Genomic DNA, 55,573 nt, shown 5'->3' with positions numbered 1-55,573 from the left:
CGGTAGACGTCGTGGCCGGTATCGTCCTCGCGCGTCCAGATCAGCTGCACCGGCTTGCCGCCGGCGGCAAGCGCCACGGCCACCGCCTGCGCCACCATGTCGCCCTCCAGGCGGCGCCCGAAGCCGCCGCCCAGCAGCATCACCTCGATCCCGACGTCCTCGCGCGCCACGCCCGCGACGCTGGCGGCGACATCGACGGCGATGCTCGGCACCTGGGTCGAGGCCCACAGGCGCACCTTGCCGTCCGCCACCTGGGCGGTACAGTTGACCGGCTCCATCGCCGCATGCGCCAGGAAAGGCGCGCGGTACTCGGCGGCGACGGTTTTCACGATGCCCGCGACGTCCCGGGTGCCGCTCTCGTGATAGGTGAAACCGGATGCGTTGTCGAGGGCGCCGGCAAGGCCGGCGAAGATCGCTTCCGAGGACAGGCCGGCGCCCGCGCCCTCGTTCCACCGCACCGGCAAGGCCGCCGCTGCGGTCCTGGCCTGCCACCAGCTGCGCGCGATCACGGCCATGCCGGCGCCCGCGCCGGCATGGGGGCCGAGCGCGGCCGAGATGTCGGCCACGCCCACCACACCGGGCATTGCGCTGACGGCATGCGCGTCGAAGGAAGCGACACTGGCGCCGATCACCGGCGCCATCTTCACGGCCGCGTACAGCAGGCCCGGCGGACGGGCGTCGATGCCGAACAGCGCGCTGCCGTCGACCTTGCCCGGCGTGTCGCGGCGCGGCACCGGCTTGCCGATAAGGCGGTAGTCGCGCGGCGCTTTCAGGCGCACGTCGCCGGCGTCGATCCCGGCGCCGACCTCGGCCGCGCGCGCGGCCAGGCTCGCATACGAGGCGCGCCGGCCGTCCGGGTGGATCACGAAACCGTCCTCGGTGCGCAAGTCCCGGTCGCGCGCATTCCACCCCTCGCCCGCGGCCCGTACCAGCATCGCACGCGCCACGGCGCCGGCTTCGCGCATCGGCTGCCAGGCATCCTTCACGCTGGTCGAACCGCCGGTAAACATGATGCCCAGCTCGCGGCCGACCTTCGCCAGCATCCACTGGGCGCCGTCCTTCAGGTTGCCGCGTTCGTCGGGATGGAACGGGAGGTTTTCGCGCAGCACGGCGAGGTTGCCGAAGATCTTGTCGATCGGGGCCGGGGCGATGCGCACGCTGTGCAGGGCGGCGTCGAGTTCTTCGGCCACCAGCATCGGCAGCGCCGTGTGCACGCCCTGGCCCATCTCGCTCCGGGGCACCACGACCGAGACCGTGCCGTCCGGGCCGATGGCGATCCAGCCGTTGAGCGCGACGGCGCCGTCGGCGAATGGCGGCGGTCGGTCCGCGTGCAGGCGCTGGCGCGGCGGGCGCGTGCCCCAGCCCACCAGCAGCGCGCCGCCGGCAGCCAGGCCGCCGAGCAGGAAGCGCCGGCGCGAACGCCGGGCGCGCAGCGCCGGTTCAGGTGCCGCGCCGGGCGTGTTGGTGTCTCTCATGCTGCCGCTCCGTCCACTGTTCGAGCAGCTCGCCCGGCGCCACCGGCTGGCCGTACAGGTAACCCTGCGCGCGCGTGCAGCCGTGGCGCAGCAGGAAGGCCGCCTGTTCTTCGTTTTCCACTCCCTCGGCGATCACCGCAAGGTTCATGCTTTTGCCAAGCTGGATGATCGCGATCGCGATCGCCTCGTCGTTCGAGTCGACCGCGATGTCCTTGATGAAGCTGCGGTCGATCTTCAGGACGTCGACCGGCAGCTGCTTGAGGTAGGCGAGCGACGAGTAGCCGGTGCCGAAGTCGTCGATCGCCAGCCCGACCCCGATCGCGTGCAGCTGGTGCACGAAGGCCAGCGCGTCGCCGGTGTTCATGATCACCGATTCGGTCACCTCCAGCTGCAGGCGGCGCGGCGCCAGGCCCGTCTCGGCCAGCACCTGGGCGACCTGGGCCGTCATGGCGCCGCGCTCGACCTGGCGTACCGACAGGTTCACCGCCATCTTCGGCACCGCCAGGCCCGCCTCGTCCCAGCGCCGCATCTGGCGGCAGGCCTCGAAAAGCACCCATTCGCCCAGCTGGTTGATGAAGCCGCTGTCCTCGGCCATCGGGACGAAGCGCACCGGGCTGACCAGCCCCAGCTCGGGATTATGCCAGCGCACCAGCGCCTCGACCCCGATCAGGCGCTGGCTGCCGATTTCGACCTGCGGCTGGTAGTGCAGGAAGATCTCGCCCCGTTCGATCGCGCGCCGCAGCAGCGCTTCCACGCGCAGGCGCTCGACGCCCTCGCCGTCCATCTCGGGCGAATAGAACTGGAAGCCGTTGCGCCCGCGCGACTTGGCCTGGTACATGGCCACGTCCGCATTGCGCACCAGGAGATTCGGGTCCAGGCCGTCGCCCGGGAACAGGCTGATGCCGATCGAGCCGGTGACGAACAGCTCATGGTTCGAGATCATGAAGGGCTGCTCGAACAGGGCCATCATCTTGGTGGCCACCTGGCCGGCGCCATAACTGCCGTCGACGTTTTCGAGCAGGACGATGAATTCGTCGCCGCCCAGGCGCGCCAGCGTGTCGCCGTCGCGCAGGCGTTCGCCGAGCGCGCCCGCGACCTGCTTGAGCAGCTCGTCGCCGACGTGGTGGCCGAGCGTGTCGTTGACGTTCTTGAAGCGGTCGAGATCGATGAACATGACGGCCAGCTGCAGTTGCTCGCGCGTGGCGCGGCCGATCGCATGCAGCAGGCGGTCCTGGAACAGCAGCCGGTTCGGCAGGCTGGTGAGCGGGTCGTGGTGGGCCAGGTAGTCGAGCTTCTCCTGCGACTCCTTCAGGCGCGTGATGTCGCTGAAGACACCGACGTAATGGGTCACCTTGCCCTCGTCGTTGCGTACCGTGGAGACGGTGAGCCACTCGAGATAGGTCTCGCCGCCCTTGCACGTGCTCCACAGTTCGCCGCGCCAGAAGCCGGTTTCGCTCAGCTGGCGCCACATGTTCCCGTACACGTCCTGGTCGTGCTGTCGGGAGCGCGTCACGCTCCAGGATTTCCCCACCACCTCGGCCGGTTCGAAGCCGGTGATGTGGGTGAAGGCGGGATTGACGGTGACGAGCATGCCGTGGACGTCGACCACCATCACGCCGTCGGCGATGTGTTCGAGCACGGTGCCCGACAGGCGAAGCTTTTCCTCGTTCTCCTTGCGCTCGGAAATGTCGGCGAAGACCCAGACATTGCCGGCTTCCGGCTTGCTCGGGTCGATCGGGCTGCCGCTCACCAGACACCACAGCAGGCTGCCGTCGCGGCGCCGGAACTGGCGTTCGTGGCTGGCGTCCGCCCCGCGCCCGAGTCGCGGGAAGAATTCGTCGCCGGTCCTGGCGTGCTCGCCGTTGCCGACGAAAAGCACCGAGGCCGGCCGCCCGACCAGGCTGCCATGCTCGTAGCCGAACAGTTCCTCGGTGCGCCGGTTGACCGAGACGATGTGGCCGTCGCGCGTGAACACGACGCCGAACATGACGTTGTCGAGGATCGCGCCCTGCTCGGCCAGCAGCGCCTGGATGCGCATCTCGTTGTGCTTGCGCTCGCTGATATCGGAAATGATGCCGTCGACCCAGAAGCCCTCTTCGCCCTGCATGCGTTGCGTCTGGCCGCTCTCGAGCACCCAGCGCGCGGCGCCGCGCGCGTTGGCGATGCGGTATTCGACCTCGTAGGCACGCCCCGTCACCAGGGCCTCGCGCGTGACCCGGTGCCGCAGCGGACGGTCCTCGGGAACGATCAGCGCGGACCAGGCATCGGACTCGGCGTGCATGAGCGCAGCGGCCGGCACCCCGGCGATCTCCTCGATGGCGTCGCTGACGAAGTCGATCGTGCCGCTGGCCGTGGCGCGGAACACGGCGCCCGGCACCTGGGTGACGATCGAACGGAACTGCTCCTCGCGCCGCGCGACGTCGGCGAACAGGGTGCGGATCGCCACCCGCATGCGCTCCATCTGGGTGCCCAGGCGTCCCAGTTCGCCGGAACCGTCAAGCACCAGCGGCGCATCGAAGTCGCCGCGCGACAGGCGGTCGGAAAAGCCGGCCAGCGTGCGCAGCGGCCCGTGCAGGCGGCGCCGCAGGACGGCCAGGATCAGCAGCAGCGACACCGCCACCTGCACGGCCAGCACGAGCGCGTAGCTGCTCTGCTTGCGGTGCAGCGCGCGTTCGCTGCGCAGGTCGTCCATCTCGATCGTCACTTCGCCGATCCGCTCGCCCTGCATCACGATGTCGCGCTCGGCGCGCAGCACGCGGCCCAGGGTCCTTTGCGGCGCGCGCACGTCGATGAAGCCGGTGTCGAGCAGGCCGCTTACCTGGATGCGCACCACCGACGGGTCGCGCATGACCGAGTCGACCAGCGAGCGCGCGGCATCGGTGTTCATGTTCCAGAGCGACTCCTGCATGCCCAGCGCGAGGATCTCGGCATTGCGTTGCAGGGTTTCGTTGAGTTCGGCCACGGCGCTCTGGCGTTCCTGCACCACCAGCAGGAAGTAGCTGGCGACAAACGCGGGAATCACGAGGCCGCCGACGACGGCCATCAACACCGCGCCGTAGACCGACTTAACATGGAGCAGGCTTGCTCTCGATAAAAATGCGCGCAGGTCAATCCGTGGCATGGTTGTGGCCGCAATGGTTGGCGCCGGGGTGGCCGGCCGGGGTCGGGGAAGGATTCATGCTGCCGATCAGGCGTGCAAAGGCTGCGGTCGGGGACTGGAAACGCCGGTCGGGAAACCGCCGGTAGCAGGTGCTGCGAACCTGTCCGTTACAGGTCCATCATCGCACAGCGGCGAGCATCCCGGCGATGGCCTTTCAACCATGCTCAGGTATTGCGACGGGGATAGCCCTGGGCCAGGATGCGTTGCCAGACGATTTCCTTTTGCTGGGCCGACATCGAGACCCAATGGGCCACTTCGGCGACGGTGCGTCCGCAGCCGCGGCAGACGTCGTCGAAGGTGGTCGAGCAGACCGCCACGCAAGGCGTGTCGGCGCGTTCCGGGAGCGCCCCCCCGACGTTATCGGGCTGGTCCGACATCGAGCTTGTCCCAGCCTTCGTGGCCGAGCCGTTCCATGGTCTCGATATTCTTCTCGAAGATCTCGGCCGCGTCGGGGAAGGCTTCGACGGCGCGCTCGATGCTCTCTTCGCGCAGGATCTGCAGGGTCGGATACGGCGCGCGGTTGGTGAAGTTCCCGATGTCGTTCTTGTCGGTATCGGCGAACTGGTAGTCCGGGTGGAAACTGGCGATCTGGAGTTCGCCATCGAGGTGCATGTCTTCCACGGCGGCGTCGGCCACGTCGAGAAACTCGTTATAGTCGAGAAAATCGTCGAGCACGAAAGGATGGATCAGCAGCGTCGTGTCGACCTTGTCGGCCGGGGTATCGGACAGGTTTTGCAGTTCATCCATCAGCTGCTCGAGCAAGGCCTCGGGCGTGCGCGCCGGCGAAACGACATAACGCACCTGCTCCTTGACGTAGACGGATTTGGCGAACGGGCACAGGTTCAGGCCGATGACGGCCTGTTCCAGCCAGCGGCGGGTAGCGGCGACGATGGCGTCGTCGTCGGCATGGGGATTGGCGGTACTCATCTATCGGTACTCATCTATATATACGGGTTCTAAAATGGGCAAGCGCGGTGCAAGACCGGATTGTACGCACAGTTTGCGTGTGCTCATAGGCCAGGCATTCGAGGCGGGTAACGTAAAAACAGGCTGGACAGGCCCAGGCAAGCGTTTTCACTATCAAACCGACAATGCGCCGAACAGCCCGAACAGTTTCCCGAAAGAACTAATTAGCGACCGGATAGAAACCATACTCCCAGGCAGTATCTTCGCAGGATGCCATTTTTCCCTATGAAGCGGACCGGTATTTTCCGCATACCCCCTGCAAGTATTGTCATAAATAATTCATGTTGACAAAATGAACAGAAGAGGTATTTTGTAACTGAGCCGGATAACCGCTTGACTGTCTCAACCGCTGCTCCTTACACTGCCCCCTTATCGTCAGTCCTTTAGTTCCGGGACGCAACATACTGGAAAGCTATGTACGACATGACCCGCACTCCCTCTATCGCTGCCGCGCTGGTGCTCTTGCTCTCGGCTCCCTTCGCCTCCGCCATCGACAATGCGCCGGTCAACGCGCTCTCCAGTACCGCCGTCATGCGCCCGGCCCTGCCTGCCGGCGCGGCCGCGCTGAAAGTCGACGACTACAAGGAAACCGATGTCTGGGGCCGTATCCGCAGCGGCTACGCCATTCCCGACATCAGCAACAACCTGGTCGAGCGCCATACCCGCTCCTACAGCCTCAAGCCGGACTACATGGCCCGCATCTCCGGCCGCGCCTCGCCCTACCTCTACCATGTGGTGCAGGAACTGGAAAAGCGCGGCATGCCGACCGAGCTGGCGCTGCTGCCGGTGATCGAATCGGCCTTCAATCCGCAGGCGCTCTCGACCGCGAACGCGGCCGGCATCTGGCAATTCGTGCCGGGTACGGGCAAGGATTTCAACCTCAAGCAAAATACCTTCAAGGACGAGCGCCGCGGCGTGCTGGCCTCGACCGATGCCGCCCTGACCTACCTGCAGCGCCTGTATGCGATGTTCGGCGACTGGCAGCTGGCCCTCGCCGCCTATAACTGGGGTGAAGGCAATGTCCAGAAAGCGATCAAGAAAAACCAGGCGCTCGGCAAGCCGACCGATTTCGAAAGCCTGGCCGACCTGATGCCGGCCGAGACGCGCAACTACGTTCCCAAGCTGCAGGCGGTCAAGAACATCGTCGGCAATCCAGGCCAGTACAACGTCACCCTGCCGGTGATCGACAACCAGCCTTACTTCACCGCGGTCGACAAGACCAGCGACATCGACCTCGCCATCGCCGCCCAGCTGGCCGAAATGTCGGTCGACGAGTTCAAGGCCCTGAACCCGCAGTTCAAGCGCCCCGTCATTACCGGCGACGACCGCACCAAGATCCTGCTGCCGCAAAAGAATGCCGAGAAATTCCAGCTGAACCTGGCCCAGTTCGGCCAGGCCCTCTCGACCTGGACCACGCACAAGATCACCGGCGCCAAGGAAAGCATCGCCTCGCTGGCCTCGAAGTTCGGCACCACGCCGGAAATCATTCGCCAGGCAAACAATATCCCGGCGCAGACCCGCCTGAAAGCCGGGTCGACCATCCTGGTGCCGAAGACCTCGGCCTCGCTGCATTCGGATATCGCCGAAAACATCGTCGACAGCGCCGTCATGGCCCTCGAGGCGGACCGCGGCGAAAAGCGCGGCGGCGCGCGCACCCAGCGCTTCAAGACCAAGGCGGTGGCGAACTCGGGCAAGCGCATCTTGCGCGGCACCAGCAGCACACGCAAGCATCGTTGAACGCTACCCGTCCCGTGGCGCACGCCGCGGGATTGCTACACCGCCCCGCCTCCCTTTCCTCGCACGCGGCCCCCGCGTACCGGCGCACGTCGACTCGACGCTTGCGCCGGATCAAAACGAGCAGCCTGTGCAAGCATTCCCAAACTAGGGTATGATGACGTTTGTGCGCTGCAATAACGAGTGAATCTCGTCCAGACGCAACAACAAGCAATATCTCGCAACAGCAAGTAACAACAAGTAACAACAAGCAGCATCGCAGCCAGGCCCGTCGTTCAGACAGCCTTCTAAAGCCCTCCCGCCCTGTGTGTCGATCTTTTGACACCGTCCCGGCGCAAAGCTTTTGTGCCGAAATTTCTTTCATTTCTGAGTCATTTCGTTCTGTTGGTTCGCGTTGCTATTTCGCGCTCGTCCACATGATGAGCGCTGATCACTACCGAAAGTAATAAAACAATGAGTTTTGAAGCACTAGGCCTCCACGCCACGATCGTCAAAGCAGTCACCGAATCCGGTTACACCATTCCTACGCCGGTCCAGGCGCAAGCCGTGCCTGCCGCCATCGCAGGCCGCGACCTGCTGGTGTCGTCGCAGACCGGTTCGGGCAAGACCGCAGCCTTCATGCTGCCTGCGCTGCACAAGCTGGTCAGCGCCGAGCCTGCGGCCGCTCCAGCGCGTACCCCTGCGCAAGACGCGCAGTCGGCCCGTTCGCGCGGCGAGCGCGTCCGTTTCACCGCAGCCAAGCCGAAGATGCTGGTGCTGACCCCGACCCGCGAACTGGCCCTGCAGGTCACGACCGCGACCGAAAAATACGGCAGCTACATGCGCCGCATCCGCGCCGTATCGATCCTGGGCGGCATGCCTTATCCGAAGCAGATGCAACTGCTGTCGAAAAATCCTGAAATCCTGGTTGCCACCCCGGGCCGCCTGATCGACCACATGGAATCGGGCAAGATCGATTTCTCGGAACTGGAAATCCTGGTCCTGGACGAAGCCGACCGCATGCTCGACATGGGCTTCATCGACGACATCGAAAAGATCGTCGCCGCCACCCCGGCCGGCCGCCAGACCATGCTGTTCTCGGCGACCCTCGATGGCGTCGTCGGCAACATGGCGCGCCGCATCACCAAGGATCCGCTGGTGATCCAGATCGCCAGCAACAGCAACCGCCACGAGAACATCTCGCAGCGTGTGCACTTCGTCGACGACCTGTCGCACAAGAACCGCCTGCTGGACCACCTGCTGCGCGACGAGTCGATGGACCAGGCCGTGGTCTTCACGGCCACCAAGCGTGACGCCGACACCATCGCCGACCGCCTGAACATTGCCGGCTTCGCCGCCGCCGCCCTGCACGGTGACATGCACCAGGGCGCGCGCAACCGCACCCTCGACAGCCTGCGCCGCGGCCAGGTGCGCGTGCTGGTGGCCACTGACGTCGCCGCGCGCGGCATCGACGTGCCGACCATCACCCACGTCGTGAACTACGACTTGCCGAAGTTCCCGGAAGACTACGTGCACCGTATCGGCCGTACCGGCCGCGCCGGCCGCAACGGCCTGGCGATCTCGCTGGTGAACCATGCCGAAGGCATGAACATCAAGCGCATCGAGCGTTTCACCAAGCAGACCATTCCGGTCAATGTGGTGGAAGGCTTCGAGCCGAAGCGTTCGGCCCCGCCGGCACGTACCGGCGCCCGTCCAGGCGGCTGGAAACCGGGCGACGGCCGCAGCGCCGCCAAGCCAGGCCAGCGCAGCTTCAGCAAGCCGGCGGCGGCACCGCGCGAAGGCGGTTACAGCCGTGACGCGGCCCCGCGCGGCCCGAGCACCGGCGCACCGCGCCGCGAAGGCAGCGGCGGCGGTTACCGCGGCAGCAACCCGCGTTCGGCCGACGGCGCACGCCGCAGCTTCGGCGATCAGTAATCGTTCGCCGCGGCGAATGGATGAGGACGGCTGCTGCGGCAGCCGTTTTTTCGTCTTCGCCGGCCTGCGCCGGATCGGATGGCGGCCGAACGCGTCGACAGCAGCGCCTGTAACGTATAATCGCTCTCCCGCCCAGCTTCCCTTTCGCCATCCGATGGACCGCAAGCGCATCCTCATCGTCAGTCCCGCCGCCGCCCGCGACAACAACGGCAACTGGCAAACCGCAAGCCGCTGGGCGCGCTTCCTGCACGCCAGGCACGCCGTCACCGTGGCGCCGGGCTGGACCGAAGACGACCCGGCGCCCGACCTGCTGATCGCCCTGCATGCGCGCCGTTCCGCGCAAGCCCTCGCCGCCTTCCGCACGGCCCATCCGGCGCGCCCCGCGATCGTGGTGCTGACCGGCACCGACCTGTATCGCGACATCGACACCGCGCCCGACGCCCGCGCCTCGCTCGAGGCCGCGGACGCATTGGTCGTCCTGCAGGAGGCGGGCCTGGCGCGCCTGCCCGCCCACTTGCTGGGCAAGACCCGCGTCATCTACCAGTCCGCGCCCGCGCTGCGCCCCGTCGCGCCCGCGCCCGCCGCCCGTCACGTCGACATTTGCATGATCGGCCACCTGCGCGCGGAAAAGGATCCCCTGACCTTCATGCGCGCCGCCGCGCTGGTCGACCACCCGCGCGTGCGCCTGCTGCACATCGGCGCCGCGCTCGACCCGGCGCTGCGCGATGCCGCGCGCGCCACGCAAGAGGCGACGCCGCGCTACCGCTGGCTCGGTCCGCTGCCCCATGCGCAGGCGCGCCAGCGCCTGAAACGCTGCCGCGCGATGGCGATCGCATCCGTCATGGAAGGCGGCGCCAACGTCGTCATCGAGGCCGTCACCAGCGGCGTGCCGGTGCTGGCCTCGCGCATCGACGGCAATCTCGGCATGCTCGGTGCGGACTATGCCGGCTACTTCGCGCCGGGCGACGCCGCGGCGCTGGCCCGCCTGATCGCCCGCTTTGCAGGGGACGCGGACTTCGAGGCCCTGTTGCGGCGCCAGTGCGCCGCCCGCGTCCCGCTGTTCCTGCCCGCCACCGAACAAGCGGCCGTGGCCGACTTGGTGGATAATCTGCTGCGCCCGCGTCCCGGGCAGCTTGATCACTTACCTATTGGAACCGAACATGAACGCGCCTGAGCAGACCATCAAACTGACTTCCTTCTCGCACGGCGGCGGCTGCGGCTGCAAGATCGCACCCGGCGTACTGGCTGAAATCCTGAAGAAGTCGAGCGGCTTCCCCGTGCCGCCGCAACTGATGGTCGGTATCGAGACCGCCGACGATGCCGCCGTCTACAAGCTCAACGACGAGCAGGCCCTGATCGCCACCACGGATTTCTTCATGCCGATCGTCGACGACCCCTTCGACTTCGGCCGCATTGCCGCCACCAACGCGATTTCCGACGTCTATGCCATGGGCGGCACGCCGATCATGGCCCTGGCCCTGGTCGGCATGCCAATCAGCAAGCTGCCTCTGGAAACGATCGGCGAGATCATCCGCGGCGGCGAATCGATGTGCGCCGAGGCCGGCATCCCGATCGCCGGCGGCCACACGATCGACTCGGTCGAGCCGATCTACGGCCTGGTGGTACTGGGCCTGGTGCACCCCGACCGGGTCAAGCGCAATGCCGATGCGCGCGCCGGCGACGTGCTCATCCTGGGCAAGCCGCTGGGCGTGGGCGTGCTGTCGGCCGCCTTGAAGAAAGACATGCTGGACGCGGACGGCTATGCCGCGATGATCGCCAATACGACCAAGCTGAACAAGCCCGGCCAGGCCCTGGCCGCGATGGACGGCGTGCACGCGCTGACCGACGTCACCGGCTTCGGCCTGCTCGGACACTTGCTGGAGCTCGCGCGCGGCGCCGGCTTGACGGCCGAACTGGACATGGCGGCGATCCCGCTGCTGCCCGGCGTGCTGCAACTGGCCCAGGACGGCTACTTCACCGGCGCGTCCGGGCGCAACTGGGATGCCTACGGCAAGGATGTCGTCCTGGCCGAAGCCGTCACCCCGGCCCAGCAAGCCTTGCTGACCGATCCGCAAACCTCGGGCGGCTTGCTCGTTTCGTGCAATGCGGCGGCTGCCGACGCCGTGCTGGCACTGTTCGCACGCGCAGGATTTGGCGATGCAAAAGTGATCGGCCACATGCATGCAGGCGTGCCGCGCATTGTCGTGAACGCATGATCGTGAACGCATGATCGTGAACGCATGATCTGAACGCATAAACCAGGTGGCCGGCACACCCGGCCCATTCAAATAAATATTTCCAAGTCAACACTTTTATTTTTTTATTGCAAAGCCAAGCATTGTTTTTTTAGAGAATTGTCGGTTGTATAATGCGCTCTGCCGGCGCAGACCGGTGACCATCTCATAACGACTCATAGAGACAATGCCCACGCACCAGACCGTTTCAGCGGCGCTCGACTCCCATCGTCCACCGCGGTGGAGTACACGCTTCTCCCATGTCCTGCTGGGCGAGGACAGCCGCCAGCGGCTGACCCTGACACTGCTGGGCCTGGCGTCCCTGGTGACCACGACCGTGGTGCTCTTGCTGATGTATGCGGCGCGCATCGGCGTGGCCGACGTGGGCCAGGTCAGCCTGCTGGCCGGCCTGTTCTTCGTTTTCATCGTGGGTTTTTACGCCCTCATTCGCAGCGGCGAGAACCGGCGCTTTGCCGACCCCACGCTGGCCATGCCGCAAACAATCATCGCGCAGTCGCTGATCGCGGCTTCGTACGCCATGACCGGCCCCGTGCATGGCGCGACCGTGATCATGCTCGCGCTGGTGATGGTGTTCGGCATGTTCAGCCTGCGCCCGGCGTCGGTGCGCCTGGCCTGCATCTACACCGTGAGCCTGATGGGCATGGTCATGGTCTGGTGCGCGCGGCACGATCCGCTGCACTACCCGGCGCGGCAGGAAGTGTTCAATTTCGCGCTCACCGCCATCGTGATGCTCGCCATCTCGCAGCTCGCCGGCCAGCTGAGCGCGATGCGCACCCGGCTCAAAACGCAGAAGATCGCGCTTGAACAGGCCCTCTCGCACATCGAGGAAATGGCCGCGCACGACGAGCTGACTGGTCTGCCGAACCGGCGCCGCATGATGACGCTGCTGCAGGAACACGCCACGCGCCATGCGCGCGGCGGGCCGCGTTTCTATGTCTGCATCATCGATCTCGACCATTTCAAGCACATCAACGACAGCCACGGCCACGCCGCCGGCGACGCCGTCCTGCGCGCCTTTGCCAGGCAGGCCCAGGTGGTATTGCGCAATACCGACATGATCGGACGCTGGGGTGGCGAGGAATTCCTGCTGCTGTTGCCGGAAACGCCACTGGGCGACCCGGCGCTCGGCGTGACGCGCCTGCGCGACAGCCTGGCCGAGCTGCCGGCCAGCCCGTCGCTAGGGGACTTGCGGATCCGTTTTTCAGCCGGCTTTGCGCGCTACGAGCATGGCGAGCCGGTCGACCAGGCGATCGAACGCGCCGACCGCGCCCTGTACGCGGCCAAGTCGGCCGGGCGCAACCGCAGCGTCGTGCTCTGATTTCCCGGCGCTCAGCCGCCGTCGGGACGCGCAGGAGCGCGCTGGTCGCCACGCCGGACCACGGCCGGCTGGCGCAGTTGATGAAACTGGCGCGCCAGCAGGGCCAGGCCGCCCAGCAGCACGACAAACGCCAGCATGACCGGCAGCGGCAAACCCAGGAATACGCCGTCTTCCATGACACCTCCCGTTCTCGTCAAATGCCCGGCGTCGTGCCGGCGCAAGCGGCTACTGTGCCAGTGACTTGCCGGTGCGAAATTGACGTAAGACAAAAGCGGAAGACGGCGTTGCTTAGCCGGTGGTCAGAGGCGGATGCGTTTCCGGCTTGCCGCGCCCGACCCGTTCGTATTCGGCGATGACCTGGGCGCCGAACAGCAGCAGCGTGGCGCCGATCTCGAGGCTGAACATGACCACGATCGCGGTCGTCATCGAACCGTAGACGACGTTGACCTGGGACAGGGTCGAGAAATACCAGACCAGCACATGGCGCGCGACTTCCCACAGCAGCGCCGCCGTGGCCCCGCCCACCAGCGCGTGCGAGAGCGACAGGCGTCCGACCGGCATCACCAGGTAGATCGAGGTCAGCACCAGGATTTCGCCAGCCAGTCCCATCAGGTAGAGCAGCGCGCCCGACACGCCGCCGAGCGACCAGTCGGTGCCGAACAGGCGCACGCTCTCCTGCCCCATCACCTGCAGCGTTCCCGCCACCACCGTGACCAGCATCACGCCGATCCCGAGCGCCAGCATGTAGCAATAAGGCAGCACGGCCGAGACCAGGAAATGGCGGCGTCGGATCGCCACGCGGTGGATGAAGATGACGCTCATCGCGTTTTCCAGCACCGTGAAGGCGAAGGAGCTGAAGAACAGCATGGTCACCCCCAGCACCCAGGTGATGAGGTCGCGGTTGTCGAGAAAGTTCGCCACCTCGGCCACGATCGAGGGCGACTGGCCGGGCACGAGCAGTTCGAGGTAGCGGCGCAGCGTCTCGAGCAGCTCGGCCTGGTCGATGAAGTGGGACAGCGCCACCACCACCAGCATCAGGAAGGGGACGATCGAGAGCAGCGCGTAATACGCCACGGCGCCGGCCAGCAGCAGGCCCTGGTTGGCCCGGAACCCCTTCAGGACGCTGAGCGTGAACGCCAGCGGATGCGACAGGATATAGGCGTTGGCGCGCCGGTTCAGGATACGCACGCGCAGGCGGCGCACCCGCAGGCGGCGCAGGCGCAGTCGGCCGAAACCGGTCATCGCGCCAGCCTGATGCCAGCGAACTGCCAGCGGGCGCCGGCCGGGAAGAAATTGCGGTAGCTGGCGCGCGCATGGCCCTCGGGCGTGGCGCAGGAAGAGCCGCGCAGCACGTACTGGTTGACCATGAACTTGCCGTTGTATTCGCCGATCGTGCCCGGCGTCGGCAGGTAGCCGGGATACGGCGCGTAGCTGCTGCTGGTCCACTGCCAGCAAGCGCCGAACATCTGGGTCGGGCCGGTCTCGACCGCTGCGCCCGGGTGCAGGCGCCCGGCCTCGATGCCGGTCAGGCGCGCGGCGAATTCCCATTCGGTTTCGGTCGGCAGGCGCGCATCGCGCCAGCGCGCATAGGCGTCGGCCTCGTACAGCGACACGTGGGCGACCGGGCGCGCCGGGTCGAGCGGCAGCTCGCCATGCAGGGTGAATTCGATCCAGCTGCCATCCGGCCGCCTGCGCCAGTACAGCGGCGCGGCCAATTCTCCCGCGGCGACCTTGTCCCATCCTTCGGCCAGCCACAGGCGGGGCTCGCGGTAGCCGCCGGCCTCGATGAAAGCCAGGTATTCGCCATTCGTCACCAGGCGCGACGCCAGCGTGAAGGGGGCGACATAGCTCGAATGGCGCGGCAGCTCGTTGTCGAAGCAAAAGCCACGGCCATCGTGCCCGATTTCGACCAGGCCGCCGTCGAACTCGATGAATTCCAGGCCCAGCGGCACCGCGTCGGGCATCATCGCGTCGCCGTCGTAGCGCGGCGCGATCGGGTTGTGCGCCAGCAGGTGCTTGACATCGGTAAGCATCAGTTCCTGGTGCTGCTGCTCGTGCTGCAGGCCCAGCCTGACCAGCCCGGCCAGCGCCGCGTCGGGCGCGGCGGCGTCGAACAGGCGCAGCATGCGCGCGTCGACGTCGACCCGGTAGGCACGCACCTCGTCCAGCGAGGGACGGGTCAGCAAGCCGCGCTGGGCGCGCGGGTGCATGCTGCCGACGCCATTGTAGTATGAATTGAACAGCATCCGGAAGGCGCCGTGGAAGGGGCGGAAACCGGCCTCGCGCGCTTCGAGGATGAAGGTCTCGAAGAACCAGGTGGTGTGCGCCAGGTGCCATTTGACGGGACTGGCGTCGGGCATCGACTGGGCGCAGCAGTCTTCGTTCGACAAGGGCGCGGCCAGTTGCAGCGAACGTTGGCGCACCGCCCGGAATTCATTGCGCAGCATCGCGTCCCTCAGGCGATGGCCTGCGCATGGATGACCGCGAACGGGCAGCGCGGATCGGTCCACACGCGGGTCGCCTCGAAGCCCGACTGCTCGAGCAGGCCGATGGCGTCGGCCTGGCGGTACTTGTAGCTGTTCTCGGTATGGATGCGCTCGCCCGCAGCGAAATCGCGTCCGCCGCCCGGCCAGCGTACCGTTTGCGCGCTGTTCGCCTCCAGGTGCATCTCGACCCGGCTGGCGGCTTCGTCGTAGAAGGCGACGTGGCGCCAGTGGCGGACATCGAAGTCGCTCCCCAGCAGCCGGTTCACGTGGCGCAGCACGTTCAGGTTGAAGGCGGCCGTGACGCCGAGGGCGTCGTCGTAGGCGGCATCGAGGATGGCCTTGTCCTTGGCCAGGTCGATCCCGATCAGCAGGGCGCCATCCGGGCCGCAGCCCTTGCGCAGGCGGGTGAGGAAAGCGCGTGCCTCGGGCGGCGTGAAGTTGCCGATGGACGAGCCCGGATAGAAGAACAGGCGGCGCTCGGCGTGCACGCTGTCGGGCAGCTCCAGGGCGCTGGAAAAATCGAGCCCGAGCGCCTGCATGTCGATGCGCGGAAAGCGCAGGCGCAGCCGGGCCAGGGCTTCGCCGACGAAACCGGTGGAGATGTCGACCGCCACATACTGGGCCGGGCGCAGAAGCGGAAACAGCGCGGCCGCCTTGGCGCAGTTGCCCGCGCCCAGGTCGATCAGCGTGGCGCCGGTACCGCAGGCGCGCGCGATTTCATGGCCGTGGCGCTCGAAGATGCCGGCCTCGGTGCGGGTCGGGTAATACTCGGGCAGCTCGCAGATCGCCTCGAACAGTTTCGAGCCGAGCGCGTCGTACAGGAACTTGGGGGAAATGGCCGCATGGCGCGCTTCCAGGCCCGCGCACAGCTCGGCCGTGAGGTGGGCGCCGGCGTGGGCGCCGCCTGCGGCCGGTTTCTCGGTTGTGCATGACGTCAGCATAAGGTTTATCATTCGTGCCGCCGGAGTGCCCGATGCGCCCTGGCTAGGAAGTTGCTGTTTTTGCTATCATAGCGGAAGTCTCGGCTCCCCCGCGTTCGCCAACCGCCTAGCGTGCTCGCCCTTGTTTCCCCTTATTACTCATCAGCAGAAAGCCACCATGTCCCCCTTGTCCGCCCTGAAATCCCTGGTCCACGCCTCGCTCGTCGCCACCGCCCTGTTCGCCGCGCATGGCGCGTCGGCCCAGAACACGCCGGGCGTGCTGCGCGTTTCGGCGATTCCGGACGAGGCGCCGACCGAGCTGCAGCGCAAGTTCAAGCCCCTCGGCGACTACCTGGCCAAGGCAACCGGCCTGAAGGTCGAATTCACGCCGGTGACCGATTACGCGGCCTCCGTCGAAGGCCTGATCAACCACAAGCTCGACCTGGTCTGGTTCGGCGGCTTCACCTTCGTGCAGGCGAACGTGCGCAGCAAGGGCCAGGTGGTGCCGCTGGTGCAGCGCGCGGAGGACGAAAAGTTCCGCTCGGTCTTCATCAGCGCCCAGCCGGGCATCGCCAGGCTGGAGGACTTGAAGGGCAAGACCCTCTCCTTCGGTTCGGAATCGTCGACCTCGGGCCACCTGATGCCGCGCTCCTTCCTGCTCAATGCAAAGGTCGACCCGGACACCGACCTGAAACGCGTGGCCTTCTCGGGCGCGCACGACGCCACCGTGGCGGCTGTCGCCGGCGGCAAGGTCGATGCCGGCGCGCTGAACATCTCGGTCTGGGAAAAGCTGGTCGAAGCGGGCAAGGTCGATCCGAAAGCGGTGCGCGTGTTCTACACGACGCCCGGCTACTACGACTACAACTGGTCGGTGCACGCCAGCATGGCGCCGGCGCTGCAAAAGAAGATCCGCGAGGCCTTCCTGGCCCTCGACGGATCGACAGCGCAGGGCAAGGAAATCCTCGAACTGCAGCGCGCGACGAAATTCGTGCCGACCAAGGCCGAGAACTACAAGACCATCGAAGCGGCGGCGCGCAATGCCGGTTTGCTGAAGTAATCCGGGCGCCATGAGCTTCCATCTCGACAAACTGACCGTGCGCCACTTGCGTGGCGCAAGAGCGGCCGCGCTGCACGCACTCGACCTGGACGTCGCCCAGGGCGAGCAGCTCGCGCTCATCGGTCCGTCGGGCGCCGGCAAGACCACCCTGCTTTCCACCCTCGCCTGCGCCCACCAGCCGGCCGAGGGCCGCCTGTCCGTATTGGGAGCCGATCCCTGGGCCCTGTCGCACAAGGACCGCCACCGTCTGCGCGCGCGCCTGTTCCTGGCCCCGCAAACGCCGCCGCTGCCGCCGCGCCAGCGCGTGGTCACGGCGGTGCTGGCCGCACGCCTGCCGCGCTGGAGCGTGGCCACGGCCTTGCGCTCGCTGTTTGCGCCGGTCGATCCGGAAGCCGCTTTCGATGCCTTGCGCCGCTTCGGCCTGGGCGACAAGCTGTATGCGCGCGTCGACCGCCTCTCGGGCGGCGAGCGCCAGCGCTGCAGCCTGGCGCGCCTGCTCCTGTCGGCGGCCGAGGCCTTCCTGGTCGACGAACCGATTTCCGCGCTCGACCCGTCTCTCGCCCGCATCACCCTGGCCACGCTGCAGCAGGAAGCGAGGGCGCGCAATGCCACGCTGGTCTGCAGCCTGCACCAGGTCGACATGGCGCGCGCCCACTTCACCCGCATCGTCGGCTTGCGCGAAGGCCGCATCGTGTTCGACCTGCCGCGCGAGCGCGTCACCGACGAGATGATCGCCGCGCTCTACGAAAACGAGATCGTCGAACCCGAGCCCCACCCTGCTCACGAGACGCCGGAACGCATCGCCGTGGGCGCCTGCTTCTGACGATGGCCGCAACCAGTCTCCATCCCGATCCGGCCTGGCGCGCCCGCCTGCTGGCCTGCGGGCTCGCCCTCCTGCTGCTCTGGCCGGCCCTCGTCTACAGCGAATTCAAGCCCTGGATCCTGTTCGACCGCCAAAGCCTGGCGGCGGCCGGCGGCTTCCTGGCCGACTTCCTGCGCCCGGCCCATTCGCTGGCATTCCTGGCGATGGTGCTGCGCGAGACCTGGATCACGGTGGCGATCGCCACCGCCGGCCTGGTGCTGGCGCTGGTCGGCGCGATTCCCGCCACCCTGCTCGTGAGCGAGCGGCTCTCGATCTCGCGCCTGGGCACGGGCCGCGTGCGCTGGCCGGCGGCGCTCCTGCGCCAGGGCGTGCGCTGGGTGCTGGTGCTGCTGCGCAGCGTGCCGGAACTGGTGTGGGCGCTAATCTTCGTGCGCGTGGTCGGGCTGGGGCCGACGGCCGGCGTGCTGGCCATCGCGCTCACCTATTGCGGCATGCTGGCCAAGGTTTATGCCGAGATCCTCGAGTCGAGCGACGCCCATGCCACCGACGCCCTGCTCGCCAACGGCAGCGCGCGCCTGCCCGCCCTGCTCTACGGCGCCCTGCCCGACGCCGCCGCCGAACTGGTCTCGTACACGATCTACCGCTGGGAATGCGCCATCCGCGGCTCGGCCATCATGGGCTTTGTCGGCGCCGGAGGACTCGGCCAGCGCATGGACGAATCGACCAAGATGATGGCGGGCGGCGAAGTGGCGACCATGCTGCTGATGTTCGTGCTGCTGGTGGCGGCCGCCGACTTCGTGTCGAGCCGGCTGCGGCGGAGGCTCGGATGAAGCGGCCGGATCTGCCGCCCTCTCCACGGCGCTCGTGGAGCACGCCCCTGCTGCTGGCCGCACTGCTCGCCCTGATCGTCGCCAGTTTCGCCACCCTGCGCCTGGACCTGGCCGCCTTCTTCACGCCGGAAGCGGTCGGCACCACCTCCGAGTTCCTGGGCGGCTTCGCGCCGCCCGAGACGGCCGCGCCCTTCCTGCGCAAGACCCTGGACGCGGCACTCGAGACGCTGTCGATGTCGGCCCTGGGCACCCTGCTGGCGGCGCTCGCCGGCCTGGTACTGGCGCTGCCCGCGGCCGGGCGCTGGGGCGGCCCGCCGCGCGCCGCGGTGCGCATCGTCCTGAACGTCCTGCGCTCGATCCCGGAACTGGTATGGGCGGCCCTGCTGCTGGTGGCCGCCGGCCTGGGCCCGTTCGCCGGCACGCTGGCGCTGGCGGCGCACACCGCGGGCGTGCTCGGCCGGCTGTTCGCCGACGCGCTGGAAAACGCCGAACCGCAACCGGAAGCGGCCTTGCGGGCCAACGGCGCGCCCGCCTTGACGGCCTTCTTCTACGCCACCCTGCCCCAGAGCCTGCCGCAAATGCTCTCGTACATGCTGTACCGCTGGGAGAACAATATCCGCGCCGCGGCCGTGCTGGGCGTGGTCGGGGCCGGGGGACTGGGCCAGATGCTGAAATACCATTTATCGCTGTTCCAGATGCAGAGCGCCGCCACCGTGGTACTGGCCATGCTGCTGCTGGTCGCCCTGGTCGATGCGATCAGCTACGCGCTGCGGCGCGTCCTCACGCGTTAAGCGCGAAAAGGCCCCATGCTCGAACTGTCGAACCTCACCAAGACCTATGGCGGACGCACCGTCCTGTCGAACCTGTCGCACCGTTTCGAACCCGGCCGCTTCGTCGCCATCATGGGCGAGTCGGGGGTCGGCAAGTCGACGCTGCTGAACCTGATCGCGGGGCTGGACGCGCCCGACAGCGGCGAGGTGATCGTCGACGGCATCGCCATGGCCGCGCTCGACGACGATGCCGCCACGCGCCTGCGCCGCACCCGCATGGGCTTCATCTTCCAGGCCTTCCACGTGCTGCCCCACCTGACGCTGCAGCAGAACGTGGCACTGCCGCTGCTGCTCAACCGCGCGGGGGCGGCGCATGCCGCGACCATGCTGGCGGCGGTAGGACTGGAAGGACGCGGCGCCGACTTTCCGCGCCAGCTCTCGGGCGGCGAATTGCAGCGGGTCGCGATCGCGCGCGCGCTGGTGCACAGGCCCGCGCTGCTGCTGGCCGACGAGCCGACCGGGAACCTGGACCCGGAAACGGCGGGCGGCATCCTGCGCCTGCTGCGCGCGGAAATCCGCGCCACCGGCGCCGGCGCCATCATGGTGACCCACTCGCATGCGGCGGCGGCGATGGCCGACGAGGTGCTGCTGCTGACGCGCGAAGGCCTCGAGCCAGCCTGACTTTAGCGTAAATTCCGCGCGGAAATAAGCACGTTAGACACCATTCGCGACGAATAGTGCGGCGCCTGCTGGACGGTCGTAGTAATATCACAACGACCCGACCCCATCAGCCATCACAAGCATCGGGCGCTTCCAGAACGGTCCTGTCCCCTCAACCAAAGTAAGCATTTTGGAGGAGTACATGAACGTACGCCAAAAAAAACAGGAAATGCTGGCCGCAATGCACCGCGCCCGTGCCCTCGAACCGTCGAGTTTCGTGCCGAACAAGCTGCTCGACACCCTGATCGAAAAACTGCATCTGAAAAATGACGCGGAACTGTGCCGCGTGCTCGAAGTGCAACCGCCGATCATCAGCAAGATCCGCCACCGCAAACTCAATGTCGGCGCCACGATCCTGCTGCGCATGCACGAGAAATCGAATATCCCGATCCGCGAACTGAAGGAGCTGACCACGCCCGCGCTGCATTAGGACAGCGCACCCATGCCTTGCCCGTCCCTCCCGGGCGCGGCCAGGAACGCTCGCCCGCGCCCTTACTGACTCGGCGGACGCCCGGTTTTCAGCTGCGGCAGGCTATCGAGCACCTGGCGCAGCGTCGCCAGGTCGAGGCGACCCACCAGCGCGACCCCGATGCGCAGCAGCTCGCTCTTCTTGATCTCGAAGCCGGCTTTCAGGCAGGCCTGCTTCACAGTCGCCAGTACCGCATACTCCTCGTCGGGCATCGTGAAGCTGTCGCGCACGAGCATCGGCCGCGCCGTGTCCGGTGCCGCCGGGGTGGCCGCCGCGGCACGGGTGCGGCCTGCCGCCGGCGTCTCCCTGCCAGCCTTGACGAGCGCGCGGACGGCGTTCCTGACGCCGGGTGCGGACTTCGCAGCCGGCTTGGCTGCCGCCTTGGCGACAGGCCCAGCCGGCTTGCGCGCGGCTTTCGGCGCCGCCTTGACCGCTGCCTTCGCCGCTGGCTTGACGGCCGCCCTGGCCGGGACTTTCGCCGCCGTTTTAGGGGAAGCCTTCGCGGAAACCGGCTTGGCGGCGGCGCGGCTGCCTGCCTTGGCGGCGCCAGCGGCGGGCGCGGATCTGGCGATCCTGGCCGTGGCAGGGGTGGTGGCCGAACCTGGCGTTCTGGTTGCTGCCCTGGCCGTTGGCGCGGTCGCGCCCTTCGCAGGGACCGGTTTTCTGGTCATTGGGTATTCCGCTACTTAACAAGGTAAACAATATAGTCGATCGGGCGCTTTCCCGGAAGGGGCGTTCTAGCGTGCGCGGGCCGGCCACCGGGGCGGCCTGGCCCGGTTCACGCGGGCCGGAGCGGCCCCAGTGTGCACCAGGTTTGTGACGCCCCGATGACGGGGCGCTGCAGGATCACGCCTCGGGCATGGTCTCGCGCGGGGCCATCCGGATCGCATTGCGGCCGCCCGCCTTCGCTTCGCGCATGGCGCTGCCGGCGCGCCCGAACAGCGTGACGTTGCTGTCGTCCGGACGGATCGTGGTGACCCCGAAGCTGGCCGTCATCGAGATCATCGCGCGTTCGGTCTTGACCGGCGTGGCCTCGATCGCGGCGCGCATGCGCTCGGCCACCAGCATGGCTTCCTCGCCGCCGGTGCGCGGCAGGAGCAGCGCGAATTCGCCGCCCACCAGGCGCCCCAGCAAATCGCTGTCGCGCAGCTGGCGCCTGCACAGGTCGGCCACGTGGCGCAGCACGACGTCGCCGACCGGATGGCCGTAGCCGTCGTTGACGCGCCGGAAGCTGTCCAGGTCGAGCACGACCAGCGCGGTCGGCGAACCGGGACGGCGCGCCAGCGCCATCCAGGGCGCAAGCGCGTTGAAGAAGCCGCGCCGGTTGGGCACCTCGGTCACCAGGTCGAGCGTTTCGAGGCGCGCCAGGTCGCCCTGCAGGCGTTCGCGCGCCAGCAGCAGGCAGCCGAAGCCGTTGACCAGCATCAGCAGGTAGAAGGCGATGGTCGAGAGCTGGCGCAGCAGGTCGTGCGACAGCCAGCGCCAGCCGTCGGGCATGACCAGCACCAGGATGCCGCGCGCGGCCACGACCAGCGCCAGCAGCGCGGTGACCACGGCCAGCGCGCGCTGCAGCATCGAGGCCGCGCGCCAGCCGCGCGCCAGGGCCGCCGCGCCGACCAGGTAGAAGGCGCCGAGGATCAGCGCCGCGGCGAGCGTGCGCAGGCCGAGCGGATCGATCCAGTAGGAGACCAGGAAAATGAAGATCGCTGCCAGGGCTAGCGGCACCATGATGCGCACCAGGGGCCGCCGGTGCGCGGTTTCCCACAGGGCGGCACTTTCCAGGGCGACGCCGGCAATGAGCAGGGCCCAGCCCCCGGGCAAGGCGAGCGGCTCGGGCACGACGCGCGCACCGCCGAGCGCCAGCAGGATCCAGCTGGCCGCCTGCACCTGTTTCGACAGGCCCCAGCTGGCCAGCGCCGGCGCGCGCACGGCGCCATAGTCGAAGAAGAACAGTACGCTGCACAGCGCCAGGTTGCCCAGCGCGAGCACCAGCACCATCGTGGTCGAATCCATGGCCAGCATGGCGCCGCTCAGCATGCGCGCTCCACCTGGCCGGCGCTGTCGGCCGGCGCCGTCGCGCAGCCGTCGACAAGCTTGATCCGCTCGATGCGGTCGGCTTCGAGCGCGCTGGGGGCGGCGATGATCGATGGGTGATCGGGAAACATACGGAACTCCTGTGGCGGCAACGGCCAGCTTAGCAGAGTTTCATGCCTGTGAACAAGACGCAGGGCGGCCCCGGCGCGGCGCGGCGCCTCCCTCCCCCGTCGCATGCGTTTCTCTTCTATATACTGACGGCATGTCCCAGCATCCCCCCTCCCTCGATCCCCGTCCCGGCGCACCCGTGGTGCGCACCGACGGCAACCGGCGCACGCTCGCATTCGAAAGCGGCGACATCCAGAGCGAGATGCTGCTGTCGCACCCGGATGCCCTGGTGCTCGACTATGCGCGTGCCATGATGTGCTTCGCGCTGTTCGCACCGCGTCCGCGCCACATCCTGATGGTGGGCCTGGGCGGCGGCTCGCTGGCCAAGTTCTGCTACCGCCATTTTCCGCACACGCGGATCACGGTGCTGGAAATCAGCCGGGAGGTGATCGCCCTGCGCAATGCCTTCCGGGTGCCGCCCGACGACGCGCGCCTGCGCATCGTGCATGCCGACGCCGCCGAGCATGTGAAGGCGCTGCAGGGCGCCGCCGACGTGATCCTGGTCGACGGTTTCGACGCCGCCGGCATGCCCGCCGCGCTGGGCAGCGCGGCCTTCTACCGCGATTGCCGGCGCGCGCTGCGCGAAGGCGGCGTGCTGGTGGCGAACATCCTCAGCTACGACCCCTGCCACGACGCCATCGTGGCACGCATCGGCGGCGCTTTCCGGGGACGCGTCTGCGACTTCCCCGGCATCGCCGGCAACAACCACCTGATGTTCGCGCTGCGCGCCGCGGCCGGCGGCACGCCGACGCGCGCGGCGCGCCTGCAGCAACGCTTCGCGCGCCGGCGCGGCCTGGGGGCCGGCTTCCTGAACAAGCTGCTCGCGCGGGTGCTCGTCGCCTGGCTTGCACGGCGTCCTGTCTGATCGCGGCGACACGGGCGCCCGCGCGCGTGCGCATGCGACGATTTGTTTGCGAAAACCGGCCGATCTATGACACACTTCGTGGCTGTAGTGCTTTCAGGCAAATAAATTTGGAAATTGTCATGTTGCGTCGCCTGCCCTTTTCTCCGACCCGCGCGGCCGTCCTTACCCTCGCGGCAGGCCTGGCCGCTTCCACCGCGCTGTTCGTGGGCGTGAGCCATCTCGAATACGACAACCTGTCCCTGTCCTTCAACCAGCGCGCCGAGCAGCGCGTGGCGGCGGTGCGCCAGGGCCTGCACGAAGCGGTCGAGGTGGCGACCGTCACCAACCAGCTCTTCGCCCTCGGCGCCCCGGTCACGCGCGCCCAGTTCCACGATTTCACCGCCCCGCTGCTGCTGCGCCATCCGTTCATCAAGGCGTTCAACTTCCACCGCATCGTCAGGGACAGCGAACGCGCGGCGGTCGAGGCGCAACTGCAGCGCGTCGTTCCCGGCACCGTCATCACCGAGGAGAAGGACGGCAGGCGCGTGCCGGCCGAGCGCCGCCCGCTGTACAGCATCGTCGACTACCTGGTGCCGATGGGTGGCAACGAGGCCGCCTTCGGCTTCGATTCCTCGATCCGGGCGCCGATCAATGCGGCCCTGGCGCGCGCCCATGCCGAAGGCCGCGCGGCCGCCACCCCGCTGTTCCCGCTGGTGCAGGACCCCAACCCGCAGCCGAGCTTCCAGGTCCTGCTGCCGGTGTACGACCGCAAGGGCGAGCTGGCCGGCGACACCGCCGTCGTGGTGCGGGCCCAGGAACTGGTGAGCATGGCCCTGGCCGGCGCCGGCCTGCTCGACGACGGCGGGATCGTGATGTCCGTGTATGCGAGCGCGCGGGCCGACAGCGCCCACCTGGTCTTCACCACCGGCGATGGGACACCCCCCGGGCGCGAGCTGCTCGCCAACTGGATCGCCCCGGAACATGCGACCCAGGTCGCGCGCATCCTGGACGTGGCCGGCCGCCCTTGGCTGGTCGAGGTCGCGGCCAGGCCGCGCCCGTTCGCGGCGGATCACCTCGCGTCGCTGGCGATGCTGGCCGGCGGCATCCTGCTCAGCCTGATGACGGCGGCCTGGGTCCAGGCCTCCGGCGCGCGCGCGCGGCGCATCCAGCAGCTGGTACGCAAGCGCACCGCCGACCTGAAGCGCACCAACCGGCGCCTGGTCGACGACATGGTGGCGCGCGAGCGCACCGAAAAGGCGCTCCAGCAAAGCGAGCAGCGCTTCCGCCAGCTGGTGTCGATGTCCTCGGACTGGTACTGGGAACAAGACAGCGAGTTCCGCTTCACGATGGTCGCCGGCGGCTTTTCCGAAAAGGCCGGCGTCGCGGTCGAACACCTGCTGGGCAAGACGCGCTGGGAATACCTCCCGGCCCTGGGCGACACCGAATACGGGCGCAAGCACATTGCCCTGGTGCACAGCTTCCAACCCTTCAACGACTTCGAATACCATGTACTGGACGACAACGGCCAGACGCGCTGGTTCCTGGTCAACGGGCAGCCCGTCTTCGACGAGCTCGGCCATTTCGCCGGCTACCGCGGCACCGGCAGCGATATCACCGAGCGCAAGCTGACCGAGCAGCGCGTCCACCACGTGGCCCAGCACGATGCGCTCACCGGCTTGCCGAACCGCTCGCTGCTGCAGGACCGCCTCGGCCAGGCCGTGGCCTATGCCACCCGCAGCGGCAACCCGGTGTGGGTCATGCTGATCGACCTCGACCGCTTCAAGTTCGTCAACGACAGCATGGGCCACAAGGCCGGCGACGTGCTCCTGATGACGGTCGCGGCGCGCCTGCGTTCGTCCCTGCGCGACGCCGACACGGTGGCGCGCCTGTCGGGCGACGAATTCGTCGTCATCGTTTCCGAGCGCGGCGACCAGGAATTGACGCCCGATATCGTGGCACGCGTGATGAACGCGGTCGCGCAGCCGGTCATGCTCGGCACCAAGGAATTCTTCGTCACCTGCAGCATCGGCGTGGCCGTGTATCCGAGCGAGAGCACGAATGTCGACAACCTGATCGAACATGCCGACATTGCCATGTACCGAGCGAAAAAACTGGGGCGCAACAACTTCCAGTTCTACACGCCGGCCATGAACGAGGAGTCGCTGGAACGGGTGCGCATCGAGAGCGCGCTGCGCAACGCCGTCGAGCGCGACGAATTCGTGCTGTACTACCAGCCCCAGATCGATATCAAGAGCGGCAAGATCGTCGGCATGGAAGCGCTGATCCGCTGGCAGCATCCGGAACTGGGCATGGTGCCGCCGGGCCGCTTCATCAGCATCGCCGAGGAAACCGGCATGATCGTGGCCATCGGCGCGTGGGTACTGCGCACCGCCTGCGCCCAGAACAAGGCCTGGCAGGATGCCGGCTTCGACAGGCTGCGCGTGGCCGTGAACCTGTCGGCACGCCAGTTCGGCGCGTCCGACCTGATCGAGAACCTGGCAACGGTGCTGCGTGACACCGGCCTGGAGCCGAAATACCTGGAAATCGAGCTCACCGAGAGCCTCTTCATGAGCGACATCACCCCGGCCGTCGACTTGCTGCACCGCATGAAGGCACTCGGCGTGAACCTGTCCATCGACGATTTCGGCACCGGCTACTCGAGCCTGTCCTACCTGTCGCGCTTCCCGATCGACGTCCTGAAAATCGACCGCTCGTTCGTGGCCGACATCACGCGCGACGCCAACGACGAAGCGATCGTCACGTCCATCATCGCGCTGGCGCACAACCTGAAGCTGGCGGTGATCGCCGAAGGCGTGGAAACGGGCGAACAGCTCGACTACCTGCGCCGCCACGGCTGCGACGAAATGCAGGGGTATTACTTCAGCAAACCCTTGCCAGCGCATGAATTCGAGCAGCTGATGGTCGAGGGACGGGGCCTGCATCCGGAGCAAACCATGGCACCAGAGGACGCCTCCGCCGTTGCTTGAAGGATTATTCCTACAAGACGTGGCTTTTTTTTACACACTTGCTCTACAATAGTCGTGTCTCTATTGCAATTTCAGGAAAATAATAATGATAGAAGATGTGCAAGTGCGCCAGACGGTGAAAGCGCGCGTGGTGCGGACCGACCTGCGTACGCGTGATCTGGTGAACCAGGCAGTGGCGTCGATTCCGACGCTGGGCATGCAGCGCGCGGCCGAGTTTCTGGCGGCGATGAACGTGCCGGCCGAGATTGCGGTGCGTACGTTGGTCTATCCCCACCGCCGCAGGCGCGGCTGAGGGACCGTCGGCCCGGCCAGGCCAGGCAGGATGCCGCTTGCGCGTTCGCGCAAGCGGCTTGCTCCCTACTTCGTTTCCTGCGCCTGGATGTCGGCCAGGGATTCCAGGCCACGCGCCGTGACATCGTAGCCACCCTCCGGGCGCGCTGCCAGATGCGACTTGCGAATCAGGAACTGGGCCACGTCGCCGGGAACCGTCGCCGCGGGATCCTGCGCCAGGGCAGTCAGCGCTTCGACGCAGGCGCGCAGGAACAGTACCTGCTGTCCTTTTTCGGTCAGGTCGACCCGGCCGTCGCGTGCATAGGCAATCATCTTCAAGCCGGCCAGTCGCTTGGCGTTGCGCCCGACGCAGGCATTGACCCGGTCGGTGCGCGCACCGCGCCGGATGAATTCGAGGGCGTCGTACTCGTCAGTCGTTAGTTTTTCGTTCTTCATTACCGCTCAATCAATCTACAGGGCAGCCATGGTAACCGCCGTGGGGCTTGACGGCAACATATGCCCGTAGAAAGAAACGGCGCGTCTCCCAGGCTTAACGCATGGTGCGCAATGCGATCCACAGCAAGCCGGCGCCGACGATGGCGCCGACAGCGAGCACCCCCTGGAAACGGCGCGATGCGAAACCGGTGCTCCGGCCCAGGTAAATCTTGTTATGCAGTGAATTGCCCATCTGGATCTCCATCATTCAGTTCTACAGTCGGTGAATGAATATTATAAAAAAACTCACATCATGGGAACGTTCGGCATCGAACATAATTGTAACTTTGTGTGTTGTTCAGCAAGATTGCCACACTCTCGTACTGCGCGCCGGCAGCGGGAAGCGACTGTTAGGATGGTTTCAACGACGAACAGGAGAAGCACCATGACGCAGGCAAAACACCCCGTGGATCCGGCAGTGAATGGCAGGGCCATCCTGCACGAGGACGACATCGGCAGCGGCGAAAAGACGCCGGCGGAAAAGGAAACCGAAGAGATGATCAAGGAAATCCCGCCGCTCAAGGGCGGCGGCAACAACGGCGGACAGCCGAAACAGTAGGAAGCTGTTCCCGTAGCGATCGGTTCAGGGACGCCGTCGGATGCGACGCAGGACGCCACCCTCGAGTGGCGTCCTGCGTCTCGGGGCACACACGGCACACACCGTTACAGCGCGCACGCCTGCAGCGGCTCAAGCCGCGCGGATCGGCGGCTCGGGAAGCACGGGTTCCTCGACCGGGGCGTGCACCGGATCGGGGACGTCGTCGGGAACCGGAATGCTGGGTGGCGTCGGCGAAGGTTCGGGGTCGGGCGTGGAATGGGCACGCAAGGTGCGCCGGCATTCGTACGAATCGATGGGTTCCATCGGCGTAGTCCCTTTCGAAAGGTCGTTTCCGGACATGGCGCGGCACAGAGGGCCGCACCCTGGCAGCCGGCGTGCGCGGCGCGCATGCCGGCTGTACTGGTCGAGATCAGTGCTGTTGCTTCTGCTTGGCGCCACCGCCCGCGCCTTCGTGGGAGCCGGCCTTCTCGCGCGACATGTGGTCGTGGCTGCTCTTGTCCTGGGTGCCGGCGCGCTGCTTGGCCAGGTCTTCTTCCGACATGTGGTCCGACTGCTTGCTCGCGCTGTCGTTCGCTTTTTGCTGGCTCATGTTCATTCTCCTGTGATAGTTGAAAACGTTGACGTTTTGCGAAGACTAGCATGGAAGAACGGCGGCGGTTTTCAATCGTGCGCAAGGCCAAAAGATGCGTATAGTTCATGTTTTTCGTCCAGTCCACGCCCATGAACATCCGCCCGTTCCTGTTCTCCACCCTGCTCTGCGCCCTTTCTCCGGCCCTGGTGTCGGCAGCTCCCATGAAACTTGCCGACTATATGGCCCTGACCGGCCCCGCTCCCACCAGCCGCGTCGCCTACGGCAGCGCGCCTTCCCAATACGCCGAGCTCTTCGTCCCGGGCGGGGCCGGTCCTTTCCCGGTCGCGGTGCTGGTACACGGCGGCTGCTGGACCGAGAAATTCGGCGGAATCGTTCAGCTGCGCAACATGGCCGGCGCCCTTGCCGCACGCGGCATCGCGGTCTGGAACGTGGAATACCGCCGGGTCGACGAGCCCGGCGGCGGCTATCCCGGCATGTACCAGGACATGCATGCGGCGCTCGCGGCCCTCGAGGCGCAGGCGAGCGCCAACGGCCTGGACCTGGAGCGCGTGGTCGCGGTCGGTCACTCGGCCGGCGGCCAGCTGGTGCAATGGATCGCGGGCCGCGCCCGCATCCCCGCCAGCAGCCCGCTGCACCGTACCGACATGCTGCCGGTGCGCGCCGTCGTCAGTCTCGGCGGCCTGGCCGACCTGCGCGGCGAGCGCGCACTGATCAAGTCGAGCTGCGGGCGCGACACGCCGGAACTGGCGGGACAGCCGAGCGCCGCCCGGCCCGACGTCTACGCCGATACGAATGCCGCCGAGCTAATGCCCAACGGCAGCTACACGATCCTGGTGACCGGGGAACTGGACACGATCTCGCCGCCGCGCGTCGCCCACGACTACGCGACCCTGGCGCGCAAGGCCGGCGACCTGGCCGAGGTGGTGATCCTGCCGGGCGCGAGCCACTACGACGAAGTCGCCGCCAGCTCGCCGTCGTGGCCGCTGGTGGCGTCGGCCATCGAACGCGCGCTGGCGCACCCGCACGACAAGGGGGCCGTCAAACCCGCCGCTTCGCCAGCGGCGCGTTGACCACCAGATCGCTGGTCGGCACCGCCACGCAAGGCAGCAGGTAGTGCTCGCGCTTTTCCTCGATCGACAGGCCGGGCCACTCGACGAGGTAGCGCACCGACCCCGAGGCCAGCCGGCACAGGCAGGTGCGGCAAGTGCCGTTGCGGCAGGAATTGGGCAGGTCGATTCCGGCCGCTTCGAGCGTTTGCAGCACCGTGTCCTGCGTGGCGGGAAGGTTGCAGCCGAGGGGAACCAGGGCGATGGTGTGGACGGTGGGATCGGTCATGGCCCGATTGTAAAACGGGCGCGCGATGCTCGGGCGCATGAGTTCGTTTGCGCACAGACCGCCGGCCCCCGCACGCCTACGCTGAGGTTTCCTTAAGTCAGCATAGCAGGTGCAAAATGAAAAACATCATCGCTCCCCTTCTTCTCGCCATGCTCGCCGGCGCCCTCCCGCATGCCGCCAGCGCCGCGCCGGCGCAGGCAGCGCCGCAGCCGGCCATGGCCGCCCAGCCCGGCCAGGCCGGCAGCGCCGACAAGGCGGGTGCCAAGCGTGCCCAGTTCGAGCGCCTGCTGCGCGCCCAGGTCCTGCTCGACCGCTCGCACTTCTCGCCCGGCGAAATCGACGGCGCCTTCGGTTCGAACATGCGCCAGGCCTTGAGCGCATTCCAGAAGTCGCGCAATCTCCAGGAAACCGGCAAGCTCGACGAGGCCACCTGGAACGCGCTGAACCAGGACGGCACGCCGACCCTGACCGAGTATGTGCTGACCGACGAGGACGTGGCCGGCCCCTTCCAGCCGATTCCGGAAGACATGATGGAAAAAGCCAAGCTGCCCAAGCTCGGCTACGCAAGCTCGGTGGAGGGCCTGGGCGAGAAATTCCACGCCAGCCCCGAACTGATCGTGCGCCTGAACCCCGGCAAGAACCTGATGCGCGCCGGCGAACAGATCGTCGTGCCGAGCGTGCATGGCGGACCGGCCCTGCCGGCCGCTTCCAAGATCGTCGTCAGCGACAGCCGCAAGGTCCTGATGCTGTTCGACGCATCGGACCGCCTGATCGCGCAATATCCGGCCTCGACCGGCAGCTCGAACGATCCGCTGCCGATCGGCACCTGGAAGATCAACGGCGTGTACCCGAACCCGGATTACCACTACAACCCGAAACTGTTCTGGGATGCCGAGCCGGGCGACAAGAAAGCGAAGATCGCACCCGGCCCGAACAACCCGGTCGGCGTGGCCTGGATCGACTTGTCCAAGGAACACTACGGCATCCACGGCACGCCGGTGCCCAAGTTCGTCGGCAAGACCGAATCGCACGGCTGCATCCGCCTGACCAACTGGAGCGCGGCGCAAGTGGCTGCCGTGGTTGCGAAAGGCACGGCGGTGGTACTTGAAGGGTAATGTTTTCCAACAGGAGACTTGCATGAAATGGTTGGTCACGTTTTTGCTCGGCGCGGTGGTCGGCGCCGGTGGCTTGTTCGTTTATTTGCGCGAGTTCGCCGACGCGCCCGATCCGATCGTCACCGACGGTGGCGCCCTGCCGGCGCCGCCGCGCGATGGGCCGCCCGCCCCGGCGGCCGCGCCCACCGCCGGCGGCACGCCGGCCGACCGCCTCGTGCAGACCGATCTTGCCGACGCCCACTTGCCGATCCGTCCCGCCCCGCAAGCGGGAACGGCGGTCCCGGCCGGCTCCGCGCCGAGCGCCGACGGCAGCATGCCGGGCAAGCTGCTGGTGCCGGTGGAAGGCATTGCCTACGCCAGGCTGACCGATACCTTCGACCAGCCGCGCGGCCAGGAACGCCACCACGAGGCACTCGACATCATGGCGCCGAAAGGTACCCCGGTGCGCGCGGTCGCCGACGGAAAGGTCGCGAAGCTGTTCGAGAGCAAGCCGGGCGGCACCACCCTGTACCAGTTCGACCCGAGCGAGCGATACGCCTACTACTATGCCCATCTCGACAAATACGCCGACGGCGTCAAGGAAGGCATGCAAGTCAAGCGCGGCGACCTGCTCGGCTATGTCGGCGTGACCGGCAACGCCGATCCGAGCGCGCCCCACCTGCATTTTGCCGTCGTTGCCCTGACACCTGAAAAGCAGTGGTGGAAAGGTACGCCGATCAATCCCTACCCGCTACTGAGCGACGAAGTGTAACGGCCGGAGAAAACCGTCACTGCGTGGCGACCAAACTCGGTGATCCGAAAATTCAGGCCAACCGGTACATCTGCATAAACTGTTACCGAGGATGCGGAGCGCTCTCGTCTTGGAGCGAACGCTGTATGGATATCGCTGTCGCGACCTCCCTGCGAAGGTCCGCTAAGGCTGCGATGCGGACGATCAGGTTGGACCGACTACGGTGCGATCGGCTCAGGCTTCAATGCCGACGGTTACCGCCAGGATTCGCCAGCGTGTGAGATTCGGATCGCTGTTTCCATGGTAAGGCGTATTCCTCCGCATCCGCATCCGCATCCGCGGTCGCACGCCATCGTCATGCCTTCGATTCGTCTACACCGCTCAGTGCGCCGGCGATCGATTCTTATCCAGAAAACCGTGCGCATGTAACGCCGATATCGACACGACCGTCATGGTCTGATGACAGTGAATTCGTAAGATTTCCCATAAGAATTAATTCATTTATTTTTTGAAACTGTCCGTTTTTTTATACTTTTGGTCGCAAAAACCGCGTCGGGCTGGTAGATTTATCCTACTTTCCGATGTATTTATGCAGAATGACTAATCCTATAGCCTGGTCACCCATTTTTCCCGACAATGCGTTCGTGCCGCATATGGACGCGTTCAGTGCACAACCTGATTATCCGAGACTGCTCATCGTCGACGACGATCCACGTTCCCGCGATTCTCTGCGTGAATTGCTGAAAGACGGTACGACGGACCTGGCCACGGCGCGCAGTGGAAAAGACGCGCTGATGCAGCTGTCGAGCAGGCGCTTCGACCTTGTGCTGCTGGATTTGTGCTTGCCTGACGTGAATGGGCACAAGATCATGGATTTTATCAGTCGCGAGGCTATCGACGTCGATGTCGTCATCATCAGCGGCAGAGTCGAGATCGACGCGGCCATCGGCGCCCTCAAGCGCGGGGCATTCGATTACGTCAGGAAGCCGTACGGCCTGGAAGAAGTGACGACCGCCGTGAGAAATGCGCTGGAGCAGCGCCGCCTACGGCAGGCGAACAGGCACATCGCGATCGCACTCGAGAAGTCCGAGCGCATGTACCGCTATCTGGTCGATGCATCGCCCGATATCATTTACACCCTGGATCGTGAAGGCAGATTCACGTTCATTAACGATCGCGTCAGCCGGCTGCTTGGATTCCAGCGCGATGAGCTCATCGGCCAGCATTACCAGGCACTGGTGTTCGAGGACGACCTGGAACTGGCGAACCATGCTTTCGACGAGCGTAGAAGCGACGCGCGCGCATCGCGCAATATCGAGCTGCGCCTGAAGCGTTCGGCCGACGTCCAACGAACGCAGGGTCACAAGAACGATCCGATGACGATTTCCCTGAACGCGTCGGGAATGTACTTGCAAGGTGGTTCGGCCGAGCGGCCGGGGTTCGTGGGTACCTATGGCGTGGTGCGCGACGTCACGGAAAAAAAACGTGCCGAAGCGGTGATTTCTTACCAGGCCTACCATGACATCCTGACCGATTTGCCGAACCGCAGCCTGTTTCGGGACCGTTTGGGCCTGGCCCTGATCCAGGCCAAGCGCAAGAACGTTGACCTTGCCGTCATGTTCATCGACCTGGATCGCTTCAAGCTGGTGAACGACACGCTGGGCCACCACAAGGGAGACGCGCTGCTGCAACAAGTGGCATGTCGGCTCAAGCGCTGCCTGAGGGAAGGCGATACCTTGGCGCGCCAGGGAGGCGACGAGTTCACCGTCGTGCTGCCCGACCTGCAGCACCACGATGACGCGCGTGTCGTCGCCGCGAAGTTCATTCACAGCCTCGAACAGCCATTCGATCTCGACGGGCACACGGCCCGGATCTCGGCGTCGATCGGTATTGCCGTGTATCCCGACCATGGCGAGACGCTCGACGAACTGCTTCGCAACGCGGATACCGCGATGTATCAGGTCAAGGGCGAGGGAAAGAACGGCTTTGCCTTTTTCGACCAGTCCTCGCGCGAGCTACTGGATCGACGCACTTCCCTTGGGCATGGCCTGCGCCATGCGCTGTCCCGGAACGAGCTGGAAATGTATTACCAGCCACAAGTCGATACCAGCACCCATCGCCTGGTCGGCGCCGAGGCACTCATCCGATGGAATCACCCGACACGTGGCCTCGTCCTGCCGCGAGAATTCATGCCCTATGCCGAAGAACACGAGCTGATACCGGCGATATCGGAATGGATGATCGATGCCCTGTGCTGCGACATGCAACGGTGGAGCCGTGCCGATAACACCCTGAAGCTCTCGCTCAATCTGTCGCCCCATTACCTGGACCGCGGAAAAATCTACGACAAATTGCGGAGCGCGATGCTGCATCACGACATTTCGCCCAATCGGATCGAAGTGGAGATTACCGAGAATATCAGCAAGAGCAACCCGCAACACGCGATCGACCAGCTCAAGCGCCTGGGGCAACTTGGCGTCTCCATCGCCATCGACGATTTCGGCATCGGCTATTCGTCACTGGCCTACCTGCATCGATTTCCCGTCGATACCATCAAGATCGACCAGTCGTTCATCAAGGCGATCGTTGAAGACGATGCCCAGTATCCCGTCGTCCTCGCCATCATCTCGATCGCGCGTGGGCTGGGCCTGCACCTGATCGCGGAGGGTGTCGAAAGCGAGGTTCAGGTGCGTTACCTGCGCGCGCATGGCTGCACCGTCATGCAGGGGCACCTGTTTCATCGCCCGATGCCCATCGACGAATTCATCGCCACCATTGGCGGGAAGGCGACGTGACGCGCCAGGTCCGCGCGACTGGGGCGGAAGCAGACCTTCATGAGTGGACAGTGTGCGCATCCGGCGCCGGGTCCGGCTCGGCCGCCGGTTCATCGACGTCGGCCCCGACATTGATGGCGGCATAGGCCCGCTGCACGGCCACCGCCTCGCGGCTCGCCGCGCCATACAATTCCTGCGCCGCCTCGATCATCCTGGCGCGCGCGTCCGCATAGTTGGTGCTCGACGTGAACTTGGTCGTGTTCGCCTTGAACCAGATCTTGAATGCCTTGTCGGTTCCGATGCCGGTCATGGCATGCGGCGACTTGACCAGGTATTTGCTGTGGTAGTCGCCCGCCTTGTCCGCTTTCGACCCTTGCGACAGGAAATAAAACATCCGGTTGTTGGGGCCGCTGCTGTAGTGCACGTCGAGGCGCCTGAGCGCGGTGCTCCAGGCGTCCGGGCTGCTGCCGTCCTTGCTAGGACGGTACATCCAGCGCAGCGGCGTGTTGTCGCGGCTGATCTCGGTGCCCAGCATCCAGTCGTTACCGGTGGAGGGAATGAAGTCGCCGGTGCCGCCGGCGCGCGCGTAGGCTTCCACGACTTCGCCGCCGATGTCCGAACTCGATTCGTTGAGCCCGCCCGATTCGCCCGAATACACCAGGTCCGAGGTCGCTGCCGTCACGCCATGGCCCATTTCGTGGCCGATGACGTCGATCGACCCGAGGCTGTTGAAGCTCGCACCGTCGCCGATGAACATGCAGCGGCAGGTATCGCTGTAATAGGCGTTGTCGTAGGCGGTGTTGACGTGCACCGCGATATAGGTCGCGGTATTGTGGCCGTCGAGCGACTGCCAGCCGAGCACGTTCTTCAGGGCGTCGTAGGTATTCATCAGCCCCCACATGGCGTTCACGGCCGCCGTCTGGCCGTTGGCGTTCGTGGTGCTGCCGCCGCGGATGTACTGCTTGCCGTCGCCCCAGGTGTTAGTGGTGTGCGTATAGAGCTTGCCGGCCTTGCTGCCGCCGTCGGCATTCGTGATCGCCATCGCGCCGTAGGTGCCGCCGGTGCCGCGCTCCGGGTCGCGCATCCGGTAGCTGCCCTCGCTGAAAGTGGTGCTGATCGGCACCTCGCCGTTGTACTGGCTCTTGCCCACGCCGATCACGGTCTGCAAGGCGCTCCAGCGCTCGATGATGCGCCCGTTCTTCGCGCTGACGACCGTGTCGTGGTAGTACGGATGGGCGCCGCGCTGCATGCGCGTGCGTACCAGGTAAGCGAGCTCGTAGCGGTCGACGACTTCCAGCACGTCGAGCGCATTGAGTTCGTCGTCGAGCTTGCCGGCCGCGCTCGCCAGGCGCTCCATCTTCATCACCGGATAGATCAGCAGCTCCACGCCCGGCGCCTTGACGTGGGCCGCGTCCGGCCCGGCGGCCGACAGGGTCGCGCCCACCGCCGCGTCGATCGCGGCCCTGGGCGGCATGGCGGGCTTGACGTCGAAGTCGGCCGTGGCCGCGCCGAGCCGGTTGGCGGCGCCGCGCCCAAGGTGCAAACGGCGGTCCGAGGCCGACTCCGAAACGATCGCGCCCCTGGCGTCGACCACCAGGACCGACTCCGAGCCGAACACGCGCAAGCCCTTGTAGGTATGGGCGGCGCGCACGACCTGGGTGCCCTGCAGGCCGGGGTGCTGTAGCCCCACCGTGAAACCGTGGTCGTCGTCGAGGCCGCGCGCGGCGCGGGCCTGGCCCAGCTTCGCGACCAGCGCGGCCGTGGCGGCGGCCGATCGCACCTGGGGTGCGCTCATCATCGGCGTCGGCACGGCGGCCGCGCAGGCGCTTGCGATCAGGACGCCGAGGGGCGCGGCCAGCAGGCAGGTTCGAAGCTTCATGACGTCTCCATTCGAAAGTTCCCAGCCGCAAGATTGGGCCGGAGATCGTCGAAGTGTGGACGAGTGTCAAGAAAATGATTTGCTTAAACGCAAGAAGCCCCGCACGCTGCGCAGGGTCGCAACGGCGGGGCTGTTCAAACGGACGCGGTTGTCGTATTTCTGGACGAGCGATTAATAGCGCTCGTCGTCGCCGCGCTTGAGCAGGAACCAGGCGGCGGCGCCGACGGCGCCGGCAATGGCGACCTTGGTCGCCAGGCCTTTCTTGTTATGCTGCCATTCGGACTTGAGGCCCATCTCGCCCAGGATATTCGGCACATGGCCATGGGCCAGGTCGTCGACGATGCCTTCGACCACGTTGATGCGGTCGGCACCGAGCAGGATCAGCCAGTGGCGCAGGTCGCTCTCGGTGAACTTGAACGCGGCGCGCCGCAGCATGCCGGACAGCCCGGACGGCGGCTGGCCCGTGCCGTGCAGCTGGGTGATGCCGGGACGTTCGTTCGACACCAGCACCTCGACGCGCTGGGCCTGGGCCTGCGGCTCGGGCATGTCGGCGGGCGTATAGCGCGGCGGGGTGCGCTCCATCGGCACAGCGGGACGGTTCTTGTGGTCGAGGTCGGCGCCCCATCCCTTGATATGGGTCATCTCCTCGCGCGTCTTGCGCTGCTGGCGCAATTGCGGCTGCACCGGATGGTGTTCGTGACGGCCATGGTCGTGCTCGTGCTCATTATCGTGGCCGATGTGGACGGTCATGTCGCGGTTATCCATGCGTGCCTCCTCAGTTCGTGACGCTGGCCGCCACCTTGCGCACTTCATGGGCGCGCGGCGGGATCAGGATGGTCTTGATGCAGTTGTCGAGCTTGCTCGAGAAGATGTGGTAGGCATCGGCCACCTCTTCCAGCGGCACCCGATGCGTAATGATCTGCTTCGGATCGATGTGTCCGGCGCGGATGTGTTCGATCAGGCGCGGCAGGTGGCGCTTGACGCTGGCCTGGTTCATGCGCATCGTGATGCCCTTGTTCAGCGCATTGCCGATCGGGACCGCATTGAAGGTCGGGCCGTACACGCCGACGATCGAGACGTTGCCACCCTTGCGCACCGAGTTGATGCACCAGTGCAGCACGGTCGCCGCGCCGGCCTGCATCTTCATCAGGCGCCCGGTGACGGTCTGCGCCACGCTGCCGGCCGCGTCGCCGCCGACGGCATCGATGCAGACGTCCGCGCCCAGCCAGTCGGTCATCTTCTTGATGTGCAGCGCCATGTCGCGCACGTCCTTGAAATTGACCACTTCGCACTGCGCATAGTGCTTCACGAATTCGAGGCGGTAGTCGACTTCGTCGACCACGATCACGCGGCCGGCGCCAAACAGCCAGGCCGACTTGGCGGCGAAGATGCCGACCGGGCCTGCGCCGAAGACGACGACGGTGTCGCCTTCCTTGATGTCGCCCATTTCGGCGGCCTGGTAACCGGTCGGCAGCGCGTCCGTCAGCAGCACGGCGTCGTCGTCGACGATATCGTCGGGAATGACGACCGGACCGACGTCGGCCATCGGCACGCGCACATATTCCGCCTGGCCGCCGTCGTAGCCGCCCGCCGTATGCGAGTAGCCGTAGATGGCGCCGACGGCGGTCGACATCGCGTTCGTGTTATGGCAGTTACCGTAGAGTTCTTTCTGGCAAAAGAAACAGGAACCGCAGAAGACATTGAACGGCACCAGCACCCGGTCGCCCACCTTCAGGGTTTCCACCTGCGCCCCGACCTCCTCGACGATCCCGATGAATTCGTGACCGAAGGTATGGCCGACGCGCGTGTCCGGCACCATGCCGTGGTACAGGTGCAAGTCCGAGCCACAGATGCACGAACGCGTCACGCGCACGATTGCGTCGCCCGGATGCTCGATCACGGGGTCCGGCTTGTGGTCGGCGCGCACACGGTAAGGTCCCCGATAGTTCATTGCCAGCATAAATTCCTCCTCAAGAGTTTCGCGGTGCCCAGCATCGATGAGGGCGCAAGACCTTAAGTTATGTCAAAACGCCATCAATTGCGATACGCGCACGGAAAGGAATTCATGTTTTTTAGCGTTATATAGCTAAATTTAGCATTATGTTCGCAGCAGGAAACCGACAATTCCTGCTGGAAGCACCGACCGGGCACCCTCCCTACAGTTGCCGCGCCTCGAAAGTATTGCATTGCTGCACGTCGCCCTTTTCGAAGCCGCGCTTGAACCAGCGCACGCGCTGCGCGGAACTGCCGTGCGTGAACGAGTCCGGCACCACCGTGCCGCGCGACTGGCGCTGCAGGGCGTCGTCACCGATGGCCGAGGCCGTCGCCAGCGCGCTTTCGATATCGCCCGCCTCCAGGAAGGCTTCCTTCTGCTGGGTCTTGTTGGCCCACACGCCGGCGAAGCAGTCGGCCTGCAGTTCCAGGCGTACCGACAAGGCGTTCCCCTCGGTTTCGGAAGCCTGCGCCTGCGCCTTGCGCACCTGGTCCGAGACACCGACCAGGGTCTGCACATGGTGGCCGACTTCGTGGGCGATCACATAGGCCTGGGCGAATTCGCCGCCGACCTTGAAGCGTTCCTGCATCAGGCGGAAGAAACTCAGGTCGATGTAGACCTTGCGGTCGCCAGGGCAGTAAAACGGGCCGGCCGCGGCGTTGCCGGTACCGCAGGCGGTGCCGATGCGGCCTTCGAACAGCACCAGCTTCGGCGCCTGGTAGGTGCTGCCCTGGGCGGCGAAGATCGGCGTCCAGGCATCCTCGGTATAGCCGAGCACGGTACGCACGAAGCGCGTCTCGCGGTCCTCGGCCTGGGGCGCATTCGGGTCCGTCTGCTGCTGCACCTGGGGCGCCGGCCCGCCGCCGCCGCCCATCATGCCGATCACGGTGCCCGGGTCGACGCCGAAGAACAGCGAAGCCACCAGGGCAATGGCGATCGTGCCGATCCCCACGCCCTTGCCGCCGATCCGGAAACCGCCGCCACCGCCACCGCCGCCGCCTCCGCCCCGGTGATCCTCGACGTTACCGCTCTCGCGGTCGCCTTCCCACTTCATCGCGACCGCCGCAGGTTGGACGAATTCATGTTCTCGCGTGCATCTTTCGTGCGGAATTCGTCATCGGGCGCCAGGCCGGCACGGGTGTCGTCGTTGTGGGTGCGTTCCTGGCGCTCGCGGGCGACCTCGCGGTCGACGCGGACATGTTCCTGGTCCGGGAGAAGTGGCTTCATGGTTGTCCTTGGTTGCTTGAGTCTGCTTGCGGCGGCACCTTTGCCGACGCGAACACGGAACCAGTATGGACGCGTCCTCTTCGCGGGTATGTTCGGGTATTCACATAAGCGGCTTTCTCTGCTCTGTACGATGGCGAACAGAGAAGGGCCGGACCATGCCGCATGCTGGAAACATGACCGCCACCACCATCGATACCGACGCCCTGCTCGCGCTGGGCCAGGCCCTGCAGCGTGCAGGCTACCAATTCACGACGGTCACGCCGGCGACCCACCGGCGTGTCAACGGCCGGCCGGACAACGCCCGGGCGCGCGACCTGCGCGGCGTGTTCGGCTGGAGCCGGCCCGTCGAGGAAGCGACCCTGCCCGCGCAGACGGTGGCGCTGATGCGCCGCGCCGGCGTGCTGGCCGAAAAAGACGGGCAGCTGCGCGCCGCCGTGCGCGCCTCGACCATCGGCCCCCGCCTGTACTTCCACTCGTCCTTCCCCACCCGTGACGAGGATGCGGTCTTCTTCGGGCCGGACACCTACCGCTACGTGGCGGCCTTGAAACGGGCGATGGAGACGATCGCGCCGCCGCGACGCGCGGTCGACATCGGCACCGGCGGCGGGCCGGGCGCGATCGAAGTGGCGGCACGCTTCCCAGCGTGCGAGACGATCGCGGCCGACATCAACGACCGCGCGCTGGAACTGGCCGGCGTGAATGCGCGCCTGGCAGGCGCGACGAATGTGCAGGCGCGCCACAGCGACTTGCTGAAGGACCTGGACGGCGACTTCGACCTGGTGCTGTCGAACCCGCCCTTCATCCTCGATCCGGACAAGCTGCGCTACCGCCACGGCGGCGACATGCGCGGGGCGGGCCTGTCGCTGCAGATCGTGGAAGCGGCCCTGGAACGGCTGCGCCCGGGCGGCAGTCTGCTGCTCTACACCGGGATCGCGATCGTCGACGGGCGCGACGAGTTTCTCGCGACCATACGACCGCAGCTCGAAGCGGCCTGCGCCACCTGGACCTACGAAGAGCTCGACCCGGATATCTTCGGCGGCCAGCTCGACAGCGACGGCTACGAGGAAGTCGAACGGATTGCCGCCGTCTGGCTGCATGCGGTCAAGCGGACGGACGGCCCGCCCGCGGCCGGTCGGGAATAGCCCGGGGTGCGTGCGCACCCCGTCGCCCGTGCCCGGGACGGGTCGTCGGGGATCCGTGAGCGCTCCGGGAAGGATAGGCTGGTCGTAAAAAGTGCGGTGCTTTTCTGCTGAGCAATGTAAAATGAGAATGGTAACGATTCCCATTTCGCACAGCAAGCGCCAGCCTCCTCTTTTTCATCGAGTCCCCCATGTCCATCACGACATCCGCGATCCGCACCCTGCACCTGTGGGCGGGCCTGGTTTTCGGCACCCTGCTCGTCCTGCAGGGCCTCACCGGCAGCATCCTCGGCTGGCGTCATGAGCTCGACAGCGTGCTCAATCCCGGCCTGCTGCAAGTCGCGCCGCCGCCCGGCGCGCGCCAGGGCGACGCCCTGCGCGTGGCGCCAGGCAGCGCCCAAGCCATCGGCGCGATGCTGGAAGCGGCCGACGGCTATGGCCGCCCGAACATGATCGGCTTCCCGGAGCACGCCGGCGACGTCTTCATCGCCTCTTACCGGCCCGTCAAGCGCGCCTCGACCTGGGAGCAAGGCGTGACGCGCCAGGTCATGATCGACCCGGCCACCCTGCGCGTGCTGGGCGAGCGCAACTGGGGCCAGGCGGGCCTGAGCCGGCCGCTGCTGCTGCCCACCCTGTTCCACCTGCATCATTACCTGCTGACAGGCGACGGCGGCAAGGTCGTGATCGCGGTCGAAGGGCTGGCGCTCCTGCTGCTGTCGGCGACCGGCATCGTGCTCTGGTGGCCGAAGCCGACGCGCGCGGCGTTCCGGCATGCGATCACTTTCCGCCTCGGCAGTTCATGGTCCAGGTCGAGTTTCCAGCTGCACCGCGCCGCCGGCTTCTACATCGCGCCGGTCTTCGCGATGCTGGCCGTGTCCGGCATCTACTTCAACATGCCGGGCTGGGTGACGCCGGCCGTCGGCGCGTTCGGGACCCTGGCGCCGAACGACAAGCCGGCGAACCGCAGCGCATCCGGGGCGGTGGCCCCGGAGGCGGCCGTGGCGGCGGCGCAGGCCCTGTTCCCGCAAGGCCGCGTGTCGCGCCTGAGCTTCCCGGCCAAGCCGGGCCAGCCCTTCGAAGTGCGCCTGCGCCAGCCGGGCGAACGGCGCCACGGCGACGGCGCGACCCGCGTCACGATCGACTCCGGCGACGGGCGGGTGCTGCGCGTAGCCGATCCCCTGACCATGCGTTCGGGCGAGCGCTTCCTGTCATGGATGCTCCCGCTGCACACGGGCGAGGCCTTCGGCACCGCCGGACGCGTCTTCATCACTGTCATCGGACTGACGCCGCTGCTGTTCTTCGTGACCGGGCTGGTGATGTGGCTGAAGTTCCGGCGCCCGCGCAGCAAGGGACCCAAGCGCACGGCGCCGCAGCGCCGCGCCGTGCGCTTGCACGAGGCCTGACGGCGGCCCGCGCTGCGCCAGTAAATGAAAAGGGCTCCCGTGGGGGAGCCCTTTTCATTTACTGGCGGAGAGGGTGGGATTCGAACCCACGGTACGATTTAACGTACGCCTGATTTCGAGTCAGGTACATTCGACCACTCTGCCACCTCTCCTGAATCGGTGTCGCGGTCGCTGCAAGAGGCTCGCATTATAGCGGCCGATCCGGGGCTGCGCAAGGGAATGATGCCGCAGGCCTACACGGAATGGCTTCCTGCGCGCGCGGTGCGGCCGGCGCGGGCGGCCTCCTCCTCTCGGCCATGAAAAAAGGCTCCCTGGCGGGAGCCTTCTTCATTTACTGGCGGAGAGGGTGGGATTCGAACCCACGGTACGATTTAACGTACGCCTGATTTCGAGTCAGGTACATTCGACCACTCTGCCACCTCTCCTAAATCGGTGCCGCGGTCGCTGCAAGAGACCAGCATTATAGCCAGCCTCCGCGCAAAACGGAAGAGCTAAATTTCCGTTCTCAGGCCGCGCCCGGCACCAGGCGTTCCAGCCCACCCATGTAGCCGCGCAGCACTTCCGGCACCACCACGCTGCCGTCGGCTTGCTGGTAGTTCTCCAGCACCGCCACCAGGGTGCGCCCGACGGCCAGGCCCGAGCCGTTGAGCGTGTGCAGCAGTTCCGGCTTGTTCTGGGCGTTGCGGAAACGCGCGCCCATCCGGCGCGACTGGAAGGCTTCGCAGTTCGACAGCGACGAAATCTCGCGGTAGGTGTTCTGCGCCGGCAGCCAGACTTCGAGGTCGTAGGTTTTGGCCGCGCCGAAGCCCATGTCGCCGCTGCACAGCGACATCACGCGGTATGGCAGGCCCAGGGTTTGCAGGATGGTTTCGGCATGGCCGACCATGTCTTCGAGTGCCGCGTACGACTGCTCCGGATGGACGACCTGCACCAGCTCGACCTTGTCGAACTGGTGCTGGCGGATCATGCCGCGCGTGTCGCGCCCATAGCTGCCGGCCTCCGAGCGGAAGCACGGGGTGTGCGCGGTCATCTTGATCGGCAGTGCGTCCAGCGGCACGATGGCGTCGCGCACGATGTTCGTCAGCGACACTTCCGAGGTCGGGATCAGGTAGAAGGTCTCGCCCTCGCCTTCCACGCCGCCCTTCTTCACCGAGAACAGGTCGGCTTCGAACTTCGGCAGCTGGCCGGTGCCGCGCAGCGAGTCGGCGTTCACCATGTATGGGGTGTAGCATTCGAGGTAGCCGTGCTTGTCGGTGTGGATGTCGAGCATGTACTGGGCCAGCGCGCGGTGCAGGCGCGCAATGCCGCCCTTCATGACCGAGAAGCGCGAACCGGTCAGCTTGGTCGCGGTGTCGAAGTCCAGGCCCAGCTTCTCGCCGATATCGACGTGGTCTTTCACCTCGAAGGCGAAGCTTGGCGGCGTGCCGATCCTGCGCACCTCGACGTTGCCGGTTTCGTCGACGCCGCTGGGGACCGATTCGTGCGGCAGGTTCGGGATCGACTCCATGAATTCGGCCATCCTGCGCTGCACGTCCGCCAGTGCGGCCTCGTTCGCTTTGAGCGCGTCGCCCAGGCCCGCCACTTCCGCCATCACGCCCGCCGTGTCTTCGCCCTTGCCCTTGAGGATGCCGATCTGCCTCGACAGCGCATTGCGCTTGCCCTGCAGTTCCTCGGTACGGGTCTGGATCGCCTTGCGCTCGGCCTCGATCGCATTGAAGCCGGCCACGTCGAGCTGGAACTTGCGCGCCGCCAGGCGGGCGCACACGGTATCGATGTCTTTGCGGAGAAGTTGGATGTCTATCATGGTCGGGCTCAAGCCAGCAGTATGTCGAAAACGCAATTGTACCAAGCGGGGCGCGATTCCTGAGACCGAGATTCAGGTGCCGCCTGCGTCCTCGTCGAGCTGGCGGAGGAAGGCCAGCTTTTCCGCGATCTTCGCTTCCACCCCGCGCGGTACCGGCCGGTACCAGCCCGGCTCGGGCATGCCGTCGGGCAGGTAGGTTTCGCCGGCCGCATAGGCATGCGGCTCGTCGTGGGCGTAGCGGTAGTCGTGGCCGTAGCCGAGCTCCTTCATGAGCCTGGTCGGGGCATTGCGCAGGTGCACCGGCACCTCGCGCGACTTGTCCTTGCGGATGAAGGCCATGGCCGCGTTGAAGGCGTTGTAGCCGGCATTGCTTTTCGCCGCGATCGCCAGGTAGACGACGGCCTGTCCCAGCGCCAGCTCGCCTTCGGGCGAACCGAGGCGTTCGTAGGTGGTGGCGGCGTCGTTGGCGATCTGCAAAGCGCGCGGGTCGGCCAGGCCGATGTCTTCCCAGGCCATGCGCACGATGCGGCGCGACAGGTATTTGGCGTCGGCCCCGCCGTCGAGCATGCGGCACAGCCAGTACAGGGCCGCGTCCGGATGCGAGCCGCGTACCGACTTGTGCAGGGCCGAGATCTGGTCGTAGAAATTGTCGCCGCCCTTGTCGAAGCGGCGCGAATTGAGGGTCAGCGCGTTGTCGACGAATTCGCCCGTGATCCGGGTCACGCCCGAGGTCTCGGCCGAGGTCTTGGTCTGCTCGAGCAGGTTCAGGAAGCGGCGCGCGTCGCCGTCGGCGTAACCGACCAGGGTGGACACCGCGATCTCGTCGAAGGCCAGGTGGGCCAGCACGCGCTCCTGGGCGCGCTTCAGGAGCAGGCGCATCTCGTCGTCGTCCAGGGCTTTGAGCACATACACCTGCGAGCGCGACAGCAGCGCCGAATTCACCTCGAACGAAGGGTTCTCGGTGGTGGCGCCGATCAGCGTCACCAGGCCCGACTCGACGAAAGGCAGCAAGGCATCCTGCTGCGACTTGTTGAAGCGGTGGATCTCGTCGATGAACAGGATCGTGTGCTTGCCGCGGGCCAGGTATTGCTCGGCCTGTTCGACCGAGGCCCGGATGTCCTTCACGCCCGAGAGCACGGCCGAGAGCGCGATGAATTCGCAGTCGAAGGCATGGGCCGTCAGGCGCGCCAGCGTGGTCTTGCCCACGCCCGGCGGTCCCCACAGGATCATCGAATGCGGCTTGCCCGACTTGAAGACCAGGTTCAGGGGCTTGCCCGGTCCCAGCAGATGGCTCTGGCCGATGACTTCGTCGATGGTGCGCGGGCGCAGGGCTTCGGCCAGGGGCGCGGCCGGCTCGTTCTTGAACAGGTCATCCACGCTGGCCTCCGCAGGCGCGCCGACAGGGAAAAATTGGCGAAAAGTTGTGCATGCAACCAGTGTAGCCGATGCGCCCCCGCGCCGCGCCCGCGCACGCCCGGCGCGGGGCGGCGATGGCAAACAATTGTTTGAATCTACCAACAATTGTTTATTGCTTGTTGACCTCGGCGCCCTTCGGGATCTCGAACTTGAACTGCTGGGCGCCGAGCGCGGGGTTTTTCTGGAAGCTGGTGAATTTCAATACCGACGTCTGGCCGAAGGTATCTTTCAATTCCATCGCTTCCGGCGTGCCGTTGCGCAGGCCGATGCTGATCTGCTCGAAGGTCGTGTCCTTCGCCTTCGGCACCGCGCTCAGCCATTCGAGGCCGTCGCGGGTGCCCGCTTCGGACAGGGTGAAGTTCTTTTCCAGGTCGTTGCTGCCGAACAGGATCGCGGCCGGCGAGGAACCGAGCGCGTTGCCCAGCTTCTTGACCGTGACCTGGTTCAAGTCCTTGTCGTAGATGTAGAGCTGGTCGCCGTCGGCCTGCAGCAACTGGTCGTAGGGCTTCTGGTAGTTCCAGATGAACTTGCCGGGACGGGCGAAGACGAAGCTGCCGCTCGAGACCGGGGATACCTTGCCGGTCTGGGATTTGCGCTGCTGTTGCTGGGTAAATTCGCCTTTGGCGGCCTTGGTGGTGGCGACAAACGACTTGAACTGGTCGAGGGCGGTCGCCTGCGCGGCGCCGCACAAGGCCAGGGACGCGGTGGCGAAGAGAGTGGCGATGGTGGTTTTCATGTTGTTAGGCATCGTTGTCCTTTAAAAGTATGCGGCGTGAAGTGTGCGGCGTGCGAAAGTGCGAACGCGCGGGACCGGCGCCCATTCTGCGCCGCACGCGATCGTCGGTCGGTGCGGGAACAAACGGGCCGCGACGGCGACCCGCTTACTCCGCCTGGGTGGCCGGGACGAGGATGTCGCGGTTGCCGTTGCTTTGCATCGGCGAGACGACCCCGCTCGTTTCCATCTGCTCGAGCAGGCGGGCGGCGCGGTTGTAGCCGATGCGCAGGTGGCGCTGGACCAGGGAAATCGAGGCGCGGCGGTTTTTCAGCACCACGGCCACGGCCTGGTCGTAGAGGGCGTCGGACTCGCCGCCGCCCTCGCCGGCCGGCACGCCGTCGCCGCCGCTTGCGCCTTCTTCCAGCGTCCCGCCTTCCAGGATGCCTTCAATATAATTCGGCTCGCCCAGCGATTGAAGATGTTTTACAACTCGATGCACTTCTTCGTCCGAGACGAACGCGCCGTGCACCCGCACCGGCAGGCCGGTACCGGGCGGCATGTAGAGCATGTCGCCCATGCCCAGCAGCGCCTCGGCGCCCATCTGGTCGAGAATGGTGCGCGAGTCGATCTTCGACGAGACCTGGAAGGCGATCCGGGTCGGGATGTTCGCCTTGATCAGGCCGGTAATCACGTCGACCGAGGGCCGCTGGGTCGCCAGGATCAGGTGGATGCCGGCGGCGCGCGCCTTTTGCGCGATGCGGGCGATCAGCTCTTCGACCTTCTTACCGACCACCATCATCAGGTCGGCCAGCTCGTCGATGATGATGACGATCGTCGGCAGCTTCTCCAGCGGCTCCGGATTGTCGGGCATGATCGAGAACGGATTCGGGATGTGCTCCTCGCGCTTTTGCGCGTCCAGGATCTTGGCGTTGTAGCCGGCCAGGTTACGCACGCCCAGCTTGCTCATCAGCTTGTAGCGGCGCTCCATCTCGTTCACGGCCCAGTTCAGGGCGTGGCCGGCCTGGCGCATGTCGGTCACGACCGGCGCGAGCAGGTGCGGAATGCCTTCGTAGACCGACATTTCCAGCATCTTCGGATCGATCAGGATCAGGCGCACATCGGCCGGATCGGATTTGTAGAGCAGCGACAGGATGGTGGCGTTGATGCCGACCGACTTGCCCGAGCCGGTGGTGCCGGCCACCAGCAAGTGCGGCATCTTGGCCAGGTCGGCCACGACCGGCTTGCCGGCGATGTCCTTGCCCAGGGCGACGGTCAGGTTCGAGGGGCTGTCGTTATAGACCTTGGAGCCGACGATTTCGGTCAGGCGCACGATCTGGCGTTTCGGGTTCGGCAATTCCAGCGCCATGTAGTTCTTGCCGGGGATGGTTTCCACGACGCGGATCGAGGTCAGCGAGAGCGAACGCGCCAGGTCGCGCGCCAGGTTCACGATCTGGCTGCCCTTCACGCCCGTGGCCGGCTCGATTTCGTAGCGCGTCACGACCGGCCCCGGGAAGGCGGCCACGACCTTGGCTTCGACGCCGAAGTCCGACAGCTTCTTCTCGATCAGGCGGCTGGTGAATTCGAGCACTTCGACGGAGACCGTTTCCTGCGCCGGCGGAGGTTCGTCCAGCAGCGACAACGGCGGCAGCGGCGAGTCGCCCGGCAGGTCGCGGAAGAGCGGCGTCTGCTGCTCTTTCACGGCGCGTTCGCCTTTCGGCACCGACATCATCTGCGGCTCGATCTTGATCGGCGCCGGTTCGCCCGGCAAGGCGTGCGCCGGCGGCGGGCCTGGGATGGCCGGCGCGGGCGCAGGCGCACCCAGCGACGGCGTCGCGCGCGCCGGCGCCGCCACCGGCGCGATGTCGTCATCGTCGTCGAACTGCGGCTCGGTGCGGCCAGGGGCCGGCGCCTTGTCGCCATGGCGTGCGCGTTCGGTCACCACCGCCTCGTCGCGCTTGACGGCCGCCACTTCGCCCTGGCGCCGGTCTTCGCGGTCTTCATAACGCAGGCGGAACCAGTCCATGCTGGTGTCGAAGAATTCGCCGATGCGCTCGGCGACGGCCAGCCAGGAAACATGGAAGAACAGCGAAAAACCCAGCCCGAACAGCAACAGCAAGAGCAGCGTCGCGCCGGTAAAGCCGAAGGCGACCTGCGCGGAGTGGCCCAGCAACTGGCCGAGCACGCCGCCCGGGGCGCGCGGCAGTTCCACGTCCCAGGACCACATGCGCAGGTATTCGAGCCCGACGCTGCCGGCGAACATCAGCGCGAAGCCGATCCAGCGGACGATGAATTCATCCTGGTGCTCCGGTTCGGCCGGCGTGGGCAGCTTGTTGGTCAGCTTGCGCCAGCCGCGCCAGACGGCGCGCAGGAACAGCGCGCCCCACCACCAGGCGGAAAAGCCGAAGATGAACAGCAACAGGTCGGCCAGCCAGGCGCCGGCCCTGCCGCCCAGGTTGGCGATCGATGAAACGGTATTGGCATGCGACCAGCCCGGATCGGCCTTGTTGTAGCTAAGCAATATCAGGACGAAATAGAGAAAGGCGACGGCCGTGGCGATCCAGCGCGCCTCCAGCAGGAGGCGGGCGAGACGGCGCGGCATCGGCGATCGCGGGGACGGATGACGGGGTGGTGTCGGGGACTGTGCGGGACTCTTCTTGCTCATGCTGCCAGGGGCTGATGGGTTCGCCATTTCGGAATCCGCTCATTCTAAGGCATATGGCGTGGCGAAGCCCGTGATTCGTGCTGAGATTCATGCTGAGATTCATGCTGAGATAGGTTCTCCAACGCATCATCGTCTATAATCCAGCCTGCAGCGGGCGCCTTGATTTATGTCTACTTCGTCCCCAGTTGCCCACTTCTGACCCACTCTCATTTCACTCCCTGCATCCCATGACCACTAAGAAACACGCCAAAGTCCTGATCCTCGGTTCCGGTCCTGCCGGCTACAGCGCCGCCGTCTACGCCGCGCGCGCCAACTTGAGTCCGATGCTGGTCACCGGCGTCGAACAGGGCGGGCAGCTGATGACGACGACCGATGTCGAGAACTGGCCGGGCGACCCGCTGGGCGTGCAGGGTCCGGAACTGATGGCGCGCCTGCTGCAGCACGCCGAGCGCTTCAATACCGAGATCGTGTTCGACCATATCCACACGACCTACCTGAACGAAAAGCCGATCCGCCTGGTCGGCGACTCGCACGAATTCACCTGCGACGCCTTGATCATCGCCACCGGCGCCTCGGCCCAGTACCTCGGCCTGGAATCGGAACAGGCCTTCATGGGCCGCGGCGTGTCGGCCTGCGCCACCTGCGACGGTTTCTTTTATCGCAACCAGGAAGTGGCGGTCATCGGCGGCGGCAATACCGCGGTCGAGGAAGCCCTGTACCTGGCCGGCATCGCCTCGAAGGTGACCTTGATCCACCGCCGCGACAAGTTCCGCGCCGAGCCGATCCTGGTCGACCGCCTGATGCACAAGGTCAAGGAAGGCAAGATCGTGCTGGAACTGAACCACACGCTGGACGAAGTCGTGGGCGACCAGAGCGGCGTGACCGGCCTGAAAATCCGCGCCACCGGTGACGGCGTGCAAAAGGACCTGACCGTGCATGGCCTGTTCGTGGCGATCGGCCACAAGCCGAACACGATGATCTTCGACGGCCAGCTCGACATGCACAACGGCTACATCAAGACCCGCAGCGGCAACGAGGGCATGGCCACGGCCACCAGCGTGCCGGGCGTGTTCGCTGCCGGCGACGTGCAGGACCACATCTACCGCCAGGCGATCACCAGCTCCGGCACCGGCTGCATGGCCGCGCTGGACGCCCAGCGCTACTTGGAAGCGCTCGAAGATTCGTGATGACGGACAGCTAGCAAAGAGGTAGCGGAGATGGCGGGCATGAAGGACTTTGCCGACCTGAAATCCTTGCGCGACCGGCTCAAGGAAGAGGAACGCCTGCGCGCCATCGCGCAGGCCGAGCGCGAAAAGCGCGAGCGCATCGCGCACGAACGCGCGGTCGAATTCCGCAATGCGATGGATGGCGTCAAGAAGATGCCGCCCTCGAACCGCTACATCTACCGCCCGGTACAGGAAGCGCTGCTGCGCGAGCCGCCGGAACGCCGCTTCCTGTCGCAGGAAGAAGACGACGCCCTGGTGCTGCGGCAGTCGCTTTCCGACGGCTACGACGTCGACGGCCTGCTCGACGACGACCCCGGTCTCGGCTATGCGAAAGACGGCGTCGGCCCGGATGTGGTCAAGAAGCTGCGCAAGCGCCATTGGCCGGTCCAGGACGAACTCGACCTGCACGGCATGACACGCGACACCGCGCGCGGCCAGGTCGGCGATTTCGTGCGCCGTTCCCTGCGCCGCGGCGTGCGCTGCGTGCGCCTGATCCACGGTATCGGCTACGGCTCCCCGAACGGCGAACCGGTACTGCGCTCGATCGTGCACAGCTGGCTGGTGCAGCTCGACGAGGTGGTGGCGTTTTGCGTCGCCAACCGGGGCGACGGCGGCAACGGCGCCCTGATCGTGCTGCTCAGGCCCGCGCTCGACCTGTGAGGCCGGGCTTGCATGTCCGGACAGGACGCCGCTCACGGCGCCGTGCCGCCCGGGCGACGCTTGCGCCGCCGCCGTTGTAAAATTTCGCCATTGCCATCCAGACCAGCGCCCAACATAAGGGAACACCATTGAAGTCCAGTCCTGTCGCTCCCATGTCCGAGGCGCCCCTGGTCGATCTGCAATCCTGTGCGGACGAGCCGATCCATATCCCCGGATTCATCCAGCCGCACGGTTTCATGGTGTTTCTCGACCTGCAGGGCATGCTCGAGGGCTGGAGCGCGAATATCCCCGCCGAGCTGGCGAACATGCAGGCCGGCCAGCACTTCGACCGCCTGCCCCTGCCCGCCGCCGCCGCCGAGCTGATCGAGGAGTGCATCGGCTGCCAGGCCGACGGCGAATGCGCGCCGGCCCTCGCCGCCGTCGAACTGGGCAAGATGCAGTACGACTGTATCGTCCATGCCACGCACGGGCGCATCATCGCGGAATTCGAATCGCGCGACGTGCTGGCCAACGCGGTCGCCATGTTCGCCGTCAAGGCGCACAGCTCGATCGAACGCGTGCGGCGCCAGAAAAGCGTGGACGCCCTGCTCGAGACGGCCGTGCGGCAGGTGCGCGAGTTCACCGGGTTCGACCGTGTGATGGCGTACCGCTTCCGCGAGGACGACAGCGGCGACGTCGTCGCCGAGGCCCGGCGCGAGGACCTGACTCCCTACGTCGGCCAGCGCTATCCGGCCGGCGACATCCCGGCCCAGGCGCGCCGCATGTACGTGGCCACCACCCTGCGCATGATCGCCAGGGTGGGCTACCAGCCGGTGCCGATGCTGGGCGTGCCCGATGCCGCGCCGCTCGACATGAGCTACAGCGTGCTGCGCAGCGTCTCGCCGGTCCACGTCGAATACCTGCAGAACATGGGCGTGTGCGCCTCGATGAGCGTCTCGATCGTGATCAACGGCCGCCTCTGGGGCTTGCTGGCCTGCCATCACATGGCGCCGAAGCAGGTCCCCTACTCGATCCGCATGTCGGCCGACGTGCTGGCCCAGGTAATGGCCTCGACCATCCAGAGCATCGAGGCGCGCCGCGACGCCGAACAGGTCGAACAGGCCGCCCGGGTCCGTACCAGCCTGGTCGAGTCGCTGCTGATCGACGAGGAGCCGCTCGACGCCCTGGCGCACCATGCCGAGGCCCTGCAGGCGGCGACCGGCTCGCACGCGATGGTCTGCGTGCACAATGGCAAGGTGATGGGCTTCGGCGCCGTCGAACCCGCCGCGCTCGACGCGATCGTGGGTGCGCTGCCGCCGGATGCGAGCGACCTGGTGGTGCGCGACAAGCTCGCCGACTGGCCTGCGGAAGTACAGGCGCGCCTTGGCAAATGGGTCGGCATGCTGGGCCTGCCCTTCGATCCGCCCGGCGGCGGCTGGTGCCTGCTGCTGCGCACCGAGCAGATCGAGCAGGTGGCCTGGGCCGGCCGTCCGGAAAAGACGGTCGCGTACGGCCGCCTGGGCGCGCGCCTGACCCCGCGCGGCTCCTTCGACGCCTGGCACGAAACCGTGCTCGGTCGCGCCCAGCCCTGGGAAGCGCCGGTGCAGTCGCATGCGCGGCTGATGCTTTCCGAACTCCTGCGCGCCTCGAACGCGCGCCGCGCCCAGACCGAATCGACCCGCGCCCAGCTGCTGGCCATGCTCGGCCACGACCTGCGCGACCCGCTCCATTCGATCAACATGGCCGGCACCCTGCTCGAACGCGGCAAGGGCAGCAGCCAACCGACCCTGGGCAAGCGCATCCAGTCCTCGTCCAACCGCATGCAGCGCCTGATCGGCCAGGTGCTCGACATGAGCCGCATCGACGGCGGCATGGGCCTCGGCGTGCTGCTCGAGCCGCTCGACCTGGCGGCCCTGGTCGACGAAATGGTCGAGGAGACGCGCCTGGCCTACCCGACGATCGCCTACGAATACGCCAATCCCGGGACGGTGCCGGTGCGCGCCGACAGCGTTCGCATGTCGCAGGTGCTGTCGAACTTGCTGAGCAACGCGCGCCACCACGGCCACGTCGGCCATCCGATCCGCGTCGCGCTGCATGCGGAGAGCGGCTGGGCCACGCTGGAGGTGGCCAATGACGGCACGCCGATCGCCGAGGAACTGGCCGCGACCCTGTTCAATCCCTTCAAGCGCGCCTCCCTGCATAACCCGCGCAACCGCACCGGCATGGGCCTCGGGCTGTACATCGTCGCCTCCATCGTGCACGAGCACCAGGGCGAGATCGCCTACCGCCACGAAGGCGGCCAGGTCGTCTTCAGCGTGCGCTTGCCGCTGGCGCAATCGGAGCGCGCCGGCGCGACGTGACCACCCGTCCGCACCGGGACTGTGCGGCATGTTAGGCTAGCAACATGCCAACAGAACAATCCGCTGCATGACCCTCATCAAGTTCATCGAAATCATGGCGATCCTGGTCGGCGCCTTCTCCGGCTTTATCGAAGCGCGCCGCAAGCGCATGGACCTGGTGGGCGTCTTCACGGTCGCCTTCATCGCCGCCTTCGGCGGCGGCACCCTGCGCGACATCCTGCTCGACCGCCGTCCGCTGTTCTGGGTCACGCACCAGGAATACGCGATCCTGATCTTCGTGCTGGCCCTGATCGCCTCGCCCCTGATCCGCACCCTGCGCCACATCGTCTCCGAACGCCTGATCGTCATTGCCGACGCCGTCGGCCTCGGCCTGTTCTCGATTGCCGGCGTGTCGGCCGCGCTGGACGCCAACATGCCCTACTTCATCGCTTCGATGATGGGCGTGATCACCGGGATCTTCGGCGGCGTGCTGCGCGATATCGTCTGCAACGAAGTGCCGATGGTGTTCAGGGACGGCAAACCCTACGCCCTGTGCGCCTTCCTCGGCAACTGGATGTTCCTGCTGATGGGGCTCTACACGAGCGCCTCGCACGACTTCGCGCTGTGGACCAGCGCCCTCTTCATCAGCGTGCTGCGGCTGGTGACCTGGAAGTTCGACATCCAGATGGGGCGCTGACCCGTCTGTCCGACGCCGTCACACCGCGTCCGGCCCGGTCTCGCCGGTACGGATGCGGATCACCTGCTGCACGTCCTGCACGAAGATCTTGCCGTCGCCGATCTTGCCGGTGCGCGCGGCCTTGATGATGGCGTCGACCACCTGGTCGACCATCGGGTCGTCGACGACCACTTCGATCTTCACCTTCGGCAGGAAGTCGACCACGTATTCGGCGCCGCGATAGAGTTCGGTATGGCCCTTCTGGCGCCCGAAGCCCTTCACTTCGGTGACCGTCAGGCCGGTGACGTTGACGTCGGCCAGGGCCTCGCGCACTTCGTCGAGTTTGAAGGGCTTGATCACGCAGGTAATCTGTTTCATGTCTGCTCCAGTGTTAAAGGATGGTGTTCTCAGTCGGGGATGTTGGCCAGGTCGTCGAGCCAGACGGTCGCCTCCGAGTCGCTCGGCGCGCGCCAGTCGCCGCGCGGCGAGAGCGAGCCGCCGTTGCCGACCTTCGGCCCGTTCGGGACGCAGCTGCGCTTGAACTGGCTGGTCTTGAAGAAGCGGAACAGGAAGATCGACAGGTTGCGCTTGATGGCGGCCAGATCGTATTCGTTGCGCGACCCGTGTTCGTCCGGCCAGCGGCCTTCGTCCTTCGCGCGCCAGGCCGAGTAGGACAGGAAGGCCACCTTGGACGGCGTGAAGCCGTAGCGCAGTATGTAGTACAAGTTAAAATCCTGCAGCTCGTAGGGACCGATCACGCTTTCCGTGATTTGCGCCGGCTTGTCGTCGCCTTCCTTGCCGGGCACCAGCTCGGGGCTGATCTCGGTGCCGAGGACATTGAGCAGCACTTCGGCTCCGCCCTTGACCACCGCGCCCGTCTCCGCGACCCAGCGCACCAGGTGCGTGATGAGCGTCTTCGGCACGCTGGCGTTGACGTTGTAGTGCGACATATGGTCGCCCACGCCGTAGGTGCACCAGCCCAGCGCCAGCTCGGACAGGTCGCCGGTGCCGATCACGATCGCGCCCAGGTGGTTCGCGAGCCGGAACAGGTGGTTGGTGCGCTCGCCCGCCTGCACGTTTTCGAAGGTGACGTCGTATTGCTCCTTGCCTTCGGCGAAAGGATGGTTCAGGTCCTTGAGCATCTGCAGGCAGCTGGGACGGATGTCGATCTCCCTGGCGCTGCAGCCGACCACTTCCATCAGCGCGTGCGCCTGCTGCAGCGTGCGTCCGCTGGTGGCGAAGCCCGGCATGGTATAGGCCAGGATGTTCGTGCGCGGCAGGCCCAGGCGGTCCATGGCGGCGGCGCAGACCAGCAGCGCGTGGGTCGAATCGAGCCCGCCCGAGACGCCGATGACGACCTTCCGGATGTCGCTCGAGGACAGGCGCTGGATCAGCGCCTGGACCTGGATGTTATAGACCTCGGTGCAGCGCTCGTCGCGCAGCGCGCGCTCGGCCGGCACGTAGGGGAAGCGCTCGATCTCGCGCGCCAGCGGCAGCGTGGCCTCGAAAGGCAGGGCGAGCTTGACGCGCTGGACGCGGAATTTCGCGACTTCGTCCGCGTGGCGGCGCGCCGACTGGGCGAAGGTGGTGGCGCGCATGCGCTCCTGCGACAGGCGTTCCAGGTCGACGTCGGCGAAGATGATGTGCGACTCGTC

General features: G+C 66.3%; 52 protein-coding genes and 2 tRNA genes (2 of these 54 running past the window's edge). 25 read left to right on the top strand and 29 right to left on the bottom strand.

All coding sequences use genetic code 11. From position 1 onward, the window contains the following. The 4 genes from ACFPOU_RS09050 to ACFPOU_RS09035 all read right to left on the bottom strand — a co-directional run. Positions 1–1,475 carry the 5' portion of a xanthine dehydrogenase family protein molybdopterin-binding subunit gene (locus tag ACFPOU_RS09050; protein ID WP_379719674.1) on the bottom strand. Its footprint begins 835 nt before the window's first position, so the window shows 1,475 of its 2,310 coding nt (coding positions 1–1,475); the start codon lies at positions 1,473–1,475; the stop codon falls past the left edge of the window. Next, a complete protein-coding gene (locus ACFPOU_RS09045) occupies positions 1,441–4,596 on the bottom strand; it encodes an EAL domain-containing protein (protein ID WP_379719672.1) in 3,156 nt (1,051 codons plus the stop codon). Before ACFPOU_RS09045 ends, ACFPOU_RS09050 begins: the two co-directional genes overlap by 35 nt. Before the next feature lie 203 nt (positions 4,597–4,799). After that, positions 4,800–5,012: a DUF1289 domain-containing protein gene (locus ACFPOU_RS09040; protein WP_379719670.1), complete on the bottom strand. Its 213-nt coding sequence runs from the start codon at positions 5,010–5,012 to the stop codon at positions 4,800–4,802. Beyond that, positions 4,993–5,562 (bottom strand): DUF1415 domain-containing protein, encoded by a 570-nt coding sequence (locus ACFPOU_RS09035; protein WP_379719668.1) that lies wholly within the window; start codon positions 5,560–5,562, stop codon positions 4,993–4,995. The genes ACFPOU_RS09040 and ACFPOU_RS09035 overlap by 20 nt, the downstream gene beginning before the upstream one ends. Before the next feature lie 462 nt (positions 5,563–6,024). Between ACFPOU_RS09035 and ACFPOU_RS09030 the strand changes: the two genes are divergently transcribed. The 5 genes from ACFPOU_RS09030 (at position 6,025) to ACFPOU_RS09010 (ending at position 12,822) form a co-directional block, all read left to right on the top strand. Next, positions 6,025–7,338 (top strand): transglycosylase SLT domain-containing protein, encoded by a 1,314-nt coding sequence (locus ACFPOU_RS09030; protein WP_379719666.1) that lies wholly within the window; start codon positions 6,025–6,027, stop codon positions 7,336–7,338. A gap of 450 nt (positions 7,339–7,788) precedes the next feature. Continuing rightward, positions 7,789–9,249 carry a DEAD/DEAH box helicase gene (locus tag ACFPOU_RS09025; protein WP_379719664.1) on the top strand — a complete coding sequence of 487 codons (1,461 nt, stop codon included), beginning with the start codon at positions 7,789–7,791 and terminating at the stop codon, positions 9,247–9,249. A 154-nt stretch (positions 9,250–9,403) separates the two neighbouring features. After that, on the top strand, positions 9,404–10,423 hold the full coding sequence (gene senB, locus ACFPOU_RS09020) for a selenoneine biosynthesis selenosugar synthase SenB (protein ID WP_379719662.1): 1,020 nt from the start codon (positions 9,404–9,406) through the stop codon (positions 10,421–10,423). Continuing rightward, positions 10,410–11,465, top strand: coding sequence for a selenide, water dikinase SelD (selD, locus tag ACFPOU_RS09015; RefSeq protein WP_379719660.1), 1,056 nt, complete (start codon positions 10,410–10,412; stop codon positions 11,463–11,465). The genes senB and selD overlap by 14 nt, the downstream gene beginning before the upstream one ends. A 205-nt stretch (positions 11,466–11,670) precedes the next feature. Continuing rightward, positions 11,671–12,822 (top strand): GGDEF domain-containing protein, encoded by a 1,152-nt coding sequence (locus tag ACFPOU_RS09010; protein WP_379719658.1) that lies wholly within the window; start codon positions 11,671–11,673, stop codon positions 12,820–12,822. 11 nt (positions 12,823–12,833) lie between these two features. Here the strand turns inward: ACFPOU_RS09010 and ACFPOU_RS09005 are convergent, their stop codons facing one another. The 4 genes from ACFPOU_RS09005 to egtD all read right to left on the bottom strand — a co-directional run bounded on the left by ACFPOU_RS09005 (position 12,834) and on the right by egtD (position 16,249). After that, on the bottom strand, positions 12,834–12,998 hold the full coding sequence (locus tag ACFPOU_RS09005) for a hypothetical protein (RefSeq protein ID WP_379719656.1): 165 nt from the start codon (positions 12,996–12,998) through the stop codon (positions 12,834–12,836). 112 nt (positions 12,999–13,110) lie between these two features. Further along, positions 13,111–14,064 carry a YihY/virulence factor BrkB family protein gene (locus ACFPOU_RS09000; RefSeq protein WP_379719654.1) on the bottom strand — a complete coding sequence of 318 codons (954 nt, stop codon included), beginning with the start codon at positions 14,062–14,064 and terminating at the stop codon, positions 13,111–13,113. After that, entirely contained in the window at positions 14,061–15,269 is a 1,209-nt protein-coding gene (gene egtB, locus ACFPOU_RS08995) for an ergothioneine biosynthesis protein EgtB (RefSeq protein WP_379719652.1), read from the bottom strand. Before egtB ends, ACFPOU_RS09000 begins: the two co-directional genes overlap by 4 nt. Before the next feature lie 8 nt (positions 15,270–15,277). Then, a complete protein-coding gene (egtD, locus tag ACFPOU_RS08990) occupies positions 15,278–16,249 on the bottom strand; it encodes an L-histidine N(alpha)-methyltransferase (RefSeq protein WP_379719650.1) in 972 nt (323 codons plus the stop codon). A gap of 157 nt (positions 16,250–16,406) precedes the next feature. On the opposite strand from egtD, the gene ACFPOU_RS08985 reads away from it, so the two are divergent. From ACFPOU_RS08985 to ACFPOU_RS08960, 6 genes are all read left to right on the top strand, one after another. Then, a complete protein-coding gene (locus ACFPOU_RS08985) occupies positions 16,407–17,285 on the top strand; it encodes a putative selenate ABC transporter substrate-binding protein (protein WP_379719648.1) in 879 nt (292 codons plus the stop codon). A 10-nt stretch (positions 17,286–17,295) separates the two neighbouring features. Beyond that, positions 17,296–18,108, top strand: coding sequence for a phosphonate ABC transporter ATP-binding protein (locus ACFPOU_RS08980; RefSeq protein ID WP_379719646.1), 813 nt, complete (start codon positions 17,296–17,298; stop codon positions 18,106–18,108). Between the two features lie 2 nt (positions 18,109–18,110). Further along, entirely contained in the window at positions 18,111–18,938 is an 828-nt protein-coding gene (locus tag ACFPOU_RS08975) for a PhnE/PtxC family ABC transporter permease (RefSeq protein ID WP_379719644.1), read from the top strand. Beyond that, the gene (phnE, locus tag ACFPOU_RS08970) at positions 18,935–19,729 is read left to right on the top strand and encodes a phosphonate ABC transporter, permease protein PhnE (protein ID WP_379719642.1); all 795 of its coding nucleotides are present in this window, start codon (positions 18,935–18,937) and stop codon (positions 19,727–19,729) included. Before ACFPOU_RS08975 ends, phnE begins: the two co-directional genes overlap by 4 nt. 15 nt (positions 19,730–19,744) lie before the next feature. Beyond that, complete coding sequence (locus ACFPOU_RS08965) at positions 19,745–20,389, top strand: ABC transporter ATP-binding protein (protein ID WP_379719640.1); 645 nt, start codon at positions 19,745–19,747, stop codon at positions 20,387–20,389. 181 nt (positions 20,390–20,570) lie between these two features. Beyond that, complete coding sequence (locus ACFPOU_RS08960; RefSeq protein WP_379719638.1) at positions 20,571–20,858, top strand: hypothetical protein; 288 nt, start codon at positions 20,571–20,573, stop codon at positions 20,856–20,858. Positions 20,859–20,920: 62 nt separating this feature from the next. Here the strand turns inward: ACFPOU_RS08960 and ACFPOU_RS08955 are convergent, their stop codons facing one another. The 3 genes from ACFPOU_RS08955 to ACFPOU_RS08945 form a co-directional block, all read right to left on the bottom strand. Further along, positions 20,921–21,568, bottom strand: a complete 648-nt coding sequence (locus ACFPOU_RS08955) for a hypothetical protein (RefSeq protein WP_379719636.1) — start codon at positions 21,566–21,568, stop codon at positions 20,921–20,923. Positions 21,569–21,743: 175 nt separating this feature from the next. Further along, positions 21,744–22,934 (bottom strand): GGDEF domain-containing protein, encoded by a 1,191-nt coding sequence (locus tag ACFPOU_RS08950; protein ID WP_379719634.1) that lies wholly within the window; start codon positions 22,932–22,934, stop codon positions 21,744–21,746. Beyond that, complete coding sequence (locus ACFPOU_RS08945) at positions 22,928–23,062, bottom strand: hypothetical protein (RefSeq protein WP_379719632.1); 135 nt, start codon at positions 23,060–23,062, stop codon at positions 22,928–22,930. The genes ACFPOU_RS08950 and ACFPOU_RS08945 overlap by 7 nt, the downstream gene beginning before the upstream one ends. 131 nt (positions 23,063–23,193) lie before the next feature. On the opposite strand from ACFPOU_RS08945, the gene ACFPOU_RS08940 reads away from it, so the two are divergent. The 3 genes from ACFPOU_RS08940 to ACFPOU_RS08930 all read left to right on the top strand — a co-directional run bounded on the left by ACFPOU_RS08940 (position 23,194) and on the right by ACFPOU_RS08930 (position 27,222). Further along, on the top strand, positions 23,194–23,964 hold the full coding sequence (locus ACFPOU_RS08940) for a spermine/spermidine synthase domain-containing protein (RefSeq protein WP_379719630.1): 771 nt from the start codon (positions 23,194–23,196) through the stop codon (positions 23,962–23,964). Positions 23,965–24,083: 119 nt separating this feature from the next. Further along, a complete protein-coding gene (locus ACFPOU_RS08935; RefSeq protein ID WP_379719628.1) occupies positions 24,084–26,930 on the top strand; it encodes a bifunctional diguanylate cyclase/phosphodiesterase in 2,847 nt (948 codons plus the stop codon). 85 nt (positions 26,931–27,015) lie between these two features. Next, positions 27,016–27,222, top strand: a complete 207-nt coding sequence (locus tag ACFPOU_RS08930) for a hypothetical protein (protein WP_379719626.1) — start codon at positions 27,016–27,018, stop codon at positions 27,220–27,222. A gap of 65 nt (positions 27,223–27,287) precedes the next feature. Here the strand turns inward: ACFPOU_RS08930 and ACFPOU_RS08925 are convergent, their stop codons facing one another. Both ACFPOU_RS08925 and ACFPOU_RS08920 read right to left on the bottom strand, forming a co-directional pair. Then, positions 27,288–27,656, bottom strand: coding sequence for a hypothetical protein (locus tag ACFPOU_RS08925; RefSeq protein ID WP_379719624.1), 369 nt, complete (start codon positions 27,654–27,656; stop codon positions 27,288–27,290). 94 nt (positions 27,657–27,750) lie between these two features. Next, entirely contained in the window at positions 27,751–27,888 is a 138-nt protein-coding gene (locus tag ACFPOU_RS08920) for a hypothetical protein (protein WP_193686356.1), read from the bottom strand. A 192-nt stretch (positions 27,889–28,080) separates the two neighbouring features. On the opposite strand from ACFPOU_RS08920, the gene ACFPOU_RS08915 reads away from it, so the two are divergent. Then, the gene (locus tag ACFPOU_RS08915; RefSeq protein ID WP_379719622.1) at positions 28,081–28,254 is read left to right on the top strand and encodes a hypothetical protein; all 174 of its coding nucleotides are present in this window, start codon (positions 28,081–28,083) and stop codon (positions 28,252–28,254) included. A gap of 129 nt (positions 28,255–28,383) precedes the next feature. Here the strand turns inward: ACFPOU_RS08915 and ACFPOU_RS08910 are convergent, their stop codons facing one another. Both ACFPOU_RS08910 and ACFPOU_RS08905 read right to left on the bottom strand, forming a co-directional pair. Next, positions 28,384–28,557, bottom strand: a complete 174-nt coding sequence (locus ACFPOU_RS08910; RefSeq protein ID WP_379719620.1) for a hypothetical protein — start codon at positions 28,555–28,557, stop codon at positions 28,384–28,386. 106 nt (positions 28,558–28,663) lie between these two features. Further along, positions 28,664–28,843, bottom strand: coding sequence for a hypothetical protein (locus ACFPOU_RS08905; RefSeq protein WP_379719618.1), 180 nt, complete (start codon positions 28,841–28,843; stop codon positions 28,664–28,666). A gap of 131 nt (positions 28,844–28,974) precedes the next feature. On the opposite strand from ACFPOU_RS08905, the gene ACFPOU_RS08900 reads away from it, so the two are divergent. Beyond that, the gene (locus ACFPOU_RS08900; RefSeq protein WP_379719616.1) at positions 28,975–29,916 is read left to right on the top strand and encodes an alpha/beta hydrolase; all 942 of its coding nucleotides are present in this window, start codon (positions 28,975–28,977) and stop codon (positions 29,914–29,916) included. On the opposite strand, the gene ACFPOU_RS08895 is transcribed toward ACFPOU_RS08900, so the two are convergent. After that, positions 29,885–30,181, bottom strand: coding sequence for a 2Fe-2S iron-sulfur cluster-binding protein (locus tag ACFPOU_RS08895; protein WP_379719614.1), 297 nt, complete (start codon positions 30,179–30,181; stop codon positions 29,885–29,887). The genes ACFPOU_RS08900 and ACFPOU_RS08895 overlap by 32 nt on opposite strands. A gap of 116 nt (positions 30,182–30,297) precedes the next feature. Here ACFPOU_RS08895 and ACFPOU_RS08890 point away from each other — a divergent pair, with 116 nt between their 5' ends. The 3 genes from ACFPOU_RS08890 to ACFPOU_RS08880 all read left to right on the top strand — a co-directional run bounded on the left by ACFPOU_RS08890 (position 30,298) and on the right by ACFPOU_RS08880 (position 34,821). Beyond that, positions 30,298–31,296, top strand: a complete 999-nt coding sequence (locus ACFPOU_RS08890) for a L,D-transpeptidase family protein (protein ID WP_379719612.1) — start codon at positions 30,298–30,300, stop codon at positions 31,294–31,296. A 22-nt stretch (positions 31,297–31,318) separates the two neighbouring features. Next, complete coding sequence (locus ACFPOU_RS08885; RefSeq protein WP_379719610.1) at positions 31,319–32,047, top strand: M23 family metallopeptidase; 729 nt, start codon at positions 31,319–31,321, stop codon at positions 32,045–32,047. 632 nt (positions 32,048–32,679) lie between these two features. Beyond that, a complete protein-coding gene (locus ACFPOU_RS08880) occupies positions 32,680–34,821 on the top strand; it encodes a putative bifunctional diguanylate cyclase/phosphodiesterase (RefSeq protein ID WP_379719608.1) in 2,142 nt (713 codons plus the stop codon). A 37-nt stretch (positions 34,822–34,858) separates the two neighbouring features. On the opposite strand, the gene ACFPOU_RS08875 is transcribed toward ACFPOU_RS08880, so the two are convergent. The 5 genes from ACFPOU_RS08875 to ACFPOU_RS08855 form a co-directional block, all read right to left on the bottom strand. After that, on the bottom strand, positions 34,859–36,679 hold the full coding sequence (locus ACFPOU_RS08875; protein WP_379719606.1) for a M4 family metallopeptidase: 1,821 nt from the start codon (positions 36,677–36,679) through the stop codon (positions 34,859–34,861). Positions 36,680–36,850: 171 nt separating this feature from the next. Continuing rightward, positions 36,851–37,444 carry a hypothetical protein gene (locus tag ACFPOU_RS08870; protein ID WP_379719604.1) on the bottom strand — a complete coding sequence of 198 codons (594 nt, stop codon included), beginning with the start codon at positions 37,442–37,444 and terminating at the stop codon, positions 36,851–36,853. Between the two features lie 10 nt (positions 37,445–37,454). Then, positions 37,455–38,639, bottom strand: coding sequence for a zinc-dependent alcohol dehydrogenase (locus ACFPOU_RS08865; protein WP_379719602.1), 1,185 nt, complete (start codon positions 38,637–38,639; stop codon positions 37,455–37,457). A gap of 196 nt (positions 38,640–38,835) precedes the next feature. After that, the gene (ypfJ, locus tag ACFPOU_RS08860) at positions 38,836–39,726 is read right to left on the bottom strand and encodes a KPN_02809 family neutral zinc metallopeptidase (RefSeq protein WP_379719600.1); all 891 of its coding nucleotides are present in this window, start codon (positions 39,724–39,726) and stop codon (positions 38,836–38,838) included. Continuing rightward, positions 39,723–39,899, bottom strand: a complete 177-nt coding sequence (locus tag ACFPOU_RS08855; protein ID WP_379719598.1) for a hypothetical protein — start codon at positions 39,897–39,899, stop codon at positions 39,723–39,725. Before ACFPOU_RS08855 ends, ypfJ begins: the two co-directional genes overlap by 4 nt. A 173-nt stretch (positions 39,900–40,072) precedes the next feature. Between ACFPOU_RS08855 and ACFPOU_RS08850 the strand changes: the two genes are divergently transcribed. Together ACFPOU_RS08850 and ACFPOU_RS08845 are read left to right on the top strand one after the other, a co-directional pair. Next, the gene (locus ACFPOU_RS08850; RefSeq protein WP_379719596.1) at positions 40,073–41,041 is read left to right on the top strand and encodes a methyltransferase; all 969 of its coding nucleotides are present in this window, start codon (positions 40,073–40,075) and stop codon (positions 41,039–41,041) included. 188 nt (positions 41,042–41,229) lie between these two features. Continuing rightward, the gene (locus ACFPOU_RS08845; RefSeq protein ID WP_379719594.1) at positions 41,230–42,441 is read left to right on the top strand and encodes a PepSY-associated TM helix domain-containing protein; all 1,212 of its coding nucleotides are present in this window, start codon (positions 41,230–41,232) and stop codon (positions 42,439–42,441) included. 62 nt (positions 42,442–42,503) lie between these two features. On the opposite strand, the gene ACFPOU_RS08840 is transcribed toward ACFPOU_RS08845, so the two are convergent. From ACFPOU_RS08840 to ACFPOU_RS08815, 6 genes are all read right to left on the bottom strand, one after another. After that, a tRNA-Ser gene (locus tag ACFPOU_RS08840) sits at positions 42,504–42,593 on the bottom strand. Positions 42,594–42,776: 183 nt separating this feature from the next. After that, positions 42,777–42,866: transfer RNA gene (locus tag ACFPOU_RS08835), tRNA-Ser, on the bottom strand. Between the two features lie 80 nt (positions 42,867–42,946). Beyond that, on the bottom strand, positions 42,947–44,245 hold the full coding sequence (serS, locus tag ACFPOU_RS08830) for a serine--tRNA ligase (protein ID WP_379719592.1): 1,299 nt from the start codon (positions 44,243–44,245) through the stop codon (positions 42,947–42,949). Between the two features lie 72 nt (positions 44,246–44,317). Further along, entirely contained in the window at positions 44,318–45,622 is a 1,305-nt protein-coding gene (locus ACFPOU_RS08825) for a replication-associated recombination protein A (RefSeq protein WP_379719590.1), read from the bottom strand. A gap of 148 nt (positions 45,623–45,770) precedes the next feature. Continuing rightward, positions 45,771–46,397 (bottom strand): outer membrane lipoprotein chaperone LolA, encoded by a 627-nt coding sequence (gene lolA, locus ACFPOU_RS08820; RefSeq protein WP_379719588.1) that lies wholly within the window; start codon positions 46,395–46,397, stop codon positions 45,771–45,773. Positions 46,398–46,542: 145 nt separating this feature from the next. Next, a complete protein-coding gene (locus tag ACFPOU_RS08815; RefSeq protein ID WP_379719748.1) occupies positions 46,543–49,038 on the bottom strand; it encodes a DNA translocase FtsK in 2,496 nt (831 codons plus the stop codon). A gap of 227 nt (positions 49,039–49,265) precedes the next feature. Between ACFPOU_RS08815 and trxB the strand changes: the two genes are divergently transcribed. The 4 genes from trxB (at position 49,266) to ACFPOU_RS08795 (ending at position 53,939) form a co-directional block, all read left to right on the top strand. Next, a complete protein-coding gene (gene trxB, locus ACFPOU_RS08810) occupies positions 49,266–50,225 on the top strand; it encodes a thioredoxin-disulfide reductase (RefSeq protein WP_379719586.1) in 960 nt (319 codons plus the stop codon). Positions 50,226–50,264: 39 nt separating this feature from the next. Further along, positions 50,265–50,924: a Smr/MutS family protein gene (locus ACFPOU_RS08805; RefSeq protein ID WP_379719584.1), complete on the top strand. Its 660-nt coding sequence runs from the start codon at positions 50,265–50,267 to the stop codon at positions 50,922–50,924. A gap of 128 nt (positions 50,925–51,052) precedes the next feature. Continuing rightward, positions 51,053–53,263 carry an ATP-binding protein gene (locus ACFPOU_RS08800; RefSeq protein WP_379719582.1) on the top strand — a complete coding sequence of 737 codons (2,211 nt, stop codon included), beginning with the start codon at positions 51,053–51,055 and terminating at the stop codon, positions 53,261–53,263. A 67-nt stretch (positions 53,264–53,330) separates the two neighbouring features. Next, positions 53,331–53,939: a trimeric intracellular cation channel family protein gene (locus ACFPOU_RS08795; protein WP_379719580.1), complete on the top strand. Its 609-nt coding sequence runs from the start codon at positions 53,331–53,333 to the stop codon at positions 53,937–53,939. Between the two features lie 18 nt (positions 53,940–53,957). Here ACFPOU_RS08795 and ACFPOU_RS08790 read toward each other — a convergent pair whose 3' ends face one another. Next, entirely contained in the window at positions 53,958–54,296 is a 339-nt protein-coding gene (locus tag ACFPOU_RS08790) for a P-II family nitrogen regulator (RefSeq protein WP_379719578.1), read from the bottom strand. Positions 54,297–54,325: 29 nt separating this feature from the next. Next, on the bottom strand, positions 54,326–55,573 hold the 3' portion of the coding sequence (locus ACFPOU_RS08785; protein WP_379719576.1) for an NAD(+) synthase. Its footprint extends 813 nt past the window's final position; only the last 1,248 of its 2,061 coding nucleotides appear in the window; its start codon lies off the right edge, out of view — the gene reads right to left on this strand; the stop codon is at positions 54,326–54,328.

Source organism: Massilia jejuensis, assembly GCF_042656795.1.
Classification (GTDB): domain Bacteria; phylum Pseudomonadota; class Gammaproteobacteria; order Burkholderiales; family Burkholderiaceae_D; genus Telluria; species Telluria jejuensis.
The sequence above is the reverse complement of the archived record's forward strand: the minus strand, read 5'-3'. Positions and strand labels throughout refer to the sequence as shown.

Bases quoted from the DNA above. Each gene is read 5' to 3' on its own strand.
- trxB (WP_379719586.1), top strand. From the start codon at position 49,266: ATGACCACTAAGAAACACGCCAAAGTCCTGATCCTCGGTTCCGGTCCT.
- ACFPOU_RS08890 (WP_379719612.1), top strand. From the start codon at position 30,298: ATGAAAAACATCATCGCTCCCCTTCTTCTCGCCATGCTCGCCGGCGCC.
- ACFPOU_RS08870 (WP_379719604.1), bottom strand. From the start codon at position 37,444: ATGGATAACCGCGACATGACCGTCCACATCGGCCACGATAATGAGCAC.
- lolA (WP_379719588.1), bottom strand. From the start codon at position 46,397: ATGAAAACCACCATCGCCACTCTCTTCGCCACCGCGTCCCTGGCCTTG.
- senB (WP_379719662.1), top strand. From the start codon at position 9,404: ATGGACCGCAAGCGCATCCTCATCGTCAGTCCCGCCGCCGCCCGCGAC.
- ACFPOU_RS08855 (WP_379719598.1), bottom strand. From the start codon at position 39,899: ATGAAGCCACTTCTCCCGGACCAGGAACATGTCCGCGTCGACCGCGAG.
- phnE (WP_379719642.1), top strand. From the start codon at position 18,935: ATGAAGCGGCCGGATCTGCCGCCCTCTCCACGGCGCTCGTGGAGCACG.
- ACFPOU_RS08920 (WP_193686356.1), bottom strand. From the start codon at position 27,888: ATGGGCAATTCACTGCATAACAAGATTTACCTGGGCCGGAGCACCGGT.
- ACFPOU_RS09045 (WP_379719672.1), bottom strand. From the start codon at position 4,596: ATGCCACGGATTGACCTGCGCGCATTTTTATCGAGAGCAAGCCTGCTC.
- ACFPOU_RS09030 (WP_379719666.1), top strand. From the start codon at position 6,025: ATGACCCGCACTCCCTCTATCGCTGCCGCGCTGGTGCTCTTGCTCTCG.
- ACFPOU_RS08985 (WP_379719648.1), top strand. From the start codon at position 16,407: ATGTCCCCCTTGTCCGCCCTGAAATCCCTGGTCCACGCCTCGCTCGTC.
- serS (WP_379719592.1), bottom strand. From the start codon at position 44,245: ATGATAGACATCCAACTTCTCCGCAAAGACATCGATACCGTGTGCGCC.
- ACFPOU_RS09005 (WP_379719656.1), bottom strand. From the start codon at position 12,998: ATGGAAGACGGCGTATTCCTGGGTTTGCCGCTGCCGGTCATGCTGGCG.
- ACFPOU_RS08885 (WP_379719610.1), top strand. From the start codon at position 31,319: ATGAAATGGTTGGTCACGTTTTTGCTCGGCGCGGTGGTCGGCGCCGGT.
- ACFPOU_RS08950 (WP_379719634.1), bottom strand. From the start codon at position 22,934: ATGCTGAGCGGCGCCATGCTGGCCATGGATTCGACCACGATGGTGCTG.
- ACFPOU_RS08935 (WP_379719628.1), top strand. From the start codon at position 24,084: ATGTTGCGTCGCCTGCCCTTTTCTCCGACCCGCGCGGCCGTCCTTACC.
- ACFPOU_RS08980 (WP_379719646.1), top strand. From the start codon at position 17,296: ATGAGCTTCCATCTCGACAAACTGACCGTGCGCCACTTGCGTGGCGCA.
- ACFPOU_RS08925 (WP_379719624.1), bottom strand. From the start codon at position 27,656: ATGAAGAACGAAAAACTAACGACTGACGAGTACGACGCCCTCGAATTC.
- ACFPOU_RS08815 (WP_379719748.1), bottom strand. From the start codon at position 49,038: ATGAGCAAGAAGAGTCCCGCACAGTCCCCGACACCACCCCGTCATCCG.
- ACFPOU_RS08905 (WP_379719618.1), bottom strand. From the start codon at position 28,843: ATGAGCCAGCAAAAAGCGAACGACAGCGCGAGCAAGCAGTCGGACCAC.
- selD (WP_379719660.1), top strand. From the start codon at position 10,410: ATGAACGCGCCTGAGCAGACCATCAAACTGACTTCCTTCTCGCACGGC.
- ACFPOU_RS08845 (WP_379719594.1), top strand. From the start codon at position 41,230: ATGTCCATCACGACATCCGCGATCCGCACCCTGCACCTGTGGGCGGGC.
- ACFPOU_RS08875 (WP_379719606.1), bottom strand. From the start codon at position 36,679: ATGAAGCTTCGAACCTGCCTGCTGGCCGCGCCCCTCGGCGTCCTGATC.
- ACFPOU_RS08930 (WP_379719626.1), top strand. From the start codon at position 27,016: ATGATAGAAGATGTGCAAGTGCGCCAGACGGTGAAAGCGCGCGTGGTG.
- egtD (WP_379719650.1), bottom strand. From the start codon at position 16,249: ATGCTGACGTCATGCACAACCGAGAAACCGGCCGCAGGCGGCGCCCAC.
- ACFPOU_RS08955 (WP_379719636.1), bottom strand. From the start codon at position 21,568: ATGACCAGAAAACCGGTCCCTGCGAAGGGCGCGACCGCGCCAACGGCC.
- ACFPOU_RS08795 (WP_379719580.1), top strand. From the start codon at position 53,331: ATGACCCTCATCAAGTTCATCGAAATCATGGCGATCCTGGTCGGCGCC.
- ACFPOU_RS08880 (WP_379719608.1), top strand. From the start codon at position 32,680: ATGGACGCGTTCAGTGCACAACCTGATTATCCGAGACTGCTCATCGTC.
- ACFPOU_RS09040 (WP_379719670.1), bottom strand. From the start codon at position 5,012: ATGTCGGACCAGCCCGATAACGTCGGGGGGGCGCTCCCGGAACGCGCC.
- ACFPOU_RS08910 (WP_379719620.1), bottom strand. From the start codon at position 28,557: ATGGAACCCATCGATTCGTACGAATGCCGGCGCACCTTGCGTGCCCAT.
- ACFPOU_RS08965 (WP_379719640.1), top strand. From the start codon at position 19,745: ATGCTCGAACTGTCGAACCTCACCAAGACCTATGGCGGACGCACCGTC.
- ACFPOU_RS08945 (WP_379719632.1), bottom strand. From the start codon at position 23,062: ATGTTTCCCGATCACCCATCGATCATCGCCGCCCCCAGCGCGCTCGAA.
- ACFPOU_RS08895 (WP_379719614.1), bottom strand. From the start codon at position 30,181: ATGACCGATCCCACCGTCCACACCATCGCCCTGGTTCCCCTCGGCTGC.
- ACFPOU_RS08915 (WP_379719622.1), top strand. From the start codon at position 28,081: ATGACGCAGGCAAAACACCCCGTGGATCCGGCAGTGAATGGCAGGGCC.
- ACFPOU_RS09010 (WP_379719658.1), top strand. From the start codon at position 11,671: ATGCCCACGCACCAGACCGTTTCAGCGGCGCTCGACTCCCATCGTCCA.
- ACFPOU_RS09035 (WP_379719668.1), bottom strand. From the start codon at position 5,562: ATGAGTACCGCCAATCCCCATGCCGACGACGACGCCATCGTCGCCGCT.
- ACFPOU_RS08900 (WP_379719616.1), top strand. From the start codon at position 28,975: ATGAACATCCGCCCGTTCCTGTTCTCCACCCTGCTCTGCGCCCTTTCT.
- ACFPOU_RS09000 (WP_379719654.1), bottom strand. From the start codon at position 14,064: ATGACCGGTTTCGGCCGACTGCGCCTGCGCCGCCTGCGGGTGCGCCGC.
- ACFPOU_RS08975 (WP_379719644.1), top strand. From the start codon at position 18,111: ATGGCCGCAACCAGTCTCCATCCCGATCCGGCCTGGCGCGCCCGCCTG.
- ACFPOU_RS08805 (WP_379719584.1), top strand. From the start codon at position 50,265: ATGAAGGACTTTGCCGACCTGAAATCCTTGCGCGACCGGCTCAAGGAA.
- ACFPOU_RS08850 (WP_379719596.1), top strand. From the start codon at position 40,073: ATGACCGCCACCACCATCGATACCGACGCCCTGCTCGCGCTGGGCCAG.
- ACFPOU_RS08790 (WP_379719578.1), bottom strand. From the start codon at position 54,296: ATGAAACAGATTACCTGCGTGATCAAGCCCTTCAAACTCGACGAAGTG.
- ACFPOU_RS08960 (WP_379719638.1), top strand. From the start codon at position 20,571: ATGAACGTACGCCAAAAAAAACAGGAAATGCTGGCCGCAATGCACCGC.
- ypfJ (WP_379719600.1), bottom strand. From the start codon at position 39,726: ATGAAGTGGGAAGGCGACCGCGAGAGCGGTAACGTCGAGGATCACCGG.
- ACFPOU_RS09025 (WP_379719664.1), top strand. From the start codon at position 7,789: ATGAGTTTTGAAGCACTAGGCCTCCACGCCACGATCGTCAAAGCAGTC.
- ACFPOU_RS08940 (WP_379719630.1), top strand. From the start codon at position 23,194: ATGTCCCAGCATCCCCCCTCCCTCGATCCCCGTCCCGGCGCACCCGTG.
- ACFPOU_RS08865 (WP_379719602.1), bottom strand. From the start codon at position 38,639: ATGCTGGCAATGAACTATCGGGGACCTTACCGTGTGCGCGCCGACCAC.
- egtB (WP_379719652.1), bottom strand. From the start codon at position 15,269: ATGCTGCGCAATGAATTCCGGGCGGTGCGCCAACGTTCGCTGCAACTG.